The organism is Chitinophaga sp. (assembly GCF_035761305.1).
Taxonomy (GTDB): domain Bacteria; phylum Bacteroidota; class Bacteroidia; order Chitinophagales; family Chitinophagaceae; genus Chitinophaga.
Genome location: NZ_DASTRI010000265.1, coordinates 1 through 57,671, shown reverse-complemented (window position 1 = coordinate 57,671; position 57,671 = coordinate 1). Strand labels below are relative to the sequence as shown.

The following is a 57,671-nucleotide window of genomic DNA, read 5'->3' as shown; positions in this document are numbered from 1 at the left end:
ATTATACCGGCTACATAGAAAAATATAAGCTAACGCTGGAGAACCTGGCTGCCTGCAACATCCGCACCGTTACCTACAACTTTATGCCGGTGCTGGACTGGGTGCGTACCAATATCGATTACCGCCTGCCCAACGGCGCTGAAGCCTTGTATTTCGATTGTGCCGACCTGGCGTTGTTTGATATTTACTTATTGGAAAGAAAAAATGCCGCTGCTGCTCACAGCGCCGCTGCAGTAACGGAAGCGGCAGTACGATGGCAGCAGTATAGCGATGCGCAAAAGCAGGCCATTGCAAATACCATACTGCTGGGCATTCCCAGTGAAAAAAAGCTGGATATCCCCGGTATCAGGGAGCGCCTGCAGCATTATAAGCACATCTCCCGGCAGCAGCTGCGGCAGCACCTGCAGTACTTTTTAAAGCAGGTAACGCCGGTGGCGGAAAAGCTGGGCATTAAGCTGGCCATTCACCCGGACGATCCGCCGTTTGATGTGCTGGGCCTTCCCCGCATTGTGAGCACCTACGATGATATTGCTTTTATACTGAACGCGGTTGACAGTCCTGCCAACGGCATTTGCTACTGCACCGGTTCGCTGGGCGCTAACCCGCAAAACGACCTGCCGGCTATTTTACGCATGATAGGCCCGCGTGTACACTTTGTACACCTGCGTAATGTGCAGCATGAAGCCAATGGAAATTTTTATGAGGCCGATCATTTACAGGGCAGCGTAGATATGCATGCGGTTATGAAAACCCTGCTGCAGCTGCAGCAGCAGCAACCATTACCCATTCCTTTCCGCCCCGATCATGGCCACCGTATACTGGACGACCTGCATAAGCAATGCAACCCCGGTTATACCGCTATTGGCCGGATGAAGGGGCTGGCAGCCTTGCTGGGGCTGCAGCTGGGCATTGCCGGTAGCCGTTACACGCGCTGACGCCACTCTACCCAATACTGTCGCAACGGGCCATCCACGCCATATACAGGATCTACGTCGGGCAAAGGCAATATTGCAATACGCGCATCTGCATCCGGCCGCTCGCTGGTATCGCCCCGGCAAATATCATATTGCTCCTGCCCGGGCGGATAAGCGCCAATACAGCTGAAATCCGCGCTGCTGTTAAGGCTGCAGTGTGCTACGCCGGCGGGGATGATGAGCACATCGCCCGTTTTTACCTCCAGGGTAACGCCGTGCGGACCTCCCAGCTGCACCGTAGCTTCTCCGCTGCTGATGCCCAGCACCTCATGCGACGTGCTGTGGTAATGATGGAAATTGTAGATGCCGCTTTCCCAGGTACCGCCCCATCCGTTGCTGGTAAACAGGGCCTCTATGGCAGCGGCGGCGGAAAAGTTCTCCGGCACCTGCAGGCAGTCTTCATAAAACAGTGCCGGTAAATGAGGATTATTGGGAAAAATGCCGTCGTCGCGGAAGGCATATGGTTGTATCTCGCTGGATAATAAAACAAGCTGGGCCATAATCACATGGTTTTTCCAATTAGCGCAACAACTCTTGTACCATAAAAAACGGTTACATTTGAAGCAGCAGAAAAACAAACAACCGTGGATAACTTCACATTGAAATTTGAATACAAAGAGCACCCGCATATATTGGAGGTAAAACCCTGGCAGCAGCAGTATAAAACCGTGTACAGGGTAACCATACAGGAACATGAAATTATTTTTGAACCGGACGAAGAGGGCTTTCCGCGCGCGGTTGCAGATAACCATGCGCATGCCTGGGATATAGACGCCGGTTTGCTGGCGGATGTTGCGCGCCGTATTGCAGCCCACATCAATGGTGAGGAGGCGGAGTAGCCCTTCAGGCCGTATCTTCCATGTTCCCTTCTTCCTCCATCAGCGAGCGTTCATCCCAGCTTAGTATTTCATCGTTCCAGGGCTTTACCTTATCGTTCTGTATCAGCTTCGACATTTCTTCAATGCTTTCGCGGTAAGTATTCAGGTAGCCCTTGCTGTCGTCGCGCAGGGCCGAAAGGTCTTTCAGCGCCTTTTCATCATGCTGCCGGAACATGCTGGCGGCCCGTTGCGCATTGTAGGCGCGGAAGCCCAGCATGTGCAGCGCATCGGCGCCCATGCGCAGGGAGGTATCTAACGACTCCCGGTAAATATGCAGCACCCCCAGCTCCATAAGATCAAAGGTATCTGGTATACTGTCTGCATTTACCAGCATTTGCAGGTTGGGAAAATGTTTGCGTACCACCTTCACTATTGCTGCTGTTTGCTCAATGTTGTCTGTGGCAATAACAATCACTTTGGCTTCGGCGGCGCCGGCTGCTTCCAGCAGGTCGTAACGGGAGGCATCGCCGTAATAGGCCCGTATGCCCAGGTTATGCAGCATGTCAATGTGGTCAGAGTCCAGGTCAAGTATGGTGGTGGCTACGCCGTTGGCCAGCAGAAAGCGGCCTACCACGTTGCCTACCTTGCCAAAGCCGGCCAGTATTACCGGGTTCTTTACATCAATGGCGTCCGGCTCGCGGGTATCGCTGTTTTCCGTAATGGTAAAGCGGGGCTGCAGCAGCTTTTCATATACCAGTATCACCAGCGGGGTAAAGGCCATGCTCAGGGCTACTACAGCCGTCATCATGCTGGCGGTGGCATCCGGCAAAATGCCCGTTTGCCGCGTAAAGGCCAGCAGCACAAAGGCAAACTCGCCTACCTGCGACAGGCCAAAGCTGAACAGCAGGTTCTGATCTGTACTCAACCTGAACATCTTTCCCAGCCCCATTAATACCAGGCATTTCACTACTATCAGGGCCAGCACCAGCCCTATCATTGCCAGCGGCCGGGATAGTATAAGCGTAAAGTCTATGGAGGCGCCTACTGCAATAAAAAAGAGGCCCAGCAGCAGGCCTTTGAAAGGCTCTATATCGCTTTCCAGCTCATGCTTATATTCGCTGTTGGCCAGCACCACCCCGCCTAAAAATGCGCCCAGGGCCGGACTTAGCCCCACTAACGACATAAGCACGGATATGCCTACTACCAGCAGCAGCGCAAAGGTGGTGAACAGCTCCCGTACCCGGGTGCCTGCTACCACGCGCATCAGCGGCCGCACCAGGTAACGCCCGGCCAGTATAATTACTATTACAGCGCCAAACACCATCAGGGTTTGCATCCACCCTGGCAGGCCATCGCGCAGCGTATGCCCGCCGGTGTTAGCTGGGGCGCCTATGGGCGCCAGCAAAGGGAAAATGGCCAGTATGGGTATTACCGCAATATCCTGGAACAGCAGCACGGAAAAAGCGCTTTGCCCGGCTGCCGACGGCAGCCATCCTTTTTCTTTCAGTATCTGCAGCACAATGGCGGTAGAAGAAAGGGAGAACGTCATGCCCAGCGCCAGCGCCGCATTCCAGGGCTGCCCCATCCACCCTGCAATGAGCGCAATTACAGCGGTGCTTATGAGCACCTGCATGCCGCCCAGGCCAATAATGGGCGCCCGCAGCTTCCACAGCAGCGCGGGCTCCAGCTCAATACCTATCAGGAACAGCATCATTACCACGCCAAACTCCGCAAAGTGCAATATGTCCTGCCCTTCCGCGCCAATGAACCCCATCACATCCGGTCCAATAAAAATACCGGCCAGCAGGTACCCCAGTACGGAGCCCAGTCCCAGTTTTTTAGCTACAGGCACACACACTACCGCGGCGGCCAGGTATATCATTGCGGTAAAGAAAAAGGAATGCTCATTCATCTGTACAAAATTTAAAGCAGTATTAGGCGGGGTACTGTAATTTCTGGTAAGCTGTTTTTTACTGAACAGCTTGTGATCGCATGCAGGGGGCAAGCAGCTTTAAAGCTTCAGCTACGGGCCGCTGCCGCGTAAAGCCTTTAACCGCCGGTTTCGCCGGCTGTTAGCTCATTCAGGTACACCGCCTTATTCAGCACATCCGGTGTGAATTTTTCATCGCGTAATGCTTCCAGCATTTCGCGGTACCTCATACAGCAAAAAGGTACGTCTGCACGTTTCATGCGGTGGGTGCCGTGTATCACAAACGGCGGCAGGTAGGTCATGTTGCAAAGGCGGGCTGTTTGCCGGAACGGCAGCAGAAAATCTTTTATAGTATAGCCATGATGCCCGCCCGGCGTATAGGCCTGCTGTCCGCCGCCGGTGCTGATCACATTGCCCAGGTATTTGCCGCTCAGCGCTTTGCCGATGCGCCCGTAGGCCCATCCGTGCTCCAGCACAAGATCCTGCCATTGCTTAATAATAGCCGGTGAGCTGTACCAGTAAAAGGGGTGCTGGAAAAGTATGATGTCGTGCTGCAGCAAAAGCGCCTGCTCCCGGTCGGCATCTATATTCAGATCGGGGTACTCTTCATACAGGTCGTTAAGGGTAACGCCCTGCAGCCCTTTAATGTTTTTTAGCAAGCCGGCATGTATACGCGATTTTTCCAGCGCGGGGTGCGCAAAGAGGATCAATATTCTGGCCATGCAATAATTTAATAATTAATAATGAAGAATGAATAATTAATAATAAATGGAAGTGTGCGGCAAAATGCTGTGTCACACACAGCCTCAAGTACACCCCGCCTCTATTATTAATTATTCATTCTTCATTATTAATTAATCATTGGAATACTCCTGCAGCAACTGCCGGTACCGGTTCAGGATGCCGGATTTGGATATAAAGCCCAGCAGGCGGTTATGCCCTACTACCGGCAGGTTCCATACATGGGTTTCATCCAGCTTTTGCATTACAAAAGCAGCGCTGTCTTCGGGGTGTATAACGGCCGGGGGCGCTTTCATCAGCTCTTTTACGCCCACGGTATCATACAGGGCGGGGTTAAACATGATCGGCCGTATATCTTCCAGTGTAATAATACCTTCCAGGAACTGCTGATGGTTTACCACCGCCACCATGTTCCGCCGTCCCTGCTTTACCAGCTCTACCAGCTGGCGCAGGGAGGCGTCAATGTTTATCTGCTGCACATCCGTTTCTATCAGGTTCTCGATCTTTAGCATAGATAAAATGTTGCGGTCATGTTCCCGCGTAAATATCTTACCGGCTGCCGCCAGCTCTTTCAGGTCGGGGGAAATGGGAGAGAACCATTTGCCAATCAGGAAAGAGATGGTAGACACCAGCATCAGTGGTATAAACAGGTCGTAGCCGGAGCTGGACTCCGCTATCAGGAAAATAGCGGTCAGCGGCGCATACAGCACCCCGCTCATTACGCCGGCCATGCCCACAATTACCAGGTTCACCACCGGCACATCGTTCATACCAGCCTGCTGGCATACCATGGCGAAGAAATATCCCAGGAAACCGCCTGCAAACAGGGAAGGGGCAAAATTACCGCCGTTGCCGCCGCTTTGAATGGTAACAGCGGTAGCAAATACTTTCAGCAGGCATACGCTGCCGGCAAACACGATAATGATCCAGTTTTGCAACGGCAGGTGGCGTAAAAGGCTGTGTTCTATAATATTGCCTGCATCGCCGTTCACCAGCAGCTTTACCGACTGGTAGCCTTCGCCAAACAGCGGGGGCATAATTACGCACAGCAGCGATATGATTACGCCTCCCAGCATGGCCTTTTGCAGCTTGCCCCATCGCAGCCCGTGAAAAAAATGCTCAACCCGCTGTGAAATAATCACAAAATAGCGGGCGTACAGCCCGCATAAAATAGCCAGCATAATATAGTAGGGCAGGTTGTGGTAGTTAAAGGGCTGGCGCGACTGGAAGTGGAACAGCACATCCTCCTGCAGGATAACCTTGGATAGCAGGCTGCCGCATACCGCCGCCAGTATCAGGGGAATAAAGTCGGAGAACACCACGCCGGTAAGCAATATCTCAAAGGCGAACATCATACCCGCAATAGGCGCGTTAAAGGCTGCTGCTATACCGGCTGTAGCTCCGGCCGCCAGCAGCAGCGTTCTTTCCTTATATCCCAAATGGTAAGTGCGCGCGTAGTTAGAGCCTATGGCCGCGCCGGTAACCGCTATGGGGCTCTCCAGCCCCGCAGAGCCGCCTAAACCTACTGTAACGGCGCTTTGCAGGATCTGTGAATACATTTTTATACGGGGCACCAGGCTGCTGTTTTGCGCTATCTCGTACAAAATAGCCGGTATGCCCTTGCGCGACTCGCCCTTGAAGAACCAGATCACGATGAGCACGGTAAGTACAATACCCAGGAAGGGAAACAGGATGTAGAAGATCACCTGCGTGCTGAAGTGCACCTTATAGGTAATAACATAGTGAATATAATGCACCAGCATTTTCAGTATCACCCCTCCCAAACCAGCCGCTGTGCCTACCAATATACCGGACAGCATCAGGAACTGGGTCCGGTTCATTTTACTATGCAGCCAATGGATAATTATTTCGTAGCTCCTGGCTTTTTTAAGGCTATACTGTTCAAAATCGTGTTTAAATCTGAAAAAGCTATGGTATTTTTTTAAACGGCTGTATTGGCTCATGGCGCAAATGTAATAAAGTATGGCATGTTCCGGGAGGCCGGATTATAGATGCGTAGCGTATTGCGGCCGGCCGGCGTTATAATTCTATGAGTGCGTACACTTTATCATTCATGTACCTTCCGCCGGGATGCCGGGCTGTATAATCCAGGTTTATCCAGTAAATGCCTTTCATTTCGTGATAGTAGATCTCCTTTACGGGCGGATGCGGAAAAAGCGTTACCACTGCCTGCTTCATAGCCTCAAAATCTTCCTTGGTGCCGCAGTACAGCTCCGGGTACGCATGCCCCTGCACCAGCACAATGCGGCAGCGCGCGCCGATAGATTGCAGGCAGGAGGCCATTAGTATGGAGTGATCGTCACAATCCCCTCCCAGGCCGTTTAAAATGGTTTCCCGGGGTGTGGCGAAATATTCATCGCGCCGGCTGTCCAGCACATATTTGAAATGGGAGTTAATGTAATGGAAAAGGGAAAGAAAGCGTACCGCTTTTCCATACTTGGGAAAGTACTCGTCAAAATTTTCCAGCGAGTGCCGCACGGAAAAATTGCGTACAACAGAATCCTGGAAATTTATTTTTTCCCTGATGCCCCGCACGGTTTTATCGCGGTAGGTTTCAACGCGCCGGGGATACAGGCTTAAAATATCCAGCTGCTTGCTGTCTTTGGCGCCCCAGTTGCCCTGCACCACGCCCTTGTAATCATTCAGCACATTGAAAAAAGTATAGCTGCCGGTAAAGTAGTTAACGGCCAGCACCCCGCATACCAGCATAAAAACCGGCACTATCAGCGGTTTAAATATCCATAGCAGCAGGCGGGTAAATAAAATAGCAATAAGGATGGACACCATCATGTCCAGGTGCCAGCCCCCTGCCACTATCTGCGGCAGGTACCGGTTCAGGTACGGGGCCAGGGGCAGCACAGTAAGCAAGCTCAGTAAATTGAGCAGGAACTGTTGCAGCCCGGTGTATCTGCTTTCATCTAACGCCATTCATTGAGGTAAAATGTAAGTTACAAATGTAATCATTCTACCTCTTTACCATAACCGGGCCGTTTGTTTAAAGGAAGTGCTTTTTTGTATAAGTTCCAGCTGCTGCCGGAGCTGAAACAGCTGTTTTTCCATTTGCAGCTGCTGGTAAATTTTGTGCAGCCCGGGTATGTTCATGAGCATCAGTAGTTTAAGGTCCTGCTTCTGGGATGTTTCCATGGCATTTTCTGCAGCCCGCAGGGCTTTGTTATATTCCTTTTTGTCGTAGTACACCCGGGCGGTGATAATTTTTTGCAGCGTTTCCAGGGGTGGGGCGCTGTACTGCTCCATGGCGTTTTTGCGCTGCACCAGCTCCAGGTGCCGGCATATGCGGGCGGCATCTGCTGTTTGTCCCAGCTGCTGCAGGGCGTATGCCTGGCAGCAAAGCAGGTTTTGGCGCAGGCCGTCAGCCGTGCGGTAAAGCAGGTGGGGATAATGGGCAAACAGGCATTTGGTGAAGCTGGCCAGGTGCAGATAATCCTCCAGCAGCAGCAGTGCCAGCCCCATATTACGGTACACAATGGTTCCTGCCAGGGGAATGGGCTCCCGGTTGCTGCCCTCCAGGTAGCGGGCATACAGGTATATTTTTTCGCGGATGCCTTCATTCACTATTCCAAACTTCAGGTATTCGTAAATGAACAGGTGTATTTCATAGGGGTTTATCCATACACCTGCATCCGGCAGCTCCCTGCTGCAGATTTTTTTAATATTGTTCAGCTCCAGCTCGCACTGTTCTGCGTCCAGCTGCAGCAGCGCCAGGCGGAACAGGATGCTGCGCATCTGCAGCCGGTCTTCCGGTGTTTCGGCCAGGGTAAGCAGGGCCTCCAGCACCCGGCGTTTGCCGGGATGAAGAAAGTCGTCGCTGATAAAGCTGCTGATGGGATATTTCCTGAAGTAGCCGGGCGGGAAAGCCTGTTTTAGCGCCGGCAGCCGGCCGTTCCCCTGCTGGTAGTGCAGCACCAGGTATTCCAGCAGCGCCGATTTTTCCCGGTTGGAAAGTGGCAGGCCGCATATTTCATGCACACCGGCGGCTATACGGTGCTGAATGGCATACCGCAGCAGCCATTTAAGCACGCCGGCCCGGTAGGCGGCAGGCGGCAGGGCGTTCATTACCTGTTGCAGCATGGCGCCGGAGAGCTGCTGCCCGGCCTCCTGTAAAAAGTGCATGGCGGTAAAGTACTCCAGCAAAAAGTTGTGTGCAAAGCGCACCTTTACCCTGAACATAATTTCCTGGCAATGGTTCTCCTCTGTGAGCACATTATCTGCCAGCAGCTCCTTATAGGCCGGAAACAGCTCCTGGTGCTCATGCAGCAGCTGTTGCTTGTCTGCATACCGGCCGCTGCGGCCATAGTTCAGCAACAGCAGCATCCGTTCAATCACTTTTATTTTAAAGGAGTTGCTCTGGGAATTGAACACCCGCTGCTGTACAAACCGCGATGCAATTTCCAGCAGGCTAAGGTGCTCGTTTGGAAAAGGCTGGTCCGGCCCGGTGTTTAGCTGGCAAAACAGCTGCAGGTAATAGGGATAGCGCAGCTTTTTCAGGAAAAACTCGCTGAAAGTGCGTACCGTGGCCGGGTTAAACTGGTGGTTGTACAATACTGATTTTACCTCCTGTTCAGTAAGCAGCGGCAGGTTGGTATTGTTTTCCTCATCCATTTCAGCGCCCAGGTACCAGTACCGGCGGAAAGCGGGGTATTGTACGGAGTGCTGGAATATTTCTGCCCAGGTATTGCTGCGGATGGAAAGGATCACTTTCACCCAGGGAAACAGGTCATTGGAGTACACAAAATCTTCCAGTTTCGTGTATATAAGGCGTAGCTTATCGCCCGCCACGGCTATTTCGTCAAACCCGTCTATGATCAGCACCAGGCGCCCGCCTTTTTTATCGAGGTGGTGGGTAAAGTATTCGCGGAAATTCTCACCGCTGCCCAGGTTCAGCTGGTTATCCAGCCAGGCGGATAGGGAAAAGCCTTTCAGCAGCAGGCTGCCGGCGGCATGCGCATGTATGAACCAGCAAATATCTTTTTTATAACGGGCTTCTTTTCCAAACCAGAAATGTTCTGCCAGGTGCACCATGGTAACGGACTTTCCCCACCCTGCCGGGGCAATAAAAGCAGTAGCGGCATAGTCGCCTTCGAGAAAACGTTCAATATGCGCGGTGCAGTACTGCCGCGGTACCGTATGATTGAACGGTATGCCGGAACGGTTCTTTAAAGTAAGAATGGTGTAATGGGAAACAGCGTCGGCCTTGTTCCTCAGGTCGGACCATTTATTGTTGTCAACAGCTATATCGCCGCTCAGCTGCTTGTAATGCTGCGACTGAAAATCCTCCCAGTCTTTATACCGGCAGTATTGCGATAAGGTATTGAGCGTATAACGCGAAAAGCTATGCTGGGCCACTGCAAAGCCAAATACGCGTTTAAGGGTGGTTTCACTAACCAGCTTGGTGGTGGCGTCTAATATGGATTGAGAGAGATGTTTACAATCTCCCGGTAACATTACCTCAACGCCAAATCTACACAGCACTTCTTTCTGCAGCGCTATGATAAAATCATAGGATAGATCTATCATAGAGGGGGGTACACGGATTTTAGGTGATCGATTAAGTTCAAGAGATAATTACGTATGAAATACACATTTTAGATTTTGGATTTGTAAAATTGATGGTGTATTTATTCAAAATGTACAAATATTATATATATCATGATGTTTAACTGTAGGGTGGTAGCGGACGCATTGGTAAAATTTTTTTTATATCTAAGAAGATGATAGTTAAGTGAAATTAGGGAAGATGATTTGCTGCAATCGATGCCCTGTACAAATTGCAGCGCGGCAATTTTTATAGTAGATATGCAGATAAAAATTTTAAAAGAACGGTATACACCATCCTCCGCTAAAAATCCGGTAACTGTAACCGTTTGCCGAAAAGCGCGGGCAGCTGCAGCAGGTTAACAAGGCTGTGCTATTGCTGTTTTATTGCAGCGCAACCGGTATGCGCCCCTCCTGGAACAGCCCTTTTTCTCCTGTGCTACTGCGGTGTAACTGCGGAAAAACCGGGTTTTCCCGGGGGAGCTATTGCTGCGCCATTGCTGCGCAACTACTCCCCCCTGCATAAACCCCTACATCTTTTTCACCATGTAGTCAATCGTGGCTTTGCTGCCCCCGGCTTAGCGCATTCTCCTGCTATCTTTCCCTTTATAATCCTGCCCGCTTCTGCCGCTCAGTCAGCGGCCTCCATTCATTCCTACACCCTACAGTTTCCCGCTTCCTTCCGCTGCCTTCAGTATGAAATGAACAAAATGAATAAACGATTATTGAATGAATGACTTTGACCTGCTGTTTCGCGGTGAATGAAATGGATTTCCTGAATACCCGCCTGCAGCGTACTTTCGTTTGCGTGATATAAACGTCTTTAACGTTACTATACCAACATTTCTTAAACACTTCTCCACGTTCATAGCCTATCCAGAGTTTAGATGCATAGTAACACTATGTAAAACCAAAATGCATTAATAAGTATCAACACAAACTAATTACCTTCTATGTATCTGAATGTTACTCCTAAAGGTTCTTTACGGGCTTTTATTGCTGCTGTAATCTCCTGCATATTGCTCACCTGGGCAGCAGCCGCCTTTGCCAAACATCCTGTGAAAGCAACGCCTGCGGGCAATACCTATACCGGGTGGCTGCATGCTTACCTGTTGCAGCATCCGGACGCACCTGTTGCAAAAGAACAGGAAGGCATAACCTTATGGGGGCTTGGCGCCGCGCCGGGTTCCTTATGGTCCTTTGCTGCTTCGCAGTCCAGCACTGTGAACGGCCTGTGCCTGGGCTGCGGCGTTACAAACGCCGGCCTTGCAGTGGATGATGATACCACCACTTATTCTTCACTGGTAACGCTGGTAGGCGTGGGCGGTACAGTAACGCAGCAGCTTACTTTTCCCGGCAGCTACCAGGCGGGCGACTACATTGCGCTGGACCTGGAAGTGCCCGGGCAGCTGCTCAGCGCCAGCCTGTTAACCGGCATTACCGTGCAAACGCTGAATAACGGCACACTTAACGCTGATGCCGCTACCCTGAACGGTTCCCTTACAGGGCTAAGCGTATTGGGCCTGGGCGGCAGTAAGTTCCGCGCAGTTTTTCCGGCAGCCAATGCTTTTAATGCCGTGCAAATTACTACCGGCGCCACGCTGGCTGCCTTAGGATCTTTAAGAATATACGATGCCGTTGCCATGGTGCCGGTAACCGTAAACCCCGATAGCACAGTAGTGGTGTCCGGCCAAAGCGCTGCCTTCAACGCATCCATCCGCCTGTCCGGCGCTACCTTTAAATGGTACACGCAGCCCACAGGCGGCGCCGCAGTGTACACCGGCGCTGCTTTTAACACGCCGGCAGTAACACAACCCACTAACTATTACGTGGAAGCTACCACACCCGATAATCTCACCAGTTTTATACGTACTCCCGTTAACGTTAGAGTGTCCGGCGCGCCTGGTCCTATATGGACCTATGGCGATGCACAGCAAAGCCCCATTACCTCCGGGGTAGCCTGCGCCCTTTGCGCAGTGAACAACCCCGCACAGGCAGTGGATGGCGACACTACTACTGCATCCGCCTTTTCTATACCGGTAGGCGTATTAGGCGCCCTGGGCCAGCGGGTTATATTCCCGGGCGTGTACTATGCCGGAGACAGCCTGGTGCTGATAATGGAAACATCCGAAAACCTGCTCACAACCCAGCTGCTGTCGGGCATTACTGTACAAACGTATCATGATGCCATCCTGGGTCCCGCGGTAGCCAATGACGATGCTACCACCCTGGATAATTCCCTTGCACAGGTAGATCTGCTGGGCCTTGTAGGCAGCAACCGCAAATTCAGGGTAGCCCTGCCATTACAAAATACTGCCGATGCCGTGCAGGTAACCCTGCAGCCCGCAGTGGCCCTTGCGCTTACAGAGCCCCTGCGCTTGTATGAAGCAGTAGCCATGGTGCCGGTAACCGTTACCCCGTCGCCCGCTGCTGTAACATATAATCAAACGGCTACCTTAACGCCTTCTTCCCGTATTGCAGGCGCTACCTATAACTGGTATGCCTCACCCACGGGTGGTACGCCGCTGGCTACCGGTACATTTACCACGCCGCCGCTTACCCGTAATGCTACTTATTATGTAGAAGGAGTGGACCCGGATGGTAAAACCAGTTTTGAACGTACAGCCGTGCAGGTTACAGTGTCCGGCGGCACCGGGCCGTTATGGACCTATGGTGTTGACCAGCAAAGTCCTGTAACCGGCGGCATTGCATGTGCATTATGTACCGTAACAAATCCCGGTCTGGCTGTGGATGAAGATACCACTACCGCTTCCCACCTGGTGCTGCCGTTAGGCGTAGCCACCTATGTAGGCCAGTATATCCGCTTCCCGGCCGAATACCAGGCAGGCGACAGCGTGGTGTTTTTCCTGGGCACCACCAGCGATCCGCTGGCTACCGCCAACCTGCTCAACGGGCTGCGGGTACAAACCTTTAACGGAAACACCCCTAACGGGGATGCTGCTACCCTGGATAATTCACTCGTTAAAGTGGACCTGCTGGGCATAAACGGCGGTGTCAATAAATTCCGCGTATCATTCCCTGCCACACAACCTTTTGATGGTGCGCGTATTGATCTTACCTCTGCCATCGGCCTGTCAGACGGGCTGGATGTATATGAGGCGGCTGCCATGATGCCTGTGCAGGTGACCAGGGTAAACCCTGCATCCGATACCGTGGAAATAGGCAACCCGGCCAGCTTTACGGCCGGCATTCCGCGCATACCCGACGCTACTTTCAGCTGGTACGAAACGCCTGAAGGCGGCACACCGGTATATACCGGCGCTGACTTTACTACCCCCGACCTGCTGGATAATAAAGTATATTATGTAGAAGCCTTTTCGCCGTCTGACGGTTTACACAGCCTCATACGCACCGCGGTGCCGGTATATGTAAAAGTGACGAACAGCCTTGACTGCGGTGCGGCAGATGCGCAATCCAACAGCACCACCGGCGTATGCATACTGTGCGGCGTAACAAATCCGCTGCTGGCTATAGACGGTGATATAAACACCGCTTCCCAGCTGCGTATCAGCCTGGGTGTGCTGGGCAGCGTTTACCAAAGCTTCGGTTTCCCTGCATTAAGCGGCGCGGCAGATACGCTGCGTATAGGCATTGGCAATCCTACCGGTCTGCTGGATCTTGGTGCGCTGGCCGGCTTAACCGTTACCCTGTATAACGGCGCCACCCAGGTAGCGCAATACAATGATCCCAACCTGCTGGATCTGCGCCTGCTGAATGATACTGCCCATGGAGAGCTGGTGTTTGCGCCTGGTGTTGCATTTGACAGTGCGCGGGTTGATTTTAACGCAGTGCTGGCAGCCATAACAACCCTTAATATTTACTATGCTAAATATACCGCTCCTGGCGCCGGTGTGCAGGACAGCGTGGTAAGAGTGTGCCCCGGCGGCAGCGCCGTTTTAAAGGCAGTTACCCCTGCCGGCGCTACCTTCCGCTGGTATGATGCCTATACCGGCGGCAACCTGCTGTTTACCGGCGCTACATTTACGCCTGCAAACATTACTTCAGATACGACTTTCTATGTAGAGGCAGTGTCTACCGGCCCTAATGCCTGCGGCAGCAATACCCGCACGCCGGTACAGGTAATGCTTGGCCTGCCCGCAGTGGCTGTAACACCTGCCGATACCACAATAGACAAGGGCACCACAGCTACTTTTAATGTAATCGGCCCCCATGCAGGCTATATTTATAATTGGTTTACTGCCGAAACCGGCGGCGCTGCCGTTGATACCGGCGTACAGTTCACTACACCGGCGCTGGACTCCAATGCTGTTTTCTATGTGCAGGCCGATTCCAGCGGCTGTACCAGCAGGCGTACCCCCGTTTACGTTACTATATCCGCCCTGCCGGCAGCGCCGGATATTATCCCGGACACTGCTTATGTAAGCACCGGCCAAACCGCCACCTTCCGTATTGCCAATCCTGATCCAACGCTTACCTATCGCTGGTATAACGTAGCTACCGGCGGTACGGTGCTGGCTACAGATACCATTTATACCACCCCGGCTGTTACGGCTAACGGCAATATATATGCAGAGGCGGTGAACGCCTCCAACCAGGCCAGCCGTACCCGCACACAAGCGGTTATACAGCTGGTAAATGCGCCCGGCGGACTGCCCTGTACATATGCCAATACCCAGGAAAGCCCTGTTTACACAGCGCCTATCAGTATTTGCCTGCTGTGCGGCGTTTCTGAACCGGGTAATGCTATTGACGGCGATACTGCTACGGCATCGCATATACGCTCTAATATAGGTATTGGCTACATTGGCCAGATGCTGCACTTCCAGCAATCCGGCATGGCCGGCGACAGCCTGCGCCTGGTACTGGGCCTGCCCGGCGGCCTTACAGATGCGCAGGTGCTGGGCGGCGTACAGGTGCAGCTTTACAATAACGGCAACCCGGTTGGCGACCCTGTAATCCTGAACAATGTTTTGAATATAGCAAACCTGCAGCTGCTGAATGGCAACAAGTTTATGGCCACCATACCGGCAGCAGGTACCTACAATGCCGTAATGGTAAGCCTGGGCGGCGTATTGTCGGCCATCACCACCCTGGATTTGTACAATGCAGAGCAGGTAATACTGCCGGCTAAACCCAGCGCTGATACCGACTCGTTAACGGTTTGCCTGGGCAGCAGCGCGCGGCTTGTAGCAACAGATACAACCGGCGTAATTGTTAGCTGGTATGCGGCGCCCACCGGCGGTGCTGCGCTGTCTACCGGCGGCACCTTTACTACCCCGGCACTTAACCAGGCCTCCACCACCTACTACATAGGCACCGGCCGCAACGGCTGCTCCAATACAACACGTATACCCGTTACCGTAAAGGCAGTAGCACAACCGGCAGCGCCGCAGCTTACTGCCGCTGCCACCAGCATATGCGTAGGGCAAACCGCTGCCCTGTCGGTGCTTAACCCGCAGGCAGGCGTTACCTATACCTGGTACGATGCGCCCACCGGCGGCAGCCAGGTAGATACCGGCGCTACCCTTAGCATAGTGCCCGCCGCTACCGGCGTTGACACCCTGCATTATTATGTAGCGGCCAGCAGGGCCACCTGCACCAGCAGCAGCCGTACCGGTGGCAGCGTGTATATATCTGACCGCTGCAACGGCGGTAATGTAAGCGATACCGCCGCCATTACCGTATGTGGTGGCTCCCGCATCACCCTCACGGTTGACAGCGTGCAGGCAGGCGCTACCTATCAGTGGTATAATGCTGCTAACAATAGCCTGGTGTTTACCGGCACCAGCTTTACCACCCCTGCCCTGAATGCAGATGTAATGTACCGCCTGGAAGCTGCCTTTAGCGGCGGTGTTCGTGATACCATCCGTGTGTACGACATTAATGTGGAAGATAGCCTGGCCACACCTGTACTGCTGGTTGGCGAAGCATTTACCACATCCGGCGGCACGGCTACGTTTACGGTGGCTAATTCCCTGGGGGGCGTAACCTACACCTGGTACAGCACGCCTACCGGCGGCACTCCGCTGGCCACCGGCGTAAGCTTTACTACCCCGCCGCTGACCGGCGATAGCGCAAAATACTATGTAGCCGCCGGCACAGGCTCCTGCGTAAGCAGCGCCCGCGGCGTGGCTACCCTCCGGTTGAGCGGCAGCTCCGGTGTACCCTGTAGCATGGCCAATGCTACACAAAGCCCGGTTTATACTGATCCTCTCAGCATTTGCCTGCTGTGCGGTGTAACCAATGCCGCCAACGCGGTAGATGGGGACTCCACTACTGCTTCACAGGTACGTGCCAGCATAGGTGTAGGCTATATCGGGCAGGTGCTGAACTTCCAGCATCCCGGCCTGGCCGGCGACAGCATTCGCCTTATTCTTAGTCTGCCAACCGGCCTTACAGATGCGCAGCTGCTGGGTGGCGTAAGGGTACAGATGTACAGCAACGGCAGCGCCGCAGGCAACCCGCTGTTCCTGAACGGCGGACTGGGCGTGCTGAACCTGACCCTCGTGAACGGCAACGTATTTGCCGCCACCTTTGCCGCACCGGTAAATTATGATGCCGTATATGTAAGCCTGGGCGGGGTATTAACCGCCCTGAGCACCCTGGAAATATATAGTGCGCAGCAGCAGCTGGTGCCTGCCAAACCCAGTGCAGATACAGACTCACTTACCGTATGCCTGGGCAGCAGCGCGCACCTGGTAGCTACAGATACCACGGGCGTAACCGTTAAATGGTACGGCTCTGCTGCCGGCGGTACGCCGCTGGCTATGGGTGGCGCCTTTAATACGCCTGCGCTTAACCAGGCCAGCACTACCTACTATATTGAAACCAGCCGCAACGGCTGCGCCAACCGGGTACGTGTGCCCGTTACCGTACATGCCCGCAGTTGCGGCAGCCCCGGGGCAGATACTACCACCGTTACCATCTGTAGCGGCACCGGCACAACGCTTACAGTAACCACCCCGGTTACCGGCGCTACCTACCACTGGTATAATACCGCCAATAACAGCCAGGTGGGCACCGGCACCAGCTTCAATACCCCGGTGCTGAATGCAAACGCCAGCTACCGGGTAGTTGCTGCCTTGTCAGGCGGTACGCTCGACACGGTACAGGTGTATAATGTAGTGGTAATAAGCAACCTGCAGCCGCCGGCAGTGGTAACCAGCATACAAAGCGCCAACCTGGGCGGCACGGTTACCTTTAGCATTGCCAATCCGCAAAGTGGCATTACCTATAAATGGTACAGCACTGCTACCGGCGGTACGCCCATTGCTACCGGCGCCAGCTTTATTACGCCGCCGCTTGCCATGGATAGTGTAAACTATTACGTAGCGGCCGCCACCGGCAGCTGCGAAAGCGCTGCCCGCACTAAGGTAACGGTTAAAGCCGGCAATGGCGGCGGTACCCCCGGCGACACCACTTACATTACGGTCTGCACCGGCAGCAGCCTTACGCTGGATGTGGCAAGTCCGCAAACAGGCGCTATCTACCGCTGGTACAATACCGCCAACAACAGCCTGGTATTTACCGGTACCACCTTTACCACACCGGTGCTGAATGCCAATATCACTTACCTGGTAGAAGCTACCCTGCCTGGCGGCACAAAAGACACTAACCAGGTGTACATTATAACAGTAGCTGACAATACCACACCGCCTGTAGTAGTGGCAGATACGGTAAAAGTCTGCAGCGGCCAGGATGCAGTGCTGATTGTTCAGAACCCGCTGCCCGGCTTTACCTACCAGTGGTTTGATGCAGCCACCGGCGGCGCCCTTGTGTATACCGGTCCTGTATTTACCGTAGCCGGTGTAACCACCAGCAGGAATTATTATGTACAATCTGTATTAAATAACAAATGCGTAAGCGCTACCCGCACCAGGGTAAGCGTACAGGCAGGCAGCGCGCCGGCGGCGCCTGCAGTGGCATCCAATAATGTAATTACCTGTATAAACGGCACTGCCGCCTTCAGCATTCTTAATCCCGATCCGGCAGTTACCTACCGCTGGTATGACCAGCCGGCCAACGGGGCGCTGCTGGCTATTGGCACCAGTTATACCACACCTGCCCTGTCAGGCACTACCACCTACTATGTGGAAGCTGCCTATAACGCAGGCTGTGTAAGCACCGCACGTACAGGCGTTACCGCTACAGTAGTAAGCACTATTGACGCGCCGCTGGCAAGCGGAGTGGCTGCCTGCGCAGGCCAGCCGGCAATACTGAAGGTAACCGGCCCGCAGGCCGGCGTTATTTACCGCTGGTACAGCACTGCCACCGGCGGCGCTGCCCTGTTCACCGGCAGCAGCTTTACTACGCCTGCATTAACGGCCAATACCACTTACTATGTGGAAGCAGCCAGCGGCGGCGGCTGTGTAAGCGCAAGCCGTACACCGGTAAGCGTAACGGTAAACAGTACACCGCCCGCACCGGTAGTGGCCAGCGCCAATGTAACCGTATGCCCGGGCCAAACAGCCACATTAAGTATACCCAGTCCCGCAGCAGGTATCACCTACCGCTGGTATACGACCGTCACCGGCGGCAGCCCTGTAACCACGGGCCCCGACTTTACCACCGGTACGTTGAATGCTAACCAGCAATACTATGTAGAAGCGGTGAATGCAAGCGGCTGCGCCAGCACGCAACGTACGCCCGTTAGCGTTACTGTGGGCGCACCGGATGCAAATGATATAACCGTAACAGTGCCGGATCCGGCATGTCCCGGATTGCCGGTTACGTTTACCGCTTCGGCACCATCTGTGCCGGGCGCTAACTTCCGCTGGTACAGCACGGCCACTGGCGGTACCCAGCTGTACACCGGCGCAGAATTTACAACGCCGGCCCTGGACAGCGCCGCTACCTATTATGTAGAGGTGTTTACCGGCAGCGGCTGCGCCAGCACTACCCGCAAAGCAGTAACAGCAGCTATGTTGCAGCAGCTTGCCGCCCCCGTGGTACATGTAACCGACTCCACCGCAAACAGTATCACCTTCAGCTGGTCACCTGTTCCGGGAGCAGTAGGGTATGAGGTGAGCACTAACGGCAGCGAGTTTAACCCGCCCAGCTCCGGTGCTAACGGTACCACACATACGGTTACAGGACTTTCACCCAACCAGGCAGTAGGCTTGCAGGTGAGGGCCATAGGCAACAGCAGCTGCCAGAACAGCGGGTTATCCGCCCTTGTAACCGGCAGGTCATCCAACCCGGCAGGCAACCAGGTATTTATTCCCAACCTGTTCAGCCCCAACGGCGACGGCGCCAATGATGTGCTGATGGTTTATAGCAACACCATTGCCACCATGGAGCTTCACATTTACAACTACTGGGGCCAGGAAGTATTCCAGTCTAAAGATCAGCGCCAGGGTTGGGACGGCTCCATGAGCGGCCGCGCGCAGCCGGCCGGTGTATATGTGTACATCCTGAAGGCAACGCTGAGAGATGGCACCATGGTGAACAGGAAAGGCAATATTACCCTGATACGTTAAACCTATTATTCATGCCCCGTTCCGGAATAACGCCGGAACGGGGATCTATAACATGCTAAAAAGATTTCCTATGAGGAAAAGTATAATCGTTCTGGGACTTTTGCTAAGCGCCGTATTGCCCAGGGCTGCACAGGCGCAGGTAGATCCGCATTTTTCCCAATACTATGCCTACCCGTTATGGTTAAACCCTGCCTTAACCGGCGTGCTGGACGGCGACTACCGCGTCAGCGCCAACTACCGTAACCAGTGGACCAACTACGGCAAAGCTTTTGCTACCACCGGCGTTTCGGTAGATGCGGCTACGGATAAGAACATGGGCATAGGATTGAACGTACTGAACATGTCGGCCGGGGATGCGGGGTATAATTACTTTAACGCTATGGCCAGCTTTTCCTACAGCGGCGTAAAGCTGGGCGCTACCCAAACCACCCGCATTGTGTTTGGCGTGCAGGCAGGCGTTATCAGCCGCAAGGTAGATCCCTCCAAGTTCCAGACCGGCAGCCAGTGGAACCCGGTACTGGGCTTTGATCCCAGCATGTATAACGGGGAGAGCCTGAATAAAACATCTTCCACCAGCTTTGACGCAGCAGCCGGTGTGCTGTTCTTTGATGGCAATCCCAATCACCACCTCAATCCTTTTGCAGGCGTTTCTGCCGGTCACCTCACACAGCCCGAAGATCCGTTTGTGGCAAATGACAATCACAAATACCCGCTCCGCTACCTGGCGCACGGCGGCACCAAAATAAGGCTAACGGAGCAGTTGAGCATTACCCCGCATGGCCTGTACATGCGCCAGGGAAATGCAGATGAAAAGGTGCTGGGCATTTACGGCCAGTACACGGTAAACCCCGAGTTTGACCTGCTGGCCGGCGCCACTTACCGCTTTGATGATGCTGTGATACCTTTTACCGGTTTTCATTATAAGAATTTTGTGTTAGGACTTAGCTATGATGCCAATGTTTCCAGCCTGCACCGGCTGACTACCGGCAGCAATAACAGCTTTGAGATTTCCCTTTCATTTATAAGCCGCAAAAGAAGAGTGCTGTCAGAAGAATATTTTATTTGCCCAAGGCTGTAAAAGTTAAAATACCCTCAGATGAAAAGAATTATACACTGTTGGCTCATTACCCTGCTATGCAGCATCAGTGCCGCGCATGCACAATACGTGTATGATTTCCGCCGCACCGCCGATGTATACTACAACGCAAAGGACTATTACTCCGCCGCGCAATACTACAGCAAGGCATTAGGCACCTATAAGAACCCGCCCCTGCATGTGCTGCCCTATGCGATCAATGCCGGGGTAACTTCCGCTCCAAAGGAAAGGAGCAATAAGGTCAGGGATTATGAAACCATTGTATACCGGCTGGCAGAGTCGTACCGGCAGTATAACGATTTTGGTAATGCAGAAACCTACTATGCGCAAACAGTAGGTTTTGATAACCCTGCAACCTTTCCGCTGGCCCGTTTCTGGTATGGCGTATGCCTGCGCGCTAACGGCAAGTACCAGGAAGCGCTGGACCAGCTTAATCAGTTCAAGCAAACATATACCAACGCAGATGCCATCTCTACCCGCCTGGCGCTGGAAATAGCGTGCTGTGAATTTGCATTGTCGGCAGCTAAAATAAACCCGCGTTACACCATTGGCAAAATAGGCGGCAATGTGAATACCGGCGGCGCTAACTACGCGCCGGTAGCTATGGATAATAAAACCCTGCTGTTTACCTCATCCCGTCCTGAGAACCTGGGTAACGATAAGGAAAAGAAAGGAAACCCTTATGTGAACGATCTGTTTATTGCGGAAGGCCAGGGTACTGCATTTGACAGCAGCCGTAAGGTGAGCATACCGGCGGTTAAAGGGATGGACCAGGGCGTAGCCACCGTTACAGCCGATGGCAGCAGGATGTTTATTACCCGCTGGACCCGCGAAAACGGGGAAAAGCATGCATCCATCTACGTAAGTAATCGCCAGGGCAATGGCTGGTCCGAGCCAAAGGTGCTGGGACCGGAAGTGAATGTGCCTGGTTTTAACGCCATGCAGCCCTTTGTTACCGCAGATGGTAAATACCTGTTCTTTGCCTCTAACCGCCCCGGCGGCATGGGCATGAATGATATCTGGTACAGCCCCCTGCAAAACGGGGTGCCCGGCGCTGCCAAGAACATGGGTACCGGCATTAACTCCCGCGAAGATGAACAGGCGCCTTATTACAATGTGCAGGATGGTTTGTTCATTTTCAGCTCCAATGGCCGCGTGGGCCTGGGCGGACTGGATTTTTTCATGAGCCAGGGCGCCCTGGGAAACTGGTCGTCCCCGAAAAACATGGGCCTTCCCCTGAACTCGCCCAAGGATGATATTTATTTTACCCCTGTTGATAAAAAGCACCCCCTGAACGGCGGCTACTTCAGCTCCGACCGCGAGTCAGTATGCTGCCTGGAGCTGTTCAGCTTCAAACGGAAGGCAAAAATAGCCGGCGGCCAGGTGCTGGACTGCGACGGGCAGCTGCCGCTTACCGGCGCTACCGTTACCCTGTTAGATACGGTGCAGCAAAAGGTGCTGCAGCAGGTAACCGTAGATGAAACCGGCCATTACAACTTTGATGTGGATATACAAAGGCAGTACAAGGTAATGGTGGAGAAGGAGAACTATTTCTCGAAAGCGATTTATTTTAACACCGGTCAGCTGGTGAGCATCGACTCGCTCATGAACCCATCTGTATGCCTGAACCGTTATGAGATAGGCAAGCCCATTATTCTCAAAGACATCTATTATGACTTTAACAAGGCCACCCTGCGGCCGCAGTCTTTGATTGTGCTGGACACGGTAGTATCTATTATGCAGGATAACCCGAATATAATTATTGAAATGGGTTCCCATACAGACAGTAAGGGTACCGATACATATAACGTGAAGTTATCACAGGCCAGGGCGCAATCCTGTGTGGATTACCTGGCCGGCAAAGGCATTCCGGTGTCCCGTATGGTAGCCAAGGGGTATGGCGAGTCAAGGCCGATAGCCCCCAACACAATGCCTAACGGAAAGGATAACCCGGACGGGCGCCAGCTGAACAGGCGTACGGAGTTTAAAGTGTTACGCATTCAGCCCCAATTACAGTAATCCCGAAAGTAGCTGGAACCATATCCTATAACCAGCACACCTACCACGAAAAGCAATAGCCGGCATCATTGCCGGCTATTGGCTTTTTATCACTCTTCACTTTTGGGAATGGTTTTGGGTTAACATATGGTACCGTACAGACTATAGGTTAAATGATCAGTGCAGGGGTAAATGGCTGAAGCATAAGCACGGTTTCTGTTTATATTAAGGGCTTTCAATTATTTTTCTGTTAACGGTTTAGTATAGTTTGCCCCTGGGCAAATGTGTATGTTAAACGGGGGCTGTTGTAAAAGGTTACAGGCGCCGGTAAAAAAACGCTAATTTTTTTTTGCATACACATAAAACTGCCATACCCGCAGATGCCCTGCTGCAGCGGGTTTATAGTTGCAACAAATGTTGTGGAAGGAAAATATCCGGCGGTCGGATGGGTAACGTGCATGTATATACGTATAATGGTTCGTACATACGAAATAAAAACTGCGCTTATACCGGTGTGGAAGCCGGGTTGCCATTAACCGGCCGTTTATTAAAACCGGCTATTATTTTATTACCTTTGCCCCTGTTTTACCTATAAACCAGTAAACTAACAAGCAAGTATGTCGCTCATTGTCGTAGGTTCTATGGCGTTCGATGAAATAGAAACGCCCTTTGGAAAATCAGGACGGGTTATCGGCGGTTCCGCAACCTTTATTGCCTGGACTGCTGCTAATTTCATACAGCCCATTAACCAGGTATCTGTGATCGGCGGCGATTTCCCGCAGGCTGAGCTGAATGCGCTGGCAGCCAAAGGCGTGGCGCTGGATGGGGTGCAGATCAAGAAAGACCGCCCTTCTTTTTACTGGTCCGGTAAATATCATATGGATATGAACACCCGCGACACCCTGGTAACAGAGCTGAACGTGCTGGGCGACTTTAACCCTGTGATCCCCGACAGCTACCAGGGCAGCGAGTTCCTGGTGCTGGGTAACCTGTCGCCGCAGGTACAGATCAGCGTAATAAACCAGCTGAAGGAGCGCCCCAAGCTGATTGTGCTGGACACCATGAACTTTTGGATGGAAGTAGCCCTGGACGACCTCAAAAAGGCGCTGACCATGGTAGATGTGCTGATGATAAACGATGGCGAAGCCCGGCAGCTCAGCGGCGAGTACTCCCTGGTAAAAGCCGCTAAAAAGATATTGTCTATGGGTCCCCGTTATCTTATCATCAAGAAAGGGGAGCATGGCGCGCTGCTGTTCCATGAGAACCATGTATTTTTTGCACCTGCCCTGCCGCTGGAAGACGTATTTGATCCCACCGGCGCCGGTGATACCTTTGCAGGTGGCTTCATAGGCCACCTGGCTAAAACCAAGGATATTTCTTTTGAGAACATGAAAACGGCCATTATCGTAGGTTCTGCCATGGCCTCTTTTTGCGTGGAGAAATTCGGTACCGCCCGCCTGAAGGAAATTACCCACGAAGACATCAGCGCCCGCCTGGAGCAGTTTGTAGAGCTGGTGAACTTTGATATAGACCTGGTATAGCCATACCGCCGCAAGCCGGCTATAAAATAAAAAAGCTGCAGGCGATGTGTTAAACACTGCCTGCAGTTTTTTTATGCCGGCGCCGCTGTTTTCACTTTAAACAGCAACGTTCAGCGGTTGCCCGGCGTTTGTTTCATGCTAAATAAACGCAGCGTGTCTCTCATCACCCCATCCATCCTCACCCATTCCCTCATCTATCATCTTCCTTCCTCATCCTCCCCCATCTGCACATCTGTATATCTGCACATCCGCACATCTATTTAAATATTCCATTCAGCACCGCTGCCAGCCGCAACCCGCCTTTCAGCAGCTGCTGGTTCAGGTTGTCCAGGAACCAGTAATTATACCGGAAGCTGAGCTTATCGCCTTCCCTGGTTTTAGCATAGATCTTATCAGACAGTATGTGCGACTCATACATCCAGTCCTGTATGCTGCCGCTTTGCAGCTGTTTTACTTTGGCGGCCGGCTCAATATCCAGCGCGCGGGCATACTCTGTATAGCTGAGCTGCTGGAACTCAACCAGGTGCTCGTCCCACACGCGGTGCAGGTTGGTGGGCTGGTTAAACCAGAATACGCTGATCTTATTGCCGCCCTGGTCCTCATCCCGTCCTACATGCAGGGGCTGGTGCATATCGCCCAGCAGGTGCACCAGGAAGGTGAGTGCAAAGATCTTCTGCTCTTTGGTAGCGGTGGCAGACTTCAGCTGCTTAATCATGGCCAGCGTTTCATCGTACAGGTGCCCGCTTTTACCGGCAGCCAGCAGCGCATTGAATTTTTCCCGGCTAATGTTGCCCGGGAAGTCCATGTAATGCCACGAAGACGTATGATCATACTTATGCGTGGTATCTGATTTAATAAAATCAGGCCAGTTGGCAATCATGGCCAGGGGCTGCCGGCCTAGCAGCGCGGTAATGGCCTTGCGGGCCTCCGGTGTCAGGTGCTGGTAAGCAATTTCCGCCACCACCCGGTGGCCGGTGGGCCCCCACGCAAAACCTGTAAGCGGCAGCAGGGGTAATAGTAATCCCAAAAACAGACGGTAAAGAATTGTTGAACGCATACATCTAAAGTAAGCCTCAAATATGTGAAAATAACTCCAGATCCCAATGGCCGCTCATGTATCAGGGCTTCCTGCATTTACGCCGGGGCAGAACGCCACAAGTTTTGTAAATTTGATACATCCAATAACAATAAGCGCCATTACTAAAATAATATGCCATTTAAGATACATGCACCATATGAGCCGGCAGGCGACCAGCCTTCGGCTATTAAGCAGTTAACAGAAGGGATCCGGAAAGGAGAGCCATTCCAGACCCTGTTAGGGGTAACAGGCTCCGGTAAAACATTTACCATGGCCAATGTGATCCAGCAGGTGCAAAAGCCCACCCTGGTGCTCACCCACAACAAAACCCTGGTAGCCCAGCTGTATGGGGAGTTCCGCCAGTTCTTCCCGGAAAATGCCGTGGAATACTTTGTATCGTACTACGATTACTATCAGCCCGAAGCCTACATGCCGGTAAGCGACACGTATATAGAAAAAGATCTTTCTATAAATGAGGAGCTGGATAAGCTGCGCCTGCGCGCCACCTCCAACCTGCTGTCGGGCCGCCGGGATATTATAGTGGTAGCCAGCGTTTCCTGCATATATGGTATGGGTAACCCTAATGAGCTGGAAAACGGCATACTCCGTATCAACAAAGGCCAAACCATCAGCCGCAATGCCCTGCTGCATAACCTGGTGAACTCACTGTACACCCGTACCACCGGCGACTTTACCCGCGGGTCTTTCCGCGTGCAGGGCGATACCGTGGATGTGAACCTGCCTTACGTGGATTACGGCTACCGCATTACTTTTTTTGGGGATGAGATTGAGGAGATAGAAAGTATTGATACAGCCAACGGCAAGCGCATCCTGTCTATGGAAAACGCCGCCATTTTCCCGGCCAACCTGTACCTGGCGCCTAAAGATATGATGCAGCAGATCATTTTCGAGATACAGGACGAGCTGCTGGCCCAGGTAGAGTATTTCCGCTCCCAAGGCAAGCACCTGGAGGCGCAGCGCCTTTCCGAGCGGGTGAATTACGACCTGGAAATGATACGGGAGCTGGGGTATTGCAGCGGTATTGAGAACTATTCCCGCTTCCTGGACCGGCGGCAGCCCGGTACTCGCCCCTTCTGCCTGCTGGATTATTTTCCAAAAGACTTCCTGATGGTGATAGATGAAAGCCACCAGACCATTCCGCAGATCAGCGGCATGTATGGCGGCGACCGTTCCCGTAAGATCACCCTGGTGGATTTTGGCTTTCGCCTGCCCTCTGCCATGGATAACCGCCCCCTGAACTTTTATGAGTTTGAAAGCCTCATGAACCAGGTAGTGTTCGTAAGCGCCACCCCCGGCGAATACGAGCTGCAGCAAACAGAAGGGGTGGTAATAGAGCAGGTGGTGCGCCCCACCGGTCTGCTGGACCCGCCCATTGAAATAAGGCCCAGTGTGAACCAGGTAGATGACCTGCTGGATGAAATAGATCGCCGCGTACAAAAAGGCGACCGTGTGCTGGTAACCACGCTCACCAAACGCATGGCGGAGGAAATGGATAAATACCTGGGACGTATTAATATTAAGTCGCGCTACATACACTCGGAAGTAGACACCCTGGAGCGGGTGGAAATTTTGCGCGACCTGCGCCTGGGTAAAATAGATGTGCTGGTAGGCGTAAACCTGCTGCGTGAGGGCCTGGACCTGCCGGAGGTGTCGCTGGTAGCCATACTGGATGCGGATAAGGAAGGTTTCCTGCGCGATGAGCGCTCCCTCACACAAACCGCCGGCCGTGCGGCCCGTAACGTGGATGGCCTGGTGATTTTTTATGCCGATAAGATCACGGAGAGCATGCAGCGCACAATCGACGAAACCAACCGCCGGCGTGAAAAACAAATAGCCTACAATATTAAACACGGTATTACACCCAAAACAGTACGTAAGTCGGTAGAGCAGATCATGGGGCAAACTTCTGTATTGGAAATCAAGAACTACGACGAACATTCGCCTTATGCGGTGCACCAGGAAATGTCGCTCGTGGCGGAAGAGGCCATTACGTACGCAAAAGGGGAGGCCGCCAATGCCAAAACTATTCCCCAGCTGGAAAAGGCTATTGCCAGGGTGAGAAAGGAAATGGAAAAGGCCGCCAGGGACCTGGATTTCATGGAAGCGGCCCGCCTCCGCGACCACATGTTCGCCCTGCAACGCGAGCTGGAGGAAATGAAATAGTACGTACTAAAAAGGGCCGGCTCCCGGCCCTTTTTAGTATTATAAATAATTATATATATGTTTTCTGTAGCCATGCTAATTAACCCTCTCCAATTTTTTATCAATATATATTTTATTAACTAATAAGTGATTATGGCGTTTGGGCCAGTTTAACAACAGTTCCCGGTGCCGCCTTGTTAGAAAATTGTTAAGCCCTATGTCTTTCCCATATTAATTCAATGATTATCAATTATTTATTGCCTTTTTCGTACGTATGCATCCTACGTAAGTAACCCCTAAAATCTGCTTAACATTATAATAATTCATAATATTATTGATTTTGGATCAATAATGCTGTTTTTTATTCAATCATTTCTATTTTTCTCACTTTTGTTTGGCTGTTTGGAGCAAATAAATACTTTTGTTAAAGAAATATCTAAAAACATAAGATATGAAGAAAACTGCATTTCAGGATTACATTCCCTTCATCGTTCTTGCTTTACTGGCAGTAATCGGCATGTTTGTGCCTACAGTAACAACTTATGCTGATGCCAGCAAGTATAACTTTGGTGACATTGCCTGGGTTTTGGTGGCTGCCTCACTGGTGTTCTTAATGACACCGGGTTTATCGTTCTTCTACGGAGGTATGGTAAACCGCAAAAACGTGATCAATACCATGATGCAGAGCTTTATTGCTACCGGCTTAATAAGCGTATTATGGGTAGTAATAGGGTTTAGTCTTTCTTTTGGCGAATCCTGGCATGGTTTGATCGGCAATCCCGCCACCTTCTTCTTCTTCAAAGGGGTAGGCTCCGGTGCACCCTGGGCTGGCGCAGGCACTATTCCCCTGCTGCTGTTTGCCCTGTTCCAAATGAAGTTTGCCATTATTACACCTGCCCTGGTAGTTGGGGCTACGGCAGAGCGTATACGTTTTACCTCTTACGTACTGTTCATGGTGTTATTCAGCCTGCTGGTATATGCGCCCATAGCCCACTGGACCTGGCACCCGGACGGCATCCTGTTTAAACTGGGTGTGCTGGATTTTGCCGGCGGTACGGTAGTGCACATCTCTGCGGGTTGTGCAGCCCTTGCAGGCGCTATTGTTTTGAAACGCAGAAAAGATCATATAGAGAAGAAAGAGCTGCAGCCCGCCAACATACCTTTTGTATTAATGGGCACCGGTTTACTGTGGTTCGGCTGGTTTGGTTTTAACGCCGGTTCTGCAGTAGCCGCCAACAGCCTGGCAGTATCTGCTTTTGCTTCTACCAACACTGCCGCTGCTGCTGCAGGCCTCTCCTGGTTATTCTTTGATGTGATCCGCGGCCGCAAACCTTCTGCATTAGGCTTTTGTATAGGCGCTGTAGTTGGCCTGGTGGCTATTACGCCCGCTGCCGGCTATGTAGCTGTTCCGCAAAGTGTTTTCATCGGCTTTATTGCTGCCATCATTTCCAATATGATGGTACACTATAAATCAAAAACCAGCATCGACGATACGCTGGATGTATTCCCCTGCCACGGCATAGGCGGTATGACGGGTATGCTGCTCACCGGTATTTTTGCCACCAAGGCAATTAACCCCGGCGGCGCAGATGGCTGGTTCTATGGTAACTTTGACCTGTTCAAGCACCAGGTATTAGGCTTGCTGCTGGTAGTTGGCTACAGCTTCACCGTATCTTACGGCATCTTTAAGCTAATCAACTTCATCCACCCGCTGCGCGTATCTGACGAAGAGGAAGTACTGGGCCTGGATGCTTCACAACACAATGAACATTACCATCCCGCGCTGATGAGCGTGAATGGCAAGGGTACCCTGAAGGAAGAAGATATCCTGCACTAAATCAATCTATACTATAACGCTAATAATGAATAATTAATAATGAATAATTAATAGCTAACCGTGATATGCGTGTATTATTAATTATTCATTATTAATTATTAACTAATTCCGGAGTTGTACCCAAAACAAGCACATTAGAAGTAGCAGAAAAGTAGCGTTCAAAACATTTTTCAACATTATTTATTAATCCGGTTCCACTAAAATTTTTATCAACCAGTTTCATTTAGCATGAAACAGGTCTGATTGAAACAGCTCAGTCATGCCTGTAAATTCCCAAAGCCTGTTAAAAAACGGGCAGGGGGCTTCGTGTGCCAATGAAAAATAAAACTTTACAGGATGAAAAAAACGCTCATGACCACCTTCGCCATCTGCAGCTTTTTTGCAGCCTTTGCCCAATCGGCAGACACTACAAAGCCGCAGGAAGCGTTTAAGCTCTCCGGTTCTGCGGATGTGTATTACAAGTATAACTTCAACAGGAATGTAACAGATAACAAAACCAGCTTTACCAATTCACACAACTCCTTTGAGCTGGGTATGGTATCGCTGAAGGTGGAACATGGCTTTAAGCAGGGCAGCATTGTAGCCGACCTGGGCTTCGGCCGCCGCGCTGCGGAGTTTTCCTATAACGATACGCTGAACAGCAAAAACGGAATGGCTATGGCCATTAAACAGCTGTACGTAAGCTACCAGGTAACAGACAAAATAAAGGTAAGCCTGGGCAGCTTTGCCACGCATATAGGTTATGAGCTGGTAGATGCTTACCTGAACCGCAACTACAGCATGAGCTATATGTTCAGCAACGGCCCGTTCTTTAACACCGGTGTAAAAGTGGATGTTGCCATTACCAGTTACCTGAGCGCCATGATAGGCGTGTTTAACCCCACGGATCTTAAGTCGGTTGATTTCAGCGATCATAAATACATAGGCGCGCAGGTAGGTTTTACGCCCGCAAATACGCCGCTTAAACTATACCTCAATTACCTGGAAGGAAAAGATACTGCGGGCGTACAAAACCACCAGCTGGATTTTGTAGGCATTTACCAGGTAAATGCCATGCTGGGCCTGGGGTATAACGGCACCTTCAGCACGTACAGGGATTCCCATAAAAAAACCGGGGAGGCAGGATCGGAAAGCGTGAAATGGTGGGGATCTGCGTTGTACGTTAATCTTGATTTTACCGATAATCTGGGACTTACGCTGCGCGGCGAATATTTTGAAGATAATGACGGCCTGAAAACCTTTGCCGGCGCGCTGGATGGCGGACATGTAATGGCCGGCACGCTTACGTTTAACTATAAGGCCGGCAACCTTACTATTATGCCCGAGTTCCGGCTGGACAACGCCTCACGCGATATTTTCACCAAACATTCCGGTGTGCCCACCGGCACCACGGCAAACGTGCTGCTGGCAGCCACCTATCACTTCTGATGTTCCTCCGGCCTTTTTTTATATATTGTATGCCAAATTACAGAGCATGTTGCAGGCCACGACTTTGAAGTTTTTAAAAAATCTGGGTAAGAATAATAACAAGGAATGGTTTGATGCGCACAAACCGGATTACCAGGATGCTAAAGCCGATTATGAAACCCTGGTACAGCAGCTGATTGACGGGCTTAGCAGGCAGGACGCCGAAGTAAGCGGGTTACAGGTAAAGGACTGTACTTTTCGTATATATAAAGACGTTAGGTTCTCAAAAGATAAAACACCTTACAAAACAAACATGGGCGCCGCCTTTTCACCTGGCGGCCGCAAATCAGTCAGGCCCGGTTATTATTTTCACCTGGAGCCGGGCGGTAACAGCTTTGCCGGCGGCGGGCTGTGGATGCCGGAAGCGCCTGTGCTGAAAAAGGTGCGGCAGGAAATAGATTATAATTTCCCCGAGTTTCAGCAGATCATCAGCAATAAAGATTTTATAAAATACTTTGGCAAGATAGACGGGGAAGCGCTTAAAACAGCACCGCAGGGCTACCAGCCCGATAACCCTGCCATTGCTTACCTGAAGCTGAAAAGCTTTACAGTATGGCATAGTATGTCGGATGATGCCTGCACGCAGCCGGCATTGGTGCGTGAAGTACTGAAAGTGTTTGCGGTAATGCAGCCCTTTTTGAAGTTCCTGGACCGGGCCGTGAATGACTAATGCCCAATGGGTGCGCCTTTTGCCGAATGCAGCGTACCTGGTTGAAAAAGGAGAAAAGGTTCTACAATCCCTTTTCTCCTTTTTTAATTGCTTCTGTAATTCCCTTAAATTAATTCTTGTGTATCAAAAACTCAAATGGGCGGGCTTTACGGTTTTTTAATAAGTTTTCTTTGTCAGTACGGGTGTGTGCAAACTTCTGGTTGTACACATTGGCCACTTCAATAATAGGAATGATGCCATCCAGCGTATCCTGCTGATCAACAATGTTCATTATGCGGGATACTTGGGAAGAAAAATTGCTGCTCCATTCTTCCGTGAATTTGTGCATCAATAAAAGCTCGCGATTGGTGTTGGTCTTCATAGGATTAAGGGTGTTTACAGATTAGACAAAATATACGATTGCTGCGTAGCACTCTCTCATGTATTGGCATAAGTTGATAATTTTTCATAAGAAGCAAGTCGGCATAGGATTATGATACCAAAATCCAATTTTAAACAGCACAAATCAATACTACTTCCGTGTAATTTTTACGCTTGTACCGTATGCTTTTATTAAAATTTAATCGAAAGGCCCTGCTATAATCAGGGCACTTTCAATTACTTATACCCAAAAATCGTATATGCATTAATGAAAGATACATATATGATCGGTTGAGATGTATAACTGCAGTTTTAAATCATCTTTTGCGCGTGCAGGTATTCTGCAATCTGCACTGCATTTGTTGCAGCGCCTTTTCGCAGGTTATCCGCTACTATCCACATATTCAGCGTATTAGGCTGTGTTTCGTCACGGCGTATACGGCCTACAAAAACTTCGTCTTTATCATGTGCATCCTTAGGCATAGGATATTGTTGTTTTGAGGGCTCATCTACTACTATTACACCCGGAGTTTTCTCCAAAGCTTTACGTACTTCGTTAATATCGAAGTCTTTTTCAAATTCTATGTTTACGGATTCGCTGTGTCCACCGATCACGGGTATACGAACTGTGGTAGCAGTAACGCGTATACGATCATCTCCCATGATTTTTTTGGTTTCGTTCACCATCTTCATCTCTTCCTTGGTGTAACCATTTTCCAGGAACACATCTATCTGGGGAATTACATTCAGATCAATAGGGTATGCATATGCCATGTCGCCGCTTACGCCTTTACGTTCATTCATCAGCTGGTTTACAGCTTTTACACCGGTACCGGTTACAGACTGGTACGTGGAAACTACTACGCGGTTAATCTTATATAACTCATGTAATGGGTTCAACACCAGCACCATTTGTATAGTGGAGCAGTTAGGGTTGGCAATGATCTTATCTTCGGCGGTCAGGGTTTTACCATTTATCTCCGGCACCACCAGCTTTTTGGTGGGGTCCATTCTCCAGGCGCTGGAGTTGTCTACCACCGTAATGCCGGCAGCTGCAAACTTGGGCGCCCATTCTAGGGAAGTGCTGCCCCCTGCGGAAAACAGCGCCACATTCGGCTGCATGGAAATAGCCGTATCTGCGGTTACTACCTTATAAGTCTTGCCCTTGAATGTCACTTCCTTACCAACAGACTTCTCAGAGGCTACAGGTATGAGTTCTGTAACCGGGAAATTTCTTTCCGCTAACACTTGTAACATTTTAGAGCCTACCAGCCCGGTAGCGCCCACTACGGCAACTTTCATTGTGGAAATAAGTAATTTTTGCGACCATACAAAGCAGCTACAGTTTACAACTGTATAGGGCTCAATACGATCTGTTAAAGAACATTTTTCAGGAAGCGCAAAAATACTATCTTATTCGTTATATTCGCAGCCTCACCAATCAATTATTTTATTATGCGCACACTCATTTTTTGTGTGGCGCTAATGTTACTATCTTCTCGCTCTCATTGTCAGATTCTTGAACATTTTGATCCGTTATCATCTGTTGTATGGCAGGGTATAGATACCGCCTGGCAGATTAAAGACGGCCGCCTTCAAAGCAATTACCTGCAGCCCAACAGCCGCTTTGGATTATGGGCGCCTGCCGGTGTTGGCCTGCCCGCCGCCTGGGAATGGTGGATGCAGCTGGGCTTCAATACTTCCTCCAATAATTATGTGGAGGTGTACCTGCTGTCTGACAGCAGCGACCTGGCTAACGATCATTTAACCGGCTGTTTTGTGCAGATAGGCAACAAAGATGACGAAGTATGCCTGTACGTTAAAACAGCCGGAAATGCGCCTGAAAAGCTCATAAACGGGCAGGATGGTATTACGGCCCACTCCACCACCACGCTGAAGGTAAAAGTAACCTGTGATGATACAGGCACCTGGCGGCTATGGACAGATACCTCCGGCACCGGCCGGTACTATGTGCTGCAGGGCACAGCCACCGCGGCCCCGCCGGTAGCCGCCGCCTGCTTTGGCATACTGATAAGGCAGTCTACCCCGGGCTTTTTTCAGCAACACTTTTTTGATGATGTAACCGTAGTGCCGCTGGTGAAAGATACCGTGGCGCCGGCGGTAAAAACCGTTGCTGTGCTCAATGATCATGAGCTGCTGCTGCAGTTCACGGAGCCGGTAGACAGCGCCGCTCAACTGCCGGCCCATTACCGGGCCGGTAATAATGCCGGCGCGCCCGCCGCTGTACAACTGGCGGCAGATGGCATACACCTGTATTTCGCCGCTGCTTTTCCCAATGGCGATACAATGCGTTTACAGGTGCAGGGCATCACCGACCTGGCAGGCAACGCGATGCCTACCGTAACACTGCCGTTCCTGTATTATCAACCCGGCCGTTATGGTGTATTGATAAACGAAATATTTCCCGATCCTGAACCAGCCGTAGGCCCGCCGCTGCCGGAGTTTATTGAGCTGCGGAACACAGCGCCTCACCCGGTATCGCTGCAGAGCTGGCGGCTGGCAGCCGGCACCGGCCAGGCTATGCTGCCTTTTTACCAGCTGCCTGCCGGCGGTTTGCTGGTATTGTGCCCGCGCAGCAAAGCAACCCTGTTTGACAGCAGTATTAATGTATTGGGGTTGGATGATTTCCCTGCCCTGGGCAATGACGCAGATACCCTGGTGCTGTACAATGCTGCCGGCGCAGTTATGCATGCAGTGGCCTATGATAAAGCCTGGTATGCAGCTGCCGGTAAAGAGAACGGCGGCTGGAGCCTGGAAATGATGTCGGCTGCTGCACCCTGCAGTGGTGGACTGAACTGGCGGGCTGCAACAGCCGCTACGGGCAGCACGCCCGGCAAGCCTAACTCCGTGGCCACTACCCGTGCAGACACCTCCCTGCCGGACCTGCTGCGGGCGTATATGTCCGATAGCCTGCATGCCGGGCTTTACTTCAGCAAAGCAGTGGATAGCCTGGCAGCTGTTGATCCCGCACATTACCAGCTAACAACGGGGCTGCTGCATGTAGCCGCTGCTACGGCGGTGCCTCCGTTGTTTAATACGGTACAGCTGCTGCTGTCAGCGCCGTTGCAAGGTATTTACACCTTACGGGTAAAAGATGTTACGGACTGCACCGGGCAGCCCGTAAGCGCCCTTGATACCGCTGTGCTGGCCCTGCCGGTAATGGCCGACAGCGGAATGATAGTGATCAATGAGCTGCTTTTTGATCCTAAACCGGCCGCCCCGGAATTTATAGAGCTGTATAACCGCAGCGCCCGGGCTGTGGATTTACAGCAGCTGTACCTGGCTATGGTAGACCGTGACGGGCAGCCCGGCGCGCCGGTGCCATTAAGCAAAACACCCCGGCTGCTGCTGCCCGGCCAATACCTGGCCCTTACCCGCGACCCCGAAGCCTTGTGCCGTGGTTATACCTGTAAGGCCTGGGAAAATTTATTACAGGTCGTTAACCTGCCTGCTTTCCCGAATGACGGAGGAACTGTAGGCCTGTATAATACCTTTAACAGCACGGTTGACCTTTTTTCTTATACACCGGGTATGCAGCTGTCGCTTGCAGGCAACACCAAAGGCGTATCGCTGGAGCGCCTCAGCACCGCGCAGCCCACCGGCGATGATGCTAACTGGCACCCGGCTGCGGTTACCGCGGGCTACGCCACTCCGGGTTATGTAAACTCCCAGCAACTGAACCTGCAGGAAACAGCAGCCGGGGAGGTAAGCCTGCACCCTGCGGTAGTATCGCCGGATAATGATGGTATGGATGACCTGGCCGTAATTACCTGCCGGCTGCCGGCGCCGGGCTATATTGGCAACATCACCATTTTCGACGCACAGGGCCGGCCGGTGCGGCAATTGCTGCAAAACGGGGTGCTTGGCAACAGCAATAATATTATCTGGGACGGCCTGGGAGAAAGCAAACAGCAGCTGCCGGTTGGCATTTACATTGTATTTACAGAAATTTTTGACGGGCAGGGACATGTAAAACGCTGGAAACTACCTGTGGTGGTGGCCCGGCGTTTAAACTAAAAATCCTGTAAATCACCGGGTAACCATCTTAAATTAATTATTTATATTTGCCCTCCTAAAAATTTGAACATGCAGTATAGAGAAATTGTTGCAGTAACCGGTCTGGGCGGATTGTTTCAATTATTAGCCAGTAAACAGGACGGCGCTATTGTTCGTTCTCTGGAAGACAAAAGCACCCGCTTTGTTTCATCCCGTGTACACAACTTTACCCCACTGGAGAGTATTGAAGTATTCACCACCGGCGATAATGTAAACCTGGCAGAGGTGTTTAAAGCCATGCAGGAAAAAGAAGCGGAGCATCAGATAGTGGCCGCCAATGCCGACAACAACGCTATTAAGGCTTATTTCAGGAACGTATATCCCACCTTTGATGAGGAGAAGGTATATGTGAGCGATATGAAAAAGATGGTAAAATGGTATGCCATCCTGAAGACGAATGACCTGCTGAAATTTGATGAGATACTGAACCCGCAGGAAGGGGAGGGCACAGAAACACCGGCCGAAGCGCTGGTAGGTGAACCTTCGCCTGCACCGGAAGCAGTAGCAGAAGAAAAGCCGGCTAAAAAAGCAAAAGCGCCCAAAGCAGCCGCCAGGGAAAAAGAAGAAGCCGATGCCGCAGCTCCTGCTGAAAAGCCTGCTAAAAAAGCTGCTAAAGCTAAGAAGGAAGACGCAGCCGGTGACGAAGCCGCTGCGCCGAAAAAAACTACCCGCAAAAAGAAAACAGAAGAATAATAATCACGGATTGTCAATTACGGACTAGGGGCGAAGTGCAGTTGTAGCGCTAACATCCCCGGTTCGTAATTGACAATTGCTGCTTCACTTATCAACAGCAAAAGGTTTAGCGCAGCGTTTTCAGGCAGCTGCGCGACCATGCCAATAGCCCTTTTAAAGCATCTGACCCCTATCACCAGCTTTTTCTATTCACACAATAAATTTTCAAAGGCATTGCCTGTAAAAGCGGAATGCCCTCTCCTAATTATCATTACTTTAACAGCCATTACGAATTCGTAATTGATAATTCATAATTATCTTAGTAAAATGGAAACTTTAAATGCAAATATTGAAAAGCTGCCCCGCCGTTTTTTGCCGGAGAACTTTACCGTTACTACCTGGGAGGCGCTGCAGCCATATTTTGAAGAGCTGAAACAACGCCCCCTCAATAACCTGGCTGAGCTGGAGCAATGGTTGAAAGACATCAGCGAGCTGGAAGCAGTGGTAAGTGAAGACGCCTGCTGGCGCCAGATACGTATGACCTGTGATACCACCGATAAACAGCTGGAGGAAGCCTTTACTTATTTCTGTATGGAAATACAGCCCAAGCTGCAACCTTATGCCGATGCGCTGAACCGCAAGCTGCTGAATACCGATCTTTCCAAAGAGCTGGGCGATGATTATGCCACTTACCTGCGCAGCGTGCGCAAGCAGGTAAAGCTGTTCCGTGAACAGAATGTGCCGCTGCTGGCGGAGCTGAGCGTAATGGCACAGCAATATGGCGTAATATCCGGTAAAATGACCATTGAGGTGAACGGGCAGGAATATACGCTGCAGCAGGCCGCCAAGTTCCTGGAAAACAGCGACCGCGCCCTGCGGGAAGAAGTATTCCGCAAAACCAATGAGCGCCGCCTGCAGGATAAAGACACCCTGGATAAGCTGTACACCGCGCTGGTGGAAAAGCGCGACCAGGTAGCCAAAAATGCGGGCTTTGCCAATTACCGCGATTATAAGTTTGAAGACCTGGGCCGCTTTGACTATACCAAAGAGGACTGCTTCCAGTTTCATGCCGCTGTAAAAGAGCATATACTGCCGCTGGTAAAAGACATTCAGCAACGCCAGGCCAAAAAGCTGGGATTAGAGGTGCTGAAACCCTGGGATGCTGATGCAGAAGCGCCGGGTACCACGCCGCTGGAGCCCTTTCATACCGGCGCGGAGCTGGTTAATAAAGCCATTGCCTGCTTTGACGAGCTGGGGCCTTTCTTTGGCAACTGCCTGCGCGTAATGCAGCAAATGGGCCGCCTGGACCTGGAAAGCCGCAAAGGCAAAGCGCCCGGTGGCTACAACTGCCCGCTGGCAGAAACCGGGGTGCCCTTTATTTTCATGAATGCCGCCGGGCAAATGAAAGACCTTACCACCATGGTGCATGAAGGCGGGCACGCCGTGCATTCGTTCCTGAGCCATTACCTGCCGCTGAGCGCCTTTAAGGAATACCCTATGGAAATAGCGGAGGTGGCCAGCATGAGCATGGAGCTGTTCACGATGGACCACTGGGATATATTTTTCAGCGATAAGGAGGAGCTGCGCCGCGCTAAAATGCAGCAGCTGGAACGCGCCATCACCATCTTCCCCTGGATAGCTACGATAGATAAGTTCCAGCATTGGGTATACGAGCACCCGCAGCACACGGTAGAAGAACGTACGGCGGCCTGGGTGAATATCCTGAACGAGTTTACAACAGATATGGTTGACTGGAGCGGGCTGGAAGCCTACCGCGCCATTAGCTGGCAAAGGCAGCTGCACCTGTTTGAAGTGCCATTCTATTACATTGAGTACGGCATTGCGCAGCTGGGCGCTATTGCCATGTGGAAGCAGTATAAGGAAAATAAGCAGCAGGCGCTGGACAATTATGTAAAAGCGCTAAGCCTGGGCGGCACCCGCACCTTGCCGGAGCTGTATAAAACAGCAGGCATCCGCTTTGACTTTTCACCTGCTTATGTAAAGGAGCTGGCCGATTTTGTACAGCAGGAGCTGCATGCTATTATAGCTGATAAATAACGGCAATTGAATATAAAAAAGAGGCTGCGTCATAGAAACATGATGCAGCCTCTTTTATTATTGGTTAAACCTTAATACGCTACTTACACGCTTTACAAACCCCGCTTACCACTACTTCAATATTATGCGCCGCATATCCCTTAGGCAGCTGTATAACCGGTATATCCGTGTCGTCGAGGCAAAGGGTATTGCCACATTCTTCGCATTTAAAATGCACATGATGATCATGATGGTGCTCGGGGGAGCATTCTGATTTGCATAGCGCATACTGTACGCTGGTATCTGTAGTAGGTATTTTATGGATAATGCCTTTATCAATAAAAGCCTGCAGCGTACGGTAAATGGTAACCCGGTCAAACGCCTGGCCAGCCAGCTTTTTCTCAAAATCGCTATGCTCCAGCGCACCATTGCTTTTCATGAACAGCTCCAGTATTTTTACCCGGGTTTCCGTTACGCTTAAATGGCTGTTCCGCAATATATCGGTAATCTGGTCTTTGTTATTTTTCATGGCAATGAAAAATTAATAACTGCACATAAATTCAATCACACTAAAATCTATTCGTTCATTAGCCGGTCAATATCATTGATCAGCTTATCAATGTCCGACTTTTTTGTTCCTTCATACAACCCGCGTACCCGGCCTTCGCCGTCAACCAGGGCAAACCACTGGGTATGCACAAAATCTTCTTCACCGGTATAGGTGCCGTCGTCCAGCATATAGCCCTGCCGTGCCAGCTTATACAGCTCTTTCTTTGGGCCGGTAAGGAACCACCAGTTACGCGCATCCGCACCGTGTTTTTCCGCATAGGCTTTCAGTACCGGTACGCTGTCGTGGTCAGGATCTACGGTATGGGAAAGAATAAGAAAATTCGGGTTATCCTTATACCTGGCATATACTTTTTCCATGTTCCGGTTCATCCTGGGACAAATGCCGGTGCAGGTGGTGAAAAAATATTCCGATACGTATATTTTGCCTGTTACATCCTTGCTGGTAATGGTGCGGCCCTCCTGGTTGGTAAAAGAAAACCCGCCTATTGTATGGCCGGGGCTACCCAGCACCGGTAACTTCTCTTTCCCGAAAAAGCTGCCTGTTTCCTGCATGGTTACAAAGCCGGCATACCCTAAAAAGGTGATGCTGAGCAGTGCAAAGAAAATGATTAAGAATATTGTTTTTTTTGACATACAACCCCCTGCTTTAATGTATCTGTAAAGGTACAACAAAAACATGCATTCCGGGAAGGCGGCGGGCGTGGTAGCAGGTGAGCGGCTACGGGGGCGGTTTCCGGCGCATATGCAGGCAGGGGCAGGATTGCCGTTTGACTGCGCGGCAGAAGTTATCATGCATAAAACTATTTGCAACATTGTTGCAAATAATACATAGCTTTGTGGCATGCCTGGAAAATTGTTGCGTAAGCTAAACCTGGATGCGCTGGGAATTGGCGCCTCCCTGCTTTGTGCCGTACACTGCGCAGTACTGCCGGTATTGGTTACCCTGCTACCCCTGTTGGGTTTGCGTATGCAAGGGAATGAAAAATTGGAGCACGCCCTGCTGGCATGCACCTTTGTAATAGGCGTTGCAGCATTGTTAAAAGGCTATCGCCGTTACCGGCAGCTACAGCCGCTGCTTTGGTTCCTGGCGGGCTTCGCCGGGCTGCTGCTGGGGCATTATAGCCTGCCGCCGGCATGGCAACCGGCTGTTATTGCAGCAGGCGCCGTATGCATCATTATCGCACATATCCGCAACCTGCATAAATGCAGGATGCATTAATACCACCATATACATAATACCATGAAAAAGTTACCCGTTACGGTGCTGAGCGGCTTTTTAGGCGCCGGTAAAACCACGCTGCTCAACCATGTGCTGCATAACCGTCAGAATTTGCGTGTAGCCGTTATAGTGAATGACATGAGTGAGGTGAATATAGATGCGCAGCTGGTTAAAAATGAGCAGGTGCTGCACCGCACCGAAGAGCAGCTGGTTGAGATGAGCAACGGCTGCATATGCTGTACCCTGCGGGAAGATCTGCTGCGCGAAGTAGCGGCGCTGGCGGAACAACAGCGGTTTGATTATTTGCTTATAGAATCTACCGGCATTTCTGAACCGCTGCCGGTAGCGCAAACCTTTTGCTACCAGGATGAGCAAAGCCGGATAGACCTGAGCCGCGTAAGCCGGCTGGACACACTGGTAACCGTGGTAGACGCCTATAATTTCAGCAGGGATTTTAACAGCATTGCACTGCTGCAGGACCGCGGGTTAACAGGCAACACAGCCGACGAACGCACCCTGGTAAACCTGCTTACGGAGCAGGTAGAGTTTGCCAATGTAATTGTGGTGAACAAGTGCGACCTGGTAACGCCCGGGCAGCTGGGCACACTAAAGGCGGTGTTGCGCAAGCTGAATGCGGTAGCGCGCATTATTGAGAGTGTGAACGGCATGGTGCCGCCGGCAGAGATACTGAACACCGGTCTTTTTGATTTTGAGCAAACCTCTCAAAGCGCCGGCTGGATGGCGGAGCTGGAAGGCGCACATATGCCTGAAACAGAAGAATACGGCATTACTTCTTTTGTGTACCGCAGCCGGGAGCCTTTTCACCCCGCGCGTTTATGGCGCTATATTAATGAGCAGTGGCACGGCAATATTCTGCGCAGCAAGGGATTGCTATGGCTGGCTTCCCGCCCGCACATAGCCGTGAACTGGAGCCAGGCCGGCCCCTCCCTGCGGGCGGATAAAGCCGGCTTTTGGTGGTGCGCTGTTCCCAGGCAGCAATGGCAAATGGACCGCGCATCCTACGAGCTGCTGGCTAACCGTTGGCATCCGCAGTTTGCTGATCGCTATAATGAAATTGTGATCATCGGACAGGAGCTGCGCCCCGACCGTATTACGCAGGAGCTGAATGCCTGCCTGTGCACTCCGCCGGAAGTAAAAAGCTGGCAGGAAGGGTGCGCCTTTGACGATCCGTTTCCAATGTTGTAGATCATTTTATTTAGGTTAGTCTAAATAATAATTTAGAACACTTGTATTCTATAACATAAATTTGCTAAGAAAATACTTCAAATGGCCAAAACAGTACGTTGCATAATTTTTTTATGCCTGCTGGCGGTGGGTAGCCGGGGCCAAACCGTACCAACCGGCCGGCTGAAAGGAACAGTGCTGGCAAACGGTAGGCCGGTGCCTTTTGCCAGTATTGGCTTTACCGATATTAAAACCGGTACTGTTACAGATACCAGCGGCGCCTATGAGCTGAACGGCCTGCCGCCCGGCCGCCACCAGCTGCAGGTAAGCGCTGTGGGCTTTGTAAGGCATGTACAGGCCGTGCAAATAAAAGCTGGCGCCACCAACCGCCAGCACATACAACTGCAGCCCGCTGCGTCCAGTTTAAATGAAGTAGTGGTAACCGGCACGTTGAAGCCCGTATCTAAAATGGAAAGCCCGGTACCGGTAGATGTGTTTACTCCCCTCTTCTTCCGCAAAAATCCAACCCCCAGCCTGTTTGATGCCCTGCAAAACGTAAACGGCGTAAGGCCGCAGCTGAACTGTAATGTGTGCAATACCGGCGATATTCACATTAATGGTTTGGAAGGCCCTTACACTATGGTGATGATAGACGGTATGCCTATTGTAAGCGCACTGTCTACCGTATACGGCCTGTCCGGCATTCCGAACAGCCTGGTGGAAAGGGTAGAGATTGTGAAAGGGCCGGCGTCTACCCTGTATGGTTCTGAAGCTGTAGCAGGGCTTATTAACGTCATTACCAAAGATCCTTCCCATGCGCCGTTGCTTACGGCAGATGTATTCAGCACCACCTGGCAGGAGTACAACGCAGACATTGGCCTGCGCATTAACGCCGGCAAAAGCAAATCGCTGCTGGGAATTAACTACTTCAATTACCAGCATCCGGTAGATAATAACGGCGACGGGTTTACAGATGTAACGCTGCAGCACCGCATATCCATATTCAATAAATGGACCTTTGCCCGAAGGCAGCAGCGTGTAGCCTCCCTGGCCGCCCGCTATTATTATGAAGACCGGTGGGGCGGGCAGGTGCAATGGACGCCTCACTGGCGTGGTACAGACAGTATATATGGCGAAAGCATCCGTACCAACCGCCTGGAGCTGATAGGCGTTTACCAGCTGCCGGTAAAGGAAAAGGTTATGCTGCAATATTCTTTTAACCTGCATGAACAGAACTCCGCCTACGGTAAAAACCGGTTCCTGGCCAACCAGGAAATAGCCTTTGCGCAGCTTACGTGGGACAAGCAGCTGGGCAAACATAACCTGTTAACGGGTATCCCTTTCCGTTACACCTATTATAATGATAACACCGTGGCCACCGAAAGGCCGGCAAACTATGGCCCCGTGGATGCGCCCAATAACACCTGCCTGCCTGGCGTGTTTGTACAGGATGAAATAAAGCTGTTTCCAAAGCATACGCTGTTGCTGGGCATGCGCTACGACTACAACTCCGTTCATTGCAACATATTTACGCCGCGGCTGGCCTATAAATGGGCGCCCGATGAGCAGAATGTGCTGCGGTTAAATGTAGGCACCGGTTACCGGGTAGTATCTGTTTTTACGGAAGATCATGCAGCGCTTACCGGCGCCCGGCAGGTAAAGATCACGGAAAACCTGCAACCGGAAAAAAGCTGGAACGTGAACCTGAACTATGTAAAAAAGATGAACCTGAACAATGTATACCTGGGCCTGGATATGTCGGCCTTTTATACCCGCTTCAGCAACAAGATCATCCCGGATTATACCAGTAATCCAAATGAGATCATTTACAGCAACCTGGATGGTTATGCGATATCCCGCGGACTAAGCCTGAATGCCGACGCTGCTTTTTCTTTTCCGTTAAAGATACTGGCCGGCGCCACTTTAATGGATGTGTACACTGTAATTAACCAGGGCGGGCAAACCATAAAGGAGCGGCCTTTGCTTACGGAAAGGGCTTCCGCTACCTGGACGGTTTCCTACACCTTTACCCGGTGGGGAATAACAGCGGATTATACCGGCAATTTATACGGACCTATGCGCCTGCCATTACAGGGCAGCCTCGATCCAAGGCCTGCCAGCTCGCCGGTATGGAGCCTGCAGAATATACAGCTTACTAAAAAATGCACCCGTGGATGGGAGGTGTACGGTGGCGTTAAAAACCTGCTGAATTTCAGGCCCCGTAAAGATGCCATTGCCCGGTCCTTTGATCCCTTTGATAAAAAAGTGATATTTGATGCGCGGGGCAATGCGGTGCCTGCCGCAGATAATCCCTATGCGCTTACTTTCGATACCAGCTACGTGTATGCATCTAACCAGGGAATCAGGGGGTTTTTAGGAATAAGATGGACGGTACAGTAGTTAATTATGTATTTTATTTTAACGAATGTGGTAAGCAGCCAATGCAGGCATAATTCGTAATTCGTAATTGATAATTCGTAATTTCATTCATGCGGTGTTGCTCACTTATCGCTCTTTACCTGTTGCTGGCGGCTGTGGCGCCGGCCCAGGTGCATTATACCACTTTTGAGCAGCTGGATAGCGCAGTACAGGCGGCCCCGCGTAAAACCTTTGTATTGATCCGCACCAGCTGGTGCGCCTACTGTAATATGATGGAACATACCACCCTGCAGAACAAAGCAGTGGTACAGCTGCTGAACAGCTGCTTTTACAGCGTTTCACTGGATGCTGAGCAGCAGCAGCCCGTTTACTTTAAAGGGAAAAAATATGCATTTCAGCCAAGAGGTAACGGCAGCGGCATGAATGAGCTGGCGGCGTTGCTGATGCGGGGAGAAAAGGCGGCATTGTACCCTTCCTTTGTATTGCTGGATGAGCAGTACCATATTATCTTCCGCTACAGCGGGTATATAGATGGCAAGCAGTTATTGCACATTTTGCAAAAGGCCTGTGCCGGTCATATGGATATTACAGCTTCAGCCCCAGTTTAATGCCCAACTGCAGGCTTGGGAGCACGCTTACCAGTTTGCCGTCATCTGCCTGCGCTATTCCATTGTTATCATGGTAATTGTGGTAGTAGTAGATTTTGCTGCGGATGCCTAATCCTATATAGGGGTCAAATACTATTTTACCTTTGGTGAACTGCCTGCCCAGGAGAAACTGCAGCCCGTATACGTGCTTGCTGGCCGACTCTTTATACTCGGTATCATTAATGGTTACCGGTTCATTGGGATAAAATACCTTTTTATAGAACAGCACCGGCTGAAAGTAGGTGCCGCCGGCACGGGAGTTGCCATTATAAAGGGAAAAAATGTACCAGCGCAGCGCTGCCCGGAAACCCAGGCCCCGGCCTTCCACAAACTGTTCGGTACTGATGTCGGGTTTCTTTTGTCCGATATCAATTTTTTTGGCCAGCAGGTAATCGGGATAGTCGGTATAAATGCCGGAAATACCAAGCTCCAGGCTGAGCTTTTCAGTCAGCTCCTGTTCCACATACACATCCAGCTCATTAATAAGGGTGGTGGGGTTTACTTTAATGTAGGTGCTGTTACGGAATGTTTGGGCCTGCCGTTCCTGTGCGCCGGCCGTAAGCGCATAACAGCATACAAACAATAAAACCAACAGTGTGCGTTTCATAAAAACAAACTGGGGGATAATCAGCATATTCAGCTAATGCCGATTGCCCTGGTTAGTCAATAATCGTTCCACAATTACGGGATACCAGGTATGCTCCAGCACCTGTACTTTTTTTGCCAGTGACTCCGGCGTATCGCCTGGTACTATGGCGCAGCGTTCCTGTAAAATGGTAGCGCCATCGTCATATTGTTCGTTCACATAATGAATGGTGATGCCGCTTTCAGGGTCGCCGGCATTAATAACGGCTTCGTGCACAAAATGTCCGTACATACCTTTACCACCGTATTTGGGCAGCAGGGCCGGGTGTATATTAATAATACGGTTGGCAAATGCCTGCACTAAGTTCGCAGGCACCTTCCATAAAAAGCCGGCCAGCACCACCAGGTCTATCTGTTCCCGTTGCAGCAGCTGCACATAATCATCTCCACGGAAAAAAGCCTCTTTTTCTATCAGGATGGCGGGTATGTTCTCTTTTTCTGCTATCCGGAATACACCGGCGTCCGGCTTATTGCACAGGATCAGCGTAACCCTGGCAATGGCGGAGTGCTTAAAATGGTCTATGATCTTTTGGGCGTTGCTGCCCGCTCCTGAAGCAAAAATGGCAATATTTTTCAAAACCTGTGCTGTTTTTTAACCAGCGCAAAGGTAGTGATTATAAATACTCTCCGCAGCCCCGGTAGGTGCTGTCTTTCATTTGCACCTCCACGGAATAGGGATGCATAAAGCCGCTGGCATCATCCATACAGGCCGCGTTGCGGATGGTGAGAATGAATTCCGCTGTTTCGGTTTTGGCAGTATACACCTTCAGCGTATCGGTATTGGGCCGGGCGCGGGGCATGGGTACCCGCAGGGAGTCGCCGTTTGTTATATGAAAGGAAATGGTTTTTTGGTGGTCTATTTCCAGGTTCCAGCCCGGGCGGGTGCCTGCGGCTAAAAAGTCAATGCCGGCCGCGGCCTTTTCCTGCAGGCGGCCACGGTCAATACTTTTTACCGGCCTTAATATATAATTATCTGCCAGGGCGCCGGTAATGGGCTGTCCGTGTTCATTCAGCTGGTACAGGCGGCCGTCCTCAAAACGGAATAGCTGCTTATGCTTCCCGCCCAGGATAATACGCACCAGCGTGTCCTGCTCCATCTGCCAGGTACCGGTGTCAATTACCGGGCGGTTGTTGTTACGGTCGCGGTACACCATCAGCGTTCTGTAATGGTTATCGTCATACAGGCTGATCTGGTAATCAATGCCGGGGCAATCGGCGCAGGGCAGGGTGCCCTGGTAGCTGCCTGCGGGATGAATGTTGCTGTGGGCACTGTCTGTAGCCAGCAGCGCACTGGTATCGGCTGCCGGCTGCCGGGAGCCGGAACCGCAGGCGGAAAATAATATTCCCAGTATGGTGGTAAAAATTAAGGCACGGTATAACATGGGAAGTTTTTTTTAAAGGGGTAGTTTAAAATTACGTCAATTAAAAAATCAATTAAAAATAATTATCGTCTAAAGCACACAACAATTATAAATAGGTCATTCAATAATTGTCATAAGTCATACCATAATATATGCGTAATACCGGATTCATAACAAATAATTTCATTACATGATATTTATCATAAAATTTGCCTTGTAAAGTCCTTATGTATAGAAAAAAGAGTTATAGCTACAACCAAATAATTTTTTATTTGTTGATAAATTGTCAACATTGTGTCTTATTTTTGCTGGCACTTTTAAGAAACTAAGGTCAAATCTAAACTTAATAGGCTGTGTATCGTCGTGTTTCCATTCGTTTGCGCAAGCATTTGGTGAGTGTTCTTATCCTATGCGCGGGTCTTGTACTCTCGGTTTCAACAACAGTTAAAGCAGCAGATCCGGCTAAGGGTAAAGCACTGTTCCAGCAAAATTGCGCATCCTGCCATAATGTTCATAAGCGGGTTACTGGTCCTGCCCTGAAGGGAGTAGAAGAAAGATGGTCTGATAAGAAATTATTGCACCAATGGATTCATAACTCCGCTTCTGTGTTAGCAACAGGTGATCAGTATGCCAACACCCTGTACAACGAATACAACAAGCAGGCCATGCCTGCGTTCCCATCGTTTACAGATGAAGATATTGATAACATCCTGGCTTATATTAAGCAGGAGGGTGATAAAGAAGCCGCTGCTCCTGCGCCTGGCGCTGGCGCCGCAGCTGGCGCAGCTGCACAGGGAGGCGGTGAGGATAACAGCCTGCTGTTCGGCATCGTAACGCTGATCCTGGCTGTGGTAGCCCTGATCCTGATGCAGATCAACAGCAACCTGAATAAGCTGGCTGCCGATAAGGAGGGCGTAGCCACACCGGAACCGGTTCCCTTCTATAAGAATAAGGCTTACATCGCCATTGGCATAGTAGTGCTGTTTATGGTTGGCGGCTACTTCCTGGTACAGGGCGCCATTGGCCTGGGCCGCCAGAAAGGCTACATGCCGGAGCAGCCCATCCACTACTCTCACAAAGTGCACGCAGGCATTAACCAGATCAACTGTTTGTATTGCCACGCCGGTGCTGAAAAGAGCAAGCATGCCATGATCCCTTCTGAAAATATCTGTATGAACTGTCACAAAGCCATTAATGAATACCATGGCCCCGACCTGTACACTGCAGAAGGTAAGAAGATCAACGGTACTGCGGAAATCGCAAAATTATATGACTACATAGGCTGGGATCCGCAAACCCAGAAATATACCAAACCCGGTAAACCTATTGAGTGGACCAGGATCCACGCACTGCCCGACCACGTTTACTTTAACCACTCCCAACACGTGGTGGCCGGTAAGCAGCAATGTCAAACCTGCCATGGTCCTATTCAGGATATGGATGAGGTAAAACAGTTTGCCGAGCTGTCAATGGGTTGGTGTATTAACTGCCACCGCACCACTAAAGTGCAATTTGCAGACAACAAATACTTCAGCATTTTTGAGAAGTTCCACCAGGAAATCAAAGAAGGCAAGATCGACAGTGTAACGGTTGAAATGGCCGGTGGTACTGAATGTCAGAAATGTCACTATTAATAATTGAGGTAATAAATAATAAGAAGCAGGAGATCTGCATTACGCCTTTGAGAGCCTGTCTTCGTTTAATCAATAACAATCACGTAACTCGTAATAAATAACATGGAGCAGAAAAAGTATTGGAAAGGCCTGGAGGAGTTGCATAATACCAAAGCGCATCAGGAAAATGTGAAGAATGAGTTTGGGGAAGAGCTGCCGTTTGATGAGAGTGAGAGCCTGCTGGGCGCTACAACCCCCCGCCGGGACTTCCTGAAATACCTGGGTTTTACTACCGCTGCCGCTACCATAGCTGCCAGTTGTGAAATTCCGGTTAAAAAAGCTATCCCTTACGTTAATAAGCCGGAAGAAATTACGCCCGGCGTTCCTAACTACTATGCTTCTACCTATGCTGTAGACGGTGAATATGTGCCTGTGGTGGTTAAAACCCGTGAAGGCCGTCCCATCAAAATAGAAGGAAATACTTTAAGCTCCGTTACCCGCGGTGCTACTACTGCTAAAGTACAGGGCTCCGTACTGAGCCTTTATGATACTGCCCGTTTACGTTATCCTACCATTAATGGTACAGAAACCACCTGGGCTGAATTGGATAAACAGGTAACCGCAGCCCTGGGCGCACTGGGCGGGCAGCCGGTAGTATTACTGAGCTCCACCATCCTGAGCCCCAGCACTAAAAAGCTGATCGGCGAATTCCTGGCTAAATATCCCAACTCCCGCCATGTAACTTATGATGCGGTATCTTACTCCGGTATGCTGCTGGCCAACGAAGCAGCTTATGGTAAAAGAACGTTGCCTTCTTACCACTTTGAAAATGCAAAAGTGATAGTAAGCCTGGCCGCCGACTTCCTGGGCAACTGGTTAAACCCGGCTGAGTTTAACAAGGCTTATGCCGCTACCCGTAAGATCAACCAGGAAAAGCCGGAAATGAGCAAGCATTTCCAGTTTGAAAGCACCATGAGCCTCACCGGCGCTAATGCTGACGAAAGATATACACATAAACCCTCTGAAACCGGCGCTGTTGCGCTGGCCCTGTTCAGCGCACTGGGCGGCTCTGTTAGCGCGCCGGCCATTGCCGACAAACGTGTGGCCGACGGTATAAAAAAGGCGGCACAGGCGCTGAAAGCCAACCATGGTAAAGCGCTGGTGGTTTCCGGTTCCAATGATGTGAATGTGCAGCTGATCGTAAACGCTATTAACGACATCATAGGCGCTAACGGTACTACCATTGACTGGGCTACCACTTCCAACTACCGCCAGGGTATTGACAGTGATATGGTACAGCTGGTGAAAGACCTGAATGCCGGCAGCGTAGGCGCTTTGCTGGTATACGGCGTAAACCCTGTATATGATTATTTTGATGGCAAACAGTTTGCCGAAGGTTTAAAGAAAGCCAAACTCACCGTTACTTTCAACGACCGCAAGGATGAAACTTCTGAGCTGTGCAAATATGCCGCGCCTGACCATCACTTCCTGGAAAGCTGGGGCGATGCAGAAGGCAAAACCGGCTACTTCAGCTTTACACAGCCTACCATTGCACCGCTGTTCAAAACCCGTGCAATACAAGATACGCTGCTCGCCTGGAGCGGTAACGCGTCTACTAATTGGGTAAACTACCTGAAGAATGAGTGGATGGGTAAGCTGGGCGGACAGGAAGCCTGGGATAAAACACTGCAGGATGGTGTAATAGAGCCCGCAACCGCGCCTGCCCTGGCCGGCGCTACCTTTGCAGGTGATATTGCCTATGCTGCCTCCAAAATCAACAGCGCTAAAAAAGGCGGCGCCCTGGAGCTGGTGCTGTATGAAAAAGTAGCTATCGGTAACGGTAAGCTGGCTAACAACCCCTGGCTGCAGGAAATGCCCGACCCCATTACCCGCGCTACCTGGGATAACTACATTTGCATCTCCAATACCCGTGCGAAACAATTTGGTGAAGAGCTGGGCGATGACTACGAAATTCACGCAGGCAAGAAAGTGCTGAGAGTGAAAGTGAACGGCAGGCAAATAGAGCTGCCCCTGCTGATCGTGCCAGGCATGCATCCCGATGTGATAGCCATTGCCGTTGGTTATGGCCGTAACATGAATGCGGGTAAAGCCGCCGGTGGTGTGGGTCAGAATGCTTATCCGCTGGTAAGCTATAATGGCCAAACCTTTGATTACTTTGCTCCGGATGCAGCTATAGAAGCTACCGGTGCCAAATATGACCTGGGCTTAACACAGCAGCATAACAGCTACGAAGGCCGTCCTATCATCAAGGAAACTACCCTGGAAGAGTTCATCAAGAACCCGAAAGAGGTAAATGAGGACCGCGAAGAGCTGGAAAAATATGGTAAAGATTACCGTGCAGACGGTACCTTATATCCTAACTATTCTTATCCCGGCATTAAATGGGGTATGTCTATAGACCTGAACTCCTGCACTGGCTGCGGCGCATGTACCATAGCCTGCCAGGCCGAGAACAACGTTTCTGTAGTAGGTAAGGAGCAGGTGATCAAGGCGCATGAAATGCACTGGATCCGTATTGACCGTTACTTCAGCGGCGACGAGAACAACCCGGAAGTAATATTCCAGCCTATGCTGTGCCAGCACTGCGATAATGCGCCGTGTGAGAACGTTTGTCCGGTGGCTGCTACCATGCACAGCTCCGAAGGTCTTAACCAGATGGCGTATAACCGTTGTATCGGTACCCGCTACTGCGCCAACAACTGCCCGTATAAAGTACGCCGCTTCAACTGGCGCGACTGGAACGGTGCTGACAGCTTTGACAACAACCTGTACGACGTTTCCGATATGAACGATAACCTGACCCGTATGGTGCTGAACCCCGATGTGGTGGTACGCAGCCGCGGTGTAATGGAAAAATGTTCTTTCTGCGTACAACGCCTGCAGGATGCCAAGCTGGCTGCCAAGAAAGCCGGCCGCCCCATGAAGGATGGCGAAGCTAAAACTGCCTGCCAGCAGGCCTGCCCCACAGATGCGATTGTATTCGGCAATGTAAATGATAAAGAAAGCCGTGTATCTAAGATCCGGAATGAAGAGCAGACGGAAAGGCTGTATTATGTATTGGAAGAGCTGCACACGCTGCCTTCTGTAAACTACCTGGCTAAGGTCCGTAACAAAGAAGTTGTGGAAAAAGAAGGTAGGCTCAAAGAAGAGCATCATGCATAACAGCAGCTTCCGGGCCTGGCCCGGAGCTGGTAACTGACAACGATTGAGAACTGGGAGATAAATCATAACAAAGACAAGGGCTGCTAGCAGCAACTAACAGCTAAAAGCTTTACGAACTATGCATTTAAAGTACGAATCCACACTGAGAGAACCTTTAGTTGATGGGGTAAAGGATTATCATAAGGTAACGGAAGATATTATCGGCCCCATTGAGCGCAAACCGGGTAAATTGTGGTACATAGGCCTTGGCATAGCGCTCACGTTACTGGCGTTTGGGGTATTTTCTGTAACCTGGGAAGTTTATTATGGTATTGGGGTGTGGAATCTGAATAAAACCGTTGGTTGGGGTTGGGATATTACCAACTTCGTGTGGTGGGTAGGTATCGGTCACGCCGGTACGCTTATCTCCGCCATCCTGCTGCTGTTCCGCCAGGGATGGCGCACCGGGGTGAACCGCGCTGCGGAAGCCATGACCATCTTTGCGGTAATGTGCGCCGGCCAGTTCCCCATCTTTCACATGGGCCGTGTGTGGATGGCCTTCTTTGTACTGCCTTATCCGAATACCCGTGGCCCGGTATGGGTAAACTTTAACTCTCCGCTGCTGTGGGACGTATTCGCAATCTCTACTTACTTCACCGTATCACTGCTGTTCTGGTATTCAGGTCTGATACCTGACCTGGCAACAGTACGCGACAGGGCCAAGACCAAGTTCCGTAAAATGTTTTACGGTATGACCTCCTTCGGCTGGACTGGTTCCACCAAACACTGGCAGCGTCATGAATCCCTTTCACTGGTGCTCGCCGGCTTGTCTACACCACTGGTACTGTCTGTACACACCATCGTATCTTTTGACTTTGCTACTTCAGTAATACCAGGCTGGCATACTACCATCTTCCCGCCCTACTTTGTGGCTGGTGCAATCTTCTCGGGGTTTGCGATGGTGCAAACGCTGCTGATCATTACCCGCAAGGTGTTAGGCCTGGAGGATTATATCACAGTCGGCCACATGGACGCGATGAACAAGGTAATTGTGCTTACCGGCTCTATTGTGGGCTGCGCCTACCTGACAGAGCTTTTCATGGCGTGGTATTCAGGCGTTGAATATGAATTTGCAGAGTTTTACAGGTACCGCGCCGCAGGTCCTCTTGGCTGGTCTTACTATATTATGATGACCTGTAACGTGGTTACGCCCCAGGTGTTCTGGTTCCGGAAAATGAGAAGGAACGTAATGGTAACTTTCATCCTGTCTATCCTCGTGAATATAGGTATGTGGTTTGAACGTTTTGTGATCATTTGTACCTCACTGTACCGCGACTACCTGCCGTCCAGCTGGGTATACTATAGCCCGGCCTGGCCCGAAGTAGGGTTCTACCTGGGTACGTTCGGTTTGTTCTTTACCTGCTATTTCTTGTTCGCCAAATACTTCCCGGTAATTGCCGTCGCGGAAATCAAGCACGTGCTGAAAACATCCGGTGAAAGCTTTAAGAACGAGATGACGAAGTACGAGCAGGAAAGCCCGGAAAAGTTTGCGCATGATGTAGCGCATTCACACTAAGCAGGCAGGCAGCAGGCCATAATGCACGCTGCCGGCCGGTAACTAAAAAGTTAGCATAATTTAGACTCTGAATTTTTTAAATATGGCTGCAAAAAAATTTGTTGTAGGTTGTTTTGACGATGAGGCGGTGCTGTTTCCGGCAGTAAAGAAGGTACGTGCCGCCGGGTACAAAATCCATGACGTTTATACGCCGTTCCCGGTGCATGGCCTGGACCATGCCATGGGTCTGCGCGAAACCAGCCTGCATACCGCCGGCTTCATTTATGGTATTACCGGTACTACTACAGCGCTGTCTTTCATGAGCTGGGTATTTACCTCAGATTGGCCTATGAACATAGGCGGTAAGCCGCACTTTTCGCTGCCGGCTTTCATACCTATTACCTTTGAGCTGACCGTATTGTTCTCGGCAGTAGGCATGATGCTCACTTTTTGCTACCTGTGCCAGCTGGCGCCCGGTGTGAAAAAACATGTGTTCCATCCGCGCCAGACAGACGATAAGTTTGTAATGGCGATAGAGATCACCAGCAAAACCAGCGCTGAGGATGTAAAGAACTTCCTTGGCAGCGTGGGTGCCCATGAAATTCATGAGCAGATTGCAGAAACCGGATGGTGGTATGGCCGTTTTGACAAAGAAACCCGCTTGTTCGAAGAGCGCACTACTCCGCAGAACGCATAATGCCGATAGACGAGAATAACATGCAGGTGAAAACCGCAAGGCGCCACCTGACTAATAATAAGACGAAGAATACTATTTAATACAATAATGAAAAGGACTTCCAACATATTAGTAGCAGCTGCTTTGGCAGGCGGAGCTTTACTGGCGGCCTGTAACACAGGAGAACATCACAGAAAGCCCGGCAGGATCTATATGCCAGATATGTATGAATCCCGTGCGTATGAGTTCTATAACGAGCGGCTGGCCAGCATGAAGCCGGTAGATGGTACTGTAAAAAGAGGAGAGCTGTTGCCCTATCACCTGAAGGCAGAAGATACGGCACAGGCCAATCTTACCAAGAACCCGCTGACCATTAGCGCGGCTGATGTAAAGGAGGGACAGCGTTTATTTAATATCTATTGCGCTATCTGCCACGGTACAGCCCTGGATGGTAACGGCCCCCTGTACAAAGGCGGCGACGGCCCATACCCGGCAGCGCCGGCAAACCTGGTAAGCGGACCTAAATCAGCTTACACAGAAGGCCGCCTGTTTCACGTAATGACCTATGGTTATAACGCCATGGGTAGCTATGCCAGCCAGCTGGATCGTGAACAGCGCTGGAAAATAGCCGCTTACATCAAAACCATGCAGCCCGGCGGTTCCAAACCGGCAGCAGATACCGCAGCAGCACCGGCCGCAGGCGCCGCTGCGCCGGCAGACAGCACGGCAGCTAAATAGGATTATTATCCTCCTAAGGAAGTAAAAGATATAGTGACTCGAATAAAAATTTTCAAATGAAGGACCAATTTGTAGTACCGGCAAAATTAAAAACGACCAGCTTCGTGTTAATGGGCATTGGCGTACTCACCTTATTGATCGGATTAGTGGCCATGGGCGGCGAGCATGCTTCCGGCCGTTTTTGGGGAGGCATCCTGCAAAACAGTAGCTTTTTCCTGTTGTCAGCACTGGCAGGCGGTACATTTTTCATAGCTGCCACCACCCTGGCGCATGGTGGCTGGCAAATTGCCTTCCGCCGCGTTCCTGAAGCTATTTCCATGGCAGTGCCTGTACTCGGAGGAGTGCTGTTTGTGGTATTAATGATATTGCTTTTTGGTGAAAAGGAACAGGTGTATCATTGGGCCAGCCCTGAAGTGGTGAAGCACGATGCTATACTGCAGGGAAAATCTGCGTTCCTGGGTAAACCGTTTTTTACAATTGCTACCTTAATCACACTTGGGCTGTGGATACTTTTTACTATCAGGCTGCGCAGGATGTCCCTGGAAGAAGATACCTGGGATCTGAGCCCTGAATCCGGCCGCCGCATTCTTTGGAGGAATACGGTATGGTGCGGTGGGTTCATCGTAATATATACTTTAAGCGTAGGTTCTACCACGCCCTGGCTGTGGCTGATGAGCGTAGACCCTCACTGGTACTCTACCCTGTATAGCTGGTATACCTTTGCCAGCACCTGGGAAACCGGCCTGGCCATCATAACGCTGTTCGTGATTTACCTGAAGCGCAATGGTTACCTTTCTATGGTAAATGAAGAGCACCTGCATGACCTGGGTAAATTCATATTTGCATTCAGCATTTTCTGGACCTACCTGTGGTTTGCCCAGTATATGCTTACCTGGTATGCCAACATCCCGGAAGAAACCGTTTACTTCCAGCCCCGCGTTTGGGGACAGTTCCGCCCCGTGTTCTTCCTGAACCTGATCGTAAACTTTGTGTTGCCAATACTGTTGCTGATGAAACGCGATACCAAGCGTAATTATACTGCAGTAACCTATATGGCCTTATTGACTATATTTGGCCACTGGCTGGATTTCTTCCAGATGATAGCCCCCGCCACCTCCAAAGACCTGCATTTCCCGTGGTATGAGCTGGGAGTAGGGCTGGGCTTCGCAGGATTGCTGATATTCGTGGTGGCTAACCAGCTGTCAAAAGCTTCGCTGGTGCCCAGGAATCACCCTTACCTGAAAGAAAGTATTGTACACCACACCTGATCAAAAGGAAGTGAAACCGTAACAACGTAAAGCATTAGATAACTTAATTATTTCAAATAGCAATGTCAGGTTTTTTAGCAGTCTTAGTTGTTGTGCTCATATTCGTGGTCATCTTCCAGATTGCGAAGGCGAGTGAATATGTGTCCATTTTGAAAGGGGAAAAGAAGGCCCGCCAGCAGAACAACCGCATAAACGGCTTTTTGCTGATCGCTTTCCTGGTGCTGGGCCTCATTGGCGTATATTACTGCAATGAGCTGTTGAAAGGAAAGATATTAACATTAGGCGATGCCGCATCCGAGCAGGGCGACTCCATTGACAATATGATCGTATGGACGCTGGTAATCACAGGTATTGTGTTTGTAATTACACAGGTGCTCCTGTTCTGGTTCGCATTCAAATACCAGGAAAAAGAAGGTAAGCCCGCTTTTTATTTCCCGCACAATAACAAGCTGGAAGTGATCTGGACCGTGATCCCCGCCATTGCACTGACCATACTGGTAGCCATTGGCTTACGCCACTGGTTCCGCATTACCTCTGATGCGCCTAAAGACGCAATGGTGGTGGAAATTACCGGTAAGCAGTTCAACTGGCTGATCCGCTACCCGGGTAAAGATGGGCAGCTGGGCAGCAAGTATTTCAAAAATATCAATGATGCTACCAACCCTGTTGGGCAGGATTGGGATGATGACCTGAACAAGGACGACTTTATGGCTACAGAAATGCACCTGGTAGTAGGTAAGCCGGTGAAGCTGATCATTGGTTCCCGTGACGTGGTGCATGACGTAGGCCTGTCGCACTTCCGCCTGAAAATGGACGCTGTGCCTGGTATTCCTACCACGTTGTGGTTTACGCCTAAGTATACCACTGCGCAGATGAAGGAAAAAACCGGTAACCCGGATTTTGTATACGAAATTTCCTGCGATCAGATGTGCGGCGCCGGTCACTACTCCATGAAAGCCAATATAGTAGTGGAAACCCAACAGGAGTTTGACGCCTGGACCGCCAAACAGAAATCACAGTATGAGCTGGCCCATGCAGCACAAGGCTCCGGCGCACCTGCACAGCCGCAGGCGCCGAAGGACAGCACTGCCCAGAAAGGCGTGGCGGCAGCTTTTTAATTCACTAAATTTGTGAACAGCATTATTATTTAAGACATAACATAAGATACTTCCAAATAGATCCGATTATGAGTAACGAAGCAACCCTGCACAGTCATCAGGAGGTAACGCACGGCGCAGCGGCGCATGACCATGGCAACGGGCATGATCACCATCATGAAGACAGCTTCATATCGAAGTACGTTTTCAGCCTGGATCATAAAATGATAGCCAAGCAATTCCTGATCACCGGTATGATCTGGGCGATCATTGGCGCTGGTTTTTCAGTATTGTTCCGTTTACAGCTGGCTTTCCCGGACTCTACCTTCCCATTCCTGGAGTCTATCCTGGGCCACTGGGCTAAAGGCGGCCGTATTTCACCGGAGGCTTATTATGCCCTGGTAACCATGCACGGTACCATCCTGATATTCTTTGTATTGACGGCAGGCTTGTCGGGCACCTTCTCTAACCTGCTGATACCGTTGCAGTTGGGTGCGCGTGATATGGCTTCTCCCTTCATGAATATGCTGAGCTACTGGTTCTTCTTCCTGGCCAGCATTGTAATGACCTGCTCCCTGTTTGTACAAACAGGTCCGGCTTCCGGCGGTTGGACCGCTTATCCTCCGCTGAGCGCCCTGGGCGATGCTTCTATCGGTTCTAAAATAGGTATGGACCTCTGGCTTACCAGCATGGCGCTGTTTGTAGTGTCACAGCTGTTAGGCGGTTTGAACTATATTTCCACCATCCTGAACATGCGTACCAAAGGTATGAGCATGACCAAGATGCCGCTGACGATCTGGGCATTCTTCTTCACTGCTGTATTAGGGGTGTTATCCTTCCCGGTACTGCTGTCAGGCTTTATCCTGCTGCTGTTCGACCGTCATGCAGGCACCAGCTTTTACCTGAGCGATCTTTTCGTTGCCGGTAAGGCGCTTTCCAACGAAGGCGGTAGCGCCATCCTGTACCAGCACTTGTTCTGGTTCCTGGGGCACCCCGAAGTGTATATCGTGATCCTGCCGGCCATGGGTATAGTATCTGAGGTGCTGGCGGTGAACTCCCGTA

The 57,671-nt window shown here is 51.0% G+C and carries 39 protein-coding genes (1 of these 39 running past the window's edge); 25 read left to right on the top strand and 14 right to left on the bottom strand.

What is annotated here, in order from left to right:
* Positions 1-935 carry the 3' portion of a mannonate dehydratase gene (gene uxuA, locus VFS25_RS22300; protein WP_326464392.1) on the top strand. 238 nt of this gene lie to the left of the window's left edge, so the window shows 935 of its 1,173 coding nt (coding positions 239-1,173); its start codon lies off the left edge, out of view; it ends in the stop codon at positions 933-935.
* Here the strand turns inward: uxuA and VFS25_RS22295 are convergent.
* Positions 923-1,474 carry a cupin domain-containing protein gene (locus tag VFS25_RS22295; RefSeq protein ID WP_326464391.1) on the bottom strand — a complete coding sequence of 184 codons (552 nt, stop codon included), beginning with the start codon at positions 1,472-1,474 and terminating at the stop codon, positions 923-925. The two genes, uxuA and VFS25_RS22295, sit on opposite strands and share 13 nt — an antisense overlap.
* Positions 1,475-1,558: 84 nt before the next feature.
* Here VFS25_RS22295 and VFS25_RS22290 point away from each other — a divergent pair, with 84 nt between their 5' ends.
* Entirely contained in the window at positions 1,559-1,813 is a 255-nt protein-coding gene (locus tag VFS25_RS22290) for a hypothetical protein (protein WP_326464390.1), read from the top strand.
* Positions 1,814-1,817: 4 nt separating this feature from the next.
* Here VFS25_RS22290 and VFS25_RS22285 read toward each other — a convergent pair whose 3' ends face one another.
* From VFS25_RS22285 to VFS25_RS22265, 5 genes are all read right to left on the bottom strand, one after another.
* Positions 1,818-3,704: a monovalent cation:proton antiporter-2 (CPA2) family protein gene (locus tag VFS25_RS22285; RefSeq protein ID WP_326464389.1), complete on the bottom strand. Its 1,887-nt coding sequence runs from the start codon at positions 3,702-3,704 to the stop codon at positions 1,818-1,820.
* 137 nt (positions 3,705-3,841) lie between these two features.
* Positions 3,842-4,444 (bottom strand): NAD(P)H-dependent oxidoreductase, encoded by a 603-nt coding sequence (locus tag VFS25_RS22280; protein ID WP_326464388.1) that lies wholly within the window; start codon positions 4,442-4,444, stop codon positions 3,842-3,844.
* A 132-nt stretch (positions 4,445-4,576) separates the two neighbouring features.
* Positions 4,577-6,427 (bottom strand): chloride channel protein, encoded by a 1,851-nt coding sequence (locus VFS25_RS22275; protein WP_326464387.1) that lies wholly within the window; start codon positions 6,425-6,427, stop codon positions 4,577-4,579.
* A gap of 76 nt (positions 6,428-6,503) precedes the next feature.
* Positions 6,504-7,412, bottom strand: coding sequence for a transglutaminase domain-containing protein (locus tag VFS25_RS22270; protein WP_326464386.1), 909 nt, complete (start codon positions 7,410-7,412; stop codon positions 6,504-6,506).
* Between the two features lie 45 nt (positions 7,413-7,457).
* Entirely contained in the window at positions 7,458-10,019 is a 2,562-nt protein-coding gene (locus VFS25_RS22265) for a hypothetical protein (RefSeq protein ID WP_326464385.1), read from the bottom strand.
* A gap of 971 nt (positions 10,020-10,990) precedes the next feature.
* Here VFS25_RS22265 and VFS25_RS22260 point away from each other — a divergent pair.
* The 4 genes from VFS25_RS22260 to VFS25_RS22245 all read left to right on the top strand — a co-directional run bounded on the left by VFS25_RS22260 (position 10,991) and on the right by VFS25_RS22245 (position 24,133).
* Positions 10,991-19,498: a gliding motility-associated C-terminal domain-containing protein gene (locus VFS25_RS22260; protein ID WP_326464384.1), complete on the top strand. Its 8,508-nt coding sequence runs from the start codon at positions 10,991-10,993 to the stop codon at positions 19,496-19,498.
* Positions 19,499-19,568: 70 nt separating this feature from the next.
* Positions 19,569-20,576: a PorP/SprF family type IX secretion system membrane protein gene (locus VFS25_RS22255; protein WP_326464383.1), complete on the top strand. Its 1,008-nt coding sequence runs from the start codon at positions 19,569-19,571 to the stop codon at positions 20,574-20,576.
* 18 nt (positions 20,577-20,594) lie between these two features.
* Complete coding sequence (locus VFS25_RS22250; RefSeq protein ID WP_326464382.1) at positions 20,595-22,613, top strand: OmpA family protein; 2,019 nt, start codon at positions 20,595-20,597, stop codon at positions 22,611-22,613.
* Positions 22,614-23,209: 596 nt separating this feature from the next.
* The gene (locus tag VFS25_RS22245; protein ID WP_326464381.1) at positions 23,210-24,133 is read left to right on the top strand and encodes a PfkB family carbohydrate kinase; all 924 of its coding nucleotides are present in this window, start codon (positions 23,210-23,212) and stop codon (positions 24,131-24,133) included.
* A 256-nt stretch (positions 24,134-24,389) separates the two neighbouring features.
* Here VFS25_RS22245 and VFS25_RS22240 read toward each other — a convergent pair whose 3' ends face one another.
* A complete protein-coding gene (locus VFS25_RS22240; RefSeq protein WP_326464380.1) occupies positions 24,390-25,160 on the bottom strand; it encodes a S1/P1 nuclease in 771 nt (256 codons plus the stop codon).
* Between the two features lie 183 nt (positions 25,161-25,343).
* On the opposite strand from VFS25_RS22240, the gene uvrB reads away from it, so the two are divergent.
* From uvrB to VFS25_RS22220, 4 genes are all read left to right on the top strand, one after another.
* Positions 25,344-27,395, top strand: a complete 2,052-nt coding sequence (gene uvrB, locus VFS25_RS22235) for an excinuclease ABC subunit UvrB (protein WP_326464379.1) — start codon at positions 25,344-25,346, stop codon at positions 27,393-27,395.
* 430 nt (positions 27,396-27,825) lie between these two features.
* A complete protein-coding gene (locus tag VFS25_RS22230; RefSeq protein ID WP_326464378.1) occupies positions 27,826-29,211 on the top strand; it encodes an ammonium transporter in 1,386 nt (461 codons plus the stop codon).
* A gap of 336 nt (positions 29,212-29,547) precedes the next feature.
* Positions 29,548-30,639 (top strand): porin, encoded by a 1,092-nt coding sequence (locus VFS25_RS22225; RefSeq protein WP_326464377.1) that lies wholly within the window; start codon positions 29,548-29,550, stop codon positions 30,637-30,639.
* Between the two features lie 46 nt (positions 30,640-30,685).
* The gene (locus VFS25_RS22220; protein WP_326464376.1) at positions 30,686-31,348 is read left to right on the top strand and encodes a DUF2461 domain-containing protein; all 663 of its coding nucleotides are present in this window, start codon (positions 30,686-30,688) and stop codon (positions 31,346-31,348) included.
* A 109-nt stretch (positions 31,349-31,457) separates the two neighbouring features.
* Here the strand turns inward: VFS25_RS22220 and VFS25_RS22215 are convergent, their stop codons facing one another.
* Positions 31,458-31,709: a hypothetical protein gene (locus VFS25_RS22215; RefSeq protein ID WP_089906746.1), complete on the bottom strand. Its 252-nt coding sequence runs from the start codon at positions 31,707-31,709 to the stop codon at positions 31,458-31,460.
* A 311-nt stretch (positions 31,710-32,020) separates the two neighbouring features.
* Positions 32,021-33,010 (bottom strand): aspartate-semialdehyde dehydrogenase, encoded by a 990-nt coding sequence (locus VFS25_RS22210; RefSeq protein ID WP_326464375.1) that lies wholly within the window; start codon positions 33,008-33,010, stop codon positions 32,021-32,023.
* A 183-nt stretch (positions 33,011-33,193) separates the two neighbouring features.
* Between VFS25_RS22210 and VFS25_RS22205 the strand changes: the two genes are divergently transcribed.
* The 3 genes from VFS25_RS22205 (at position 33,194) to VFS25_RS22195 (ending at position 38,515) form a co-directional block, all read left to right on the top strand.
* A complete protein-coding gene (locus VFS25_RS22205; protein WP_326464374.1) occupies positions 33,194-35,746 on the top strand; it encodes a lamin tail domain-containing protein in 2,553 nt (850 codons plus the stop codon).
* Between the two features lie 69 nt (positions 35,747-35,815).
* Positions 35,816-36,478: a DUF5606 domain-containing protein gene (locus VFS25_RS22200; RefSeq protein WP_326464373.1), complete on the top strand. Its 663-nt coding sequence runs from the start codon at positions 35,816-35,818 to the stop codon at positions 36,476-36,478.
* A 306-nt stretch (positions 36,479-36,784) separates the two neighbouring features.
* Positions 36,785-38,515, top strand: coding sequence for a M3 family oligoendopeptidase (locus VFS25_RS22195; protein ID WP_326464372.1), 1,731 nt, complete (start codon positions 36,785-36,787; stop codon positions 38,513-38,515).
* A 79-nt stretch (positions 38,516-38,594) separates the two neighbouring features.
* Here the strand turns inward: VFS25_RS22195 and VFS25_RS22190 are convergent, their stop codons facing one another.
* Together VFS25_RS22190 and VFS25_RS22185 are read right to left on the bottom strand one after the other, a co-directional pair.
* The gene (locus VFS25_RS22190; RefSeq protein WP_326464371.1) at positions 38,595-39,023 is read right to left on the bottom strand and encodes a Fur family transcriptional regulator; all 429 of its coding nucleotides are present in this window, start codon (positions 39,021-39,023) and stop codon (positions 38,595-38,597) included.
* Between the two features lie 47 nt (positions 39,024-39,070).
* Entirely contained in the window at positions 39,071-39,697 is a 627-nt protein-coding gene (locus VFS25_RS22185) for an SCO family protein (protein WP_326464370.1), read from the bottom strand.
* 208 nt (positions 39,698-39,905) lie between these two features.
* On the opposite strand from VFS25_RS22185, the gene VFS25_RS22180 reads away from it, so the two are divergent.
* The 4 genes from VFS25_RS22180 (at position 39,906) to VFS25_RS22165 (ending at position 44,455) form a co-directional block, all read left to right on the top strand.
* Positions 39,906-40,283 carry a MerC domain-containing protein gene (locus VFS25_RS22180; protein WP_326464369.1) on the top strand — a complete coding sequence of 126 codons (378 nt, stop codon included), beginning with the start codon at positions 39,906-39,908 and terminating at the stop codon, positions 40,281-40,283.
* Between the two features lie 21 nt (positions 40,284-40,304).
* Complete coding sequence (locus VFS25_RS22175; protein ID WP_326464368.1) at positions 40,305-41,489, top strand: GTP-binding protein; 1,185 nt, start codon at positions 40,305-40,307, stop codon at positions 41,487-41,489.
* 81 nt (positions 41,490-41,570) lie between these two features.
* Positions 41,571-43,868 (top strand): TonB-dependent receptor, encoded by a 2,298-nt coding sequence (locus VFS25_RS22170; RefSeq protein WP_326464367.1) that lies wholly within the window; start codon positions 41,571-41,573, stop codon positions 43,866-43,868.
* A gap of 89 nt (positions 43,869-43,957) precedes the next feature.
* Positions 43,958-44,455 (top strand): thioredoxin family protein, encoded by a 498-nt coding sequence (locus tag VFS25_RS22165; RefSeq protein ID WP_326464366.1) that lies wholly within the window; start codon positions 43,958-43,960, stop codon positions 44,453-44,455.
* On the opposite strand, the gene VFS25_RS22160 is transcribed toward VFS25_RS22165, so the two are convergent.
* Genes VFS25_RS22160 through VFS25_RS22150 form a run of 3 tightly spaced genes read right to left on the bottom strand, consistent with a single transcriptional unit; the run spans position 44,433 to position 46,521 of the window.
* A complete protein-coding gene (locus tag VFS25_RS22160) occupies positions 44,433-45,101 on the bottom strand; it encodes a hypothetical protein (protein WP_326464365.1) in 669 nt (222 codons plus the stop codon). The genes VFS25_RS22165 and VFS25_RS22160 overlap by 23 nt on opposite strands.
* 33 nt (positions 45,102-45,134) lie before the next feature.
* Entirely contained in the window at positions 45,135-45,716 is a 582-nt protein-coding gene (purN, locus tag VFS25_RS22155; protein ID WP_326464364.1) for a phosphoribosylglycinamide formyltransferase, read from the bottom strand.
* Positions 45,717-45,753: 37 nt separating this feature from the next.
* Positions 45,754-46,521: a copper resistance protein NlpE N-terminal domain-containing protein gene (locus VFS25_RS22150; RefSeq protein ID WP_326464363.1), complete on the bottom strand. Its 768-nt coding sequence runs from the start codon at positions 46,519-46,521 to the stop codon at positions 45,754-45,756.
* A 332-nt stretch (positions 46,522-46,853) separates the two neighbouring features.
* On the opposite strand from VFS25_RS22150, the gene VFS25_RS22145 reads away from it, so the two are divergent.
* The 8 genes from VFS25_RS22145 to VFS25_RS22110 form a co-directional block, all read left to right on the top strand.
* A complete protein-coding gene (locus tag VFS25_RS22145) occupies positions 46,854-48,134 on the top strand; it encodes a c-type cytochrome (RefSeq protein ID WP_414647785.1) in 1,281 nt (426 codons plus the stop codon).
* Positions 48,135-48,236: 102 nt separating this feature from the next.
* A complete protein-coding gene (locus VFS25_RS22140) occupies positions 48,237-51,296 on the top strand; it encodes a TAT-variant-translocated molybdopterin oxidoreductase (protein ID WP_326464362.1) in 3,060 nt (1,019 codons plus the stop codon).
* 118 nt (positions 51,297-51,414) lie between these two features.
* Complete coding sequence (nrfD, locus tag VFS25_RS22135; RefSeq protein WP_326464361.1) at positions 51,415-52,851, top strand: NrfD/PsrC family molybdoenzyme membrane anchor subunit; 1,437 nt, start codon at positions 51,415-51,417, stop codon at positions 52,849-52,851.
* An 82-nt stretch (positions 52,852-52,933) separates the two neighbouring features.
* A complete protein-coding gene (locus VFS25_RS22130; RefSeq protein WP_326464360.1) occupies positions 52,934-53,527 on the top strand; it encodes a DUF3341 domain-containing protein in 594 nt (197 codons plus the stop codon).
* Positions 53,528-53,614: 87 nt separating this feature from the next.
* Positions 53,615-54,244 carry a cytochrome c gene (locus VFS25_RS22125; RefSeq protein ID WP_326464359.1) on the top strand — a complete coding sequence of 210 codons (630 nt, stop codon included), beginning with the start codon at positions 53,615-53,617 and terminating at the stop codon, positions 54,242-54,244.
* A gap of 56 nt (positions 54,245-54,300) precedes the next feature.
* Complete coding sequence (locus VFS25_RS22120; protein WP_326464358.1) at positions 54,301-55,512, top strand: quinol:cytochrome C oxidoreductase; 1,212 nt, start codon at positions 54,301-54,303, stop codon at positions 55,510-55,512.
* Between the two features lie 62 nt (positions 55,513-55,574).
* On the top strand, positions 55,575-56,630 hold the full coding sequence (locus tag VFS25_RS22115; RefSeq protein WP_326464357.1) for a cytochrome c oxidase subunit II: 1,056 nt from the start codon (positions 55,575-55,577) through the stop codon (positions 56,628-56,630).
* A 68-nt stretch (positions 56,631-56,698) separates the two neighbouring features.
* Positions 56,699-57,671: cytochrome c oxidase subunit I (locus VFS25_RS22110; protein WP_326464356.1), on the top strand; the 973-nt coding region annotated here is incomplete at its 3' end.

Excerpts from the sequence above, each read along its gene's own strand:
- VFS25_RS22295 (WP_326464391.1), bottom strand. The coding sequence starts at position 1,474 with ATGGCCCAGCTTGTTTTATTATCCAGCGAGATACAACCATATGCCTTC.
- VFS25_RS22285 (WP_326464389.1), bottom strand. The coding sequence starts at position 3,704 with ATGAATGAGCATTCCTTTTTCTTTACCGCAATGATATACCTGGCCGCC.
- VFS25_RS22280 (WP_326464388.1), bottom strand. The coding sequence starts at position 4,444 with ATGGCCAGAATATTGATCCTCTTTGCGCACCCCGCGCTGGAAAAATCG.
- VFS25_RS22275 (WP_326464387.1), bottom strand. The coding sequence starts at position 6,427 with ATGAGCCAATACAGCCGTTTAAAAAAATACCATAGCTTTTTCAGATTT.
- VFS25_RS22270 (WP_326464386.1), bottom strand. The coding sequence starts at position 7,412 with ATGGCGTTAGATGAAAGCAGATACACCGGGCTGCAACAGTTCCTGCTC.
- VFS25_RS22265 (WP_326464385.1), bottom strand. The coding sequence starts at position 10,019 with ATGATAGATCTATCCTATGATTTTATCATAGCGCTGCAGAAAGAAGTG.
- VFS25_RS22260 (WP_326464384.1), top strand. The coding sequence starts at position 10,991 with ATGTATCTGAATGTTACTCCTAAAGGTTCTTTACGGGCTTTTATTGCT.
- VFS25_RS22255 (WP_326464383.1), top strand. The coding sequence starts at position 19,569 with ATGAGGAAAAGTATAATCGTTCTGGGACTTTTGCTAAGCGCCGTATTG.
- VFS25_RS22250 (WP_326464382.1), top strand. The coding sequence starts at position 20,595 with ATGAAAAGAATTATACACTGTTGGCTCATTACCCTGCTATGCAGCATC.
- VFS25_RS22245 (WP_326464381.1), top strand. The coding sequence starts at position 23,210 with ATGTCGCTCATTGTCGTAGGTTCTATGGCGTTCGATGAAATAGAAACG.
- uvrB (WP_326464379.1), top strand. The coding sequence starts at position 25,344 with ATGCCATTTAAGATACATGCACCATATGAGCCGGCAGGCGACCAGCCT.
- VFS25_RS22230 (WP_326464378.1), top strand. The coding sequence starts at position 27,826 with ATGAAGAAAACTGCATTTCAGGATTACATTCCCTTCATCGTTCTTGCT.
- VFS25_RS22225 (WP_326464377.1), top strand. The coding sequence starts at position 29,548 with ATGAAAAAAACGCTCATGACCACCTTCGCCATCTGCAGCTTTTTTGCA.
- VFS25_RS22220 (WP_326464376.1), top strand. The coding sequence starts at position 30,686 with ATGTTGCAGGCCACGACTTTGAAGTTTTTAAAAAATCTGGGTAAGAAT.
- VFS25_RS22215 (WP_089906746.1), bottom strand. The coding sequence starts at position 31,709 with ATGAAGACCAACACCAATCGCGAGCTTTTATTGATGCACAAATTCACG.
- VFS25_RS22210 (WP_326464375.1), bottom strand. The coding sequence starts at position 33,010 with ATGAAAGTTGCCGTAGTGGGCGCTACCGGGCTGGTAGGCTCTAAAATG.
- VFS25_RS22205 (WP_326464374.1), top strand. The coding sequence starts at position 33,194 with ATGTTACTATCTTCTCGCTCTCATTGTCAGATTCTTGAACATTTTGAT.
- VFS25_RS22200 (WP_326464373.1), top strand. The coding sequence starts at position 35,816 with ATGCAGTATAGAGAAATTGTTGCAGTAACCGGTCTGGGCGGATTGTTT.
- VFS25_RS22195 (WP_326464372.1), top strand. The coding sequence starts at position 36,785 with ATGGAAACTTTAAATGCAAATATTGAAAAGCTGCCCCGCCGTTTTTTG.
- VFS25_RS22190 (WP_326464371.1), bottom strand. The coding sequence starts at position 39,023 with ATGAAAAATAACAAAGACCAGATTACCGATATATTGCGGAACAGCCAT.
- VFS25_RS22185 (WP_326464370.1), bottom strand. The coding sequence starts at position 39,697 with ATGTCAAAAAAAACAATATTCTTAATCATTTTCTTTGCACTGCTCAGC.
- VFS25_RS22180 (WP_326464369.1), top strand. The coding sequence starts at position 39,906 with ATGCCTGGAAAATTGTTGCGTAAGCTAAACCTGGATGCGCTGGGAATT.
- VFS25_RS22175 (WP_326464368.1), top strand. The coding sequence starts at position 40,305 with ATGAAAAAGTTACCCGTTACGGTGCTGAGCGGCTTTTTAGGCGCCGGT.
- VFS25_RS22170 (WP_326464367.1), top strand. The coding sequence starts at position 41,571 with ATGGCCAAAACAGTACGTTGCATAATTTTTTTATGCCTGCTGGCGGTG.
- VFS25_RS22165 (WP_326464366.1), top strand. The coding sequence starts at position 43,958 with ATGCGGTGTTGCTCACTTATCGCTCTTTACCTGTTGCTGGCGGCTGTG.
- VFS25_RS22160 (WP_326464365.1), bottom strand. The coding sequence starts at position 45,101 with ATGAAACGCACACTGTTGGTTTTATTGTTTGTATGCTGTTATGCGCTT.
- VFS25_RS22150 (WP_326464363.1), bottom strand. The coding sequence starts at position 46,521 with ATGTTATACCGTGCCTTAATTTTTACCACCATACTGGGAATATTATTT.
- VFS25_RS22140 (WP_326464362.1), top strand. The coding sequence starts at position 48,237 with ATGGAGCAGAAAAAGTATTGGAAAGGCCTGGAGGAGTTGCATAATACC.
- nrfD (WP_326464361.1), top strand. The coding sequence starts at position 51,415 with ATGCATTTAAAGTACGAATCCACACTGAGAGAACCTTTAGTTGATGGG.
- VFS25_RS22130 (WP_326464360.1), top strand. The coding sequence starts at position 52,934 with ATGGCTGCAAAAAAATTTGTTGTAGGTTGTTTTGACGATGAGGCGGTG.
- VFS25_RS22125 (WP_326464359.1), top strand. The coding sequence starts at position 53,615 with ATGAAAAGGACTTCCAACATATTAGTAGCAGCTGCTTTGGCAGGCGGA.
- VFS25_RS22120 (WP_326464358.1), top strand. The coding sequence starts at position 54,301 with ATGAAGGACCAATTTGTAGTACCGGCAAAATTAAAAACGACCAGCTTC.
- VFS25_RS22115 (WP_326464357.1), top strand. The coding sequence starts at position 55,575 with ATGTCAGGTTTTTTAGCAGTCTTAGTTGTTGTGCTCATATTCGTGGTC.